This is a genomic window from Pseudolactococcus piscium, from assembly GCF_002441695.1.
Taxonomy (GTDB): Bacteria; Bacillota; Bacilli; order Lactobacillales; family Streptococcaceae; genus Pseudolactococcus; species Pseudolactococcus piscium.
Genome location: NZ_JXJW01000019.1, coordinates 1 through 57,671, shown reverse-complemented (window position 1 = coordinate 57,671; position 57,671 = coordinate 1). Strand labels below are relative to the sequence as shown.

Here is a 57,671-nt window from a genome sequence, read left to right as displayed (position 1 = left end):
ATTTCTGATAGGGGCATTTGATAAATGACATTAACCCGATTTTCATCTAGGTAATCCATGGTCACAAAATCACCACGTTTGCGTTGAGCTAACTCCATGACAGCGCCGACATAGTCCTGTGGTACCATGATTTGCGCTTTGACAAATGGTTCTTCGATATTATCAACACGAGTTGGATCTGGGAACTCAGATGGATTGGCGACTTCTACCATCTCGCCATCTGTCGTATTGATATGGTAGACCACACTAGGTGCTGTCATGATCAAATCGATATTAAATTCACGTTCCAGACGTTCTTGAATAACATCCATGTGGAGCAGACCAAGAAAGCCACAGCGGAAACCAAAACCAAGGGCTTGTGATGTCTCAGGTTCAAACTGTAAACTGGCATCATTCAGCTGTAACTTGTCTAGCGCTTCACGTAAGTCATTGTACTTATTGGATTCGATCGGATAAATACCTGCAAAGACCATCGGATTCAGCTGTTTATAGCCTTCAAGCGGTGCATCAGCAGGATTATTGGCGAGGGTGATCGTATCGCCGACACGGGTATCTGCTACTGTTTTGATAGCAGCTGCGATATAGCCAACATCTCCCGTTGCTAAAAACTCACGGCCAACTGCTTTTGGTGTAAAGATACCAACTTCAGTGACGACAAATGTCTTGTCATTACTCATCAGTTGGATCGTGTCACCTGGTTTGACAATCCCATCCATCACACGGACTTGCAGAATAACACCACGATAGGCATCATAAACTGAGTCAAAAATAAGGGCTTTTAAGGGATTATCGATAGACCCAGATGGTGCAGGAACTTTTTCGACGATTTGCTCCAATATCTCATCGATACCGATACCTGCCTTAGCTGACGCTAAGACTGCTTCACTGGCATCAAGACCAATCACATCTTCGATTTCATGTCGCACACGCTCAGGATCAGCTGCTTGTAAGTCAATCTTGTTAATGACAGGTAAAATCTCTAAGTCGTTATCCAAGGCTAGGTAGACGTTAGCGAGGGTCTGCGCTTCAATACCTTGTGCTGCATCGACAACTAAAATAGCGCCTTCACATGCCGCAAGAGAACGAGACACTTCATAAGTAAAATCGACGTGGCCAGGTGTGTCGATCAAGTGGAAGGTATAGGTCTCCCCATTTTTAGCAAGATAGCTAAGTTCGATCGCATTGAGCTTGATCGTAATCCCACGTTCGCGTTCCAAATCCATGGAATCCAAAAGTTGCGCCTGCATTTCACGGGCGGATACTGTCTTTGTTTGTTCTAAAATACGGTCTGCTAATGTTGATTTACCGTGGTCAATATGGGCAATGATCGAAAAATTCCGAATATTTTCTTGCCTTTTTTTAACTGCATTTAAGTCTATAGTCATAACCTTTATTTTACCATATTTTTGTCAAATAAAAAACCTGTCTTCCGACAGCATTTTTTAATCAAACCAAAGCGCAATTTCACGTGCTGCAGATTCTGTAGAGTCTGATCCGTGTACGATATTTTCGACTGACCCATCATCTGAGGCATGGGCAAAGTCGCCACGGATCGTCCCTGGTAAAGCATCAGATGGGTTGGTAGCCCCCATCATCTTACGCCAAGAGTGAATGACATCTGAGCCCTTCAACACACCAATAACCACTGGTCCTGATGTCATGTAGCTAACGATTTCAGGGTAAAAAGGTTTGTCCACAAGGTCAGCATAATGTCGATCTAACATCTCTCTTGATACATCACGCATTTCTAGTTTCTCAAGCGTAAAGCCACGAATTTCGACTCTAGCAATGACGTGACCAATTAATGACCGACGGACACCGTCAGGTTTGATGATAAAAAATGTTTTTTCCATGATGCGACTGCTCTCCTTTATTTTTAGTACTATGCTATTTTTATTACTTTGTTGTAGGTTCTGACATAACTTTCAAGCGATGGATAAACCAATATTCGAAAAACAAAACTAAACCGATTAATATCGCCCACCCAATCAGAACTGACGATATAATTAAGAGACTGGTTGCATTTTTTTTCATATAGATCTTTTTAGGATTGTGATGATTGACGTAGACTGTCACTTGTTCACCGACTTTACCAAACGTTTGCGTGATATTACCCACTGGAACCTGCTCATAAGTAACAGATTTAAACTGATAGCGTACCAATTTAGTGCTAGCAGACTTGATAACCTGTCCACTAACAGCCGTCTTTGGGTCATGTCGCTCTGTCAAATAGCGCTGGCAATTCATACCACCGATAAAGAGTAAAATCAATGCAAATACTGCTAATACAATACGAGATAGTCTTTGTAGTATCTTAGTCATCTAATCAAATATCCTATAAAAATCTTCTAGTTTCATCTGCTCTTTTTCAGTTGCATTTAAATCCTGTACGATTTTGCCATCTTTCATGACAATCAGCCGATTACCATATTTAAGTGCATCTTCCATATGGTGGGTGATCATCAAGGCTGTCAAGCTTTGCTGTCGTACCAACCTTTCTGTCAATGCCATCAAGGCTTTAGATGTCTTTGGATCTAAGGCTGCCGTGTGCTCGTCTAATAACAAGAGCTCTGGTTGGATAATCGTTGCCATCAAAAGACTTAAGGCCTGTCTTTGGCCACCTGATAGATTGCCCGTCGGTACATCTAAATGCGCCTCTAAGCCATTCCCAATTTGCGCGGCTAAGCTTGTAAAATCAGATTTATATTGGTTGATTTGACGGAGCTTAAGCGTTCGCTTCTTACCGCGAAGTGAGGCGATAGCTAAATTTTCTACACCTGTCATACGTGGTGCTGTGCCCATTTTAGGGTCCTGAAAGACACGAGAGATATGAGCAGCACGCTTTTCTGGGGATTGCTTGGTTACATCAACACCATTTATCCAGATTGTCCCTGATGTTAAAGATAATGTCCCTGAAATGGCATTAAATAAAGTTGACTTGCCTGCACCATTGCCACCTAAAATCGTGATAAAATCAGTCGCATGAATCTGCAAGGAAACATCATCTAAGATGACTTTACTTTCCTCGCCATTCTCAATGACCTTGGTCGCATGTTTTAATTCGATGATTGGGGTTAAGTTAGTTGGCATTTAAGTTTACCCCCTTAAAGACTTTCGCTTTTATCGTTGGTATCATCAAACAACCAGCTAATATGATGGCACTAAATAATTTGAGATAGTTTGTATTAAAGCCGAGTTTGATGACTAAAAGTATCAAAAATTGGTAACAGATGGCGCCGATTACGATGGCAATCATTCTTTCTAACATCGACACATTACCAAATAGAACTTCTCCTATGATAAGACTTGCCAATCCGATCACGATGACACCAAGGCCTTTAGAGACATCAGCATAGCCATCATTTTGTGAAATCAAGGCACCTGATAAGGCAATAATCCCATTTGATACGACCAAGCCTAACAATTCCATGCGGTCGGTATTAATACCGAAAGACTTGGCCATATCGGCATTGTCACCAGTTGCGATAAAGGCTTGACCTAGGTTAGTATTTAGAAAATAAAACATAATCACTAAGACTAGCACAACTGCTAAGACACTAACCCATGTGCCTTTTAACTTATCTAAGCCTAGCAAGCCCAAATTAGCCCGTCCCATGACCATCAGCATGACTGAGTTACAAGACGTCATCACCAGTATACCCGCGAGTAAGGTCGGGATTTTCCCTTTAGTATAGAGCAATCCTGTTATTAATCCAGCAGCACAACCTGCTACAAAAGCAGCTACTGTCGCCATTAATGGATTAACCCCTTGCGTTATCAAGGTAACGGCAACAGCACCTCCTAAAGGAAATGAGCCTTCTGCTGTCATATCAGGGAAATTTAAAATACGAAAAGTTAAGAAAATACCTAACCCTAAAATTGCCCATAATAGGCCTTGATTAATAGTTGAGACAATCATTTTTTCACTGCCGCTGCTTCTTTAAATTTTTCAGGAATGGTAATCCCTAATGTTTTAGCTGTCTCACGATTCACGACTGGCGTTGTCATATTGTAAAATGCAACTGGTAATTCAGAGACTTTTTTACCTTTTAGAACTTGTGCTGCCATTTTACCTGTCGCGACACCTAAATCATGTTGGTTGATGGTTACAGCTGCTAATCCGCCCTGTGTCACCATGGTATCCACTGATGGGAAGACTGGTTTTTTGGCAGCATTTGATAGTTCGATAACGGTTGGAAAGGCTGAGGAAATCGTGTTATCTACTGGCACATAGATAGCATCCACTTTTGATAGGGCGACATTAACCGTTGTGGTAATATCATTTGTAGATGATACGGCATATTCAGACACATCATAGCCTTTTTCAGCCGCAACTTTCTTGAATGCTGCTACTTGAGATTTTGAGTTATCTTCTGAAGAACTATATAGAATCCCTATTTTTTTAACATCAGGCGTCAATGCTTTAATCAGCTCAACCTCTTTATCGACTGGAAATTTATCAGATACGCCTGTCACATTTCCTTCTGGCTTTTTAACATTTTTAATTAGTTTTGCACCCACGGGGTCCGATACCGCACCCATAATGACGGGGATGTCAGATGTTGCATTTGCTAATCCTTGTACTGAAGGTGTTGCAATCCCAATCAGAACATTATTTTTTTGATCAACTAATTGGCCTGACATCGTCGTCACTTTTGACTGGTCTGCTTGGGCATTATAGAAATTGATTTTAGCTTTGCTGTAGCCTTCATCAGAAAGGCCTTGCTTGATACCTGCATAGATTTCATCAAGTGCTGGATGTGTCACATACTGTAAAACGCCAATTTTAACAGCATCAGTTTTCACTGTATCTTGTTGTTTCATTAATTTAGGGATCACTACCGACCCAAGCCCGATGATTACGATCACTAGGATGACAAGCATCATTTTTTTATTCTTCATTTTTTCGTAACACTCCTTTTAATATTGATGCTATGGTCTAGCACTACTAAGTATGAGGCAATTAGCCCTAATTATTTTTATTTCAGTTTAGTTTTCTGATAACTGCTTGAGTTTAAGCGCTAAGTTTATATCAAATTTTGTTTTTGAAGTGATGGGATAAACTGATTGCTTATTTTCACCTGTAAACTTAACCACATTGATCGTCGCATCATCAAGGTTCAGTGATCTGATTAGCTTGTCATGGTAGAGTTCTTGAAAAACATAAATCGGTTGTTTGATACCAAGATCTTGATGTTGGTTAATAAAGGTATCAAATTTTTTATTAAGGTCGATATTTTTAGCATTTAACACGATAAGCGTAGTTTTTGGCTGACTGGACAATAGGCCCTTAATATCGTCATTTGGTACTGCCTTAACCTGATCTGTTACTGTCACTTTGGGAACAACTTGCGCCTCTTCATTACGGATGCGGCCTTGTATTTGAGGTGCGAAAAAAAAGGTGAGCAAGACGATGCCAAAAAAGATACCTACAATGCTAATTTTTCTAGTCATGTTTCCATTATAACTGAAATAAACGCATTTTACAAAAAATTCTGATAAAATAGAGGTAAGCATAAATAAACTGCTTCATGATACATGCATTGCCTTTATCAGGCAGTTATATCTGAAATAGAAATAGGTGACACATGTCTTTCGACGGCATATTTTTACATCACATGACCAAAGAGCTTACTGATCAACTAATTGGTGGACGGATTCAAAAAGTCAATCAAGTCTTCAGCCATGAAGTCGTACTACAAGTACGTAGTAATCAGAAATCTCATAAATTATTATTATCAGCTCATCCTACTTTTGGGCGCATCCAATTGACCAATACGGTCTTTGAGAATGCCAAAACCCCCTCGACTTTCACCATGATATTACGTAAATATTTGAGTGGTGCCTTTATCGAAAATATTTATCAAGTCAACAACGATAGACAGATTATTTTTGAGATTTCTTCCAAAAATGAAATCGGCGATAGCATGAAAATTGCGCTAATCTCTGAAATTATGGGAAAACATAGTCACATTATCTTGATTGATAGACAGTCAAATAAGATTCTTGAATCGATCAAACATGTTGGCTTCTCACAGAATAAATACAGAACCATCCTACCTGGTGCGACTTATATCGCACCACCCGATGATGGCAAAGCTAACCCTTTTACGGCCTCTGATGAAAAACTGTTTGATATTCTCCAAACAAAAGCAAGTCTTCAAGATCACTTCCAAGGCCTTGGCCGTGATAGTGCAAGCAGTCTTTCTACGCTAAGCCTGTCTGACTTCAAGGCTACTTTAACAACCCCTCTACCGTCTATTTATCCAAATGATACGTTTTCTGCGATTCAGCTATCTGATACCTACGAACAATTTGATACGCTATCTGACATGTTAGATAGTTATTACCGAAACAAGGCAGAACGTGACCGCGTCCGTCAAGTTGCCGGCGAAGTCATTCGAAAAGTGAGTGGTGAGCTAGATAAAAATCGCAAGAAATTAAAAAAACAGCTACGGGAGCTTCAAGCAACCGATAATGCTGAGATGTTTAGGCAAAAAGGAGAATTGCTGACAACTTTTCTTCATGAAGTACCAAATAATAAGCCTGAGATTACCTTGGATAACTATTATACAAATGAGCCCTTGACCATCTCACTAAATCCTGCACTCACACCCAACCAGAATGCTCAGAAGTATTTCCACAAGTATGCCAAGTTGAAACAAGCCGTCAAGTTTTTAGACTTGCAGATTGCCACAACTAGACAGACAATCAATTATTTAGAGTCTGTCGAAAATGCCTTAAAACAAGCGACAGTAACTGAAATCTCTGACATCAGAGAAGAATTGATCCAGACAGGATTTATCAAGCAAAAACATCGCACAAACAAGAAACATAAATTACTACCGCCTGAAAAATATAGGGCGAGTGATGGCACCATTATACTCGTCGGTAAAAATAACCTGCAAAATGAGCAAGTCAGCTTTAAACTATCTCGCAAAGGCGATTTATGGTTCCATGCCAAAGATATCCCAGGGTCACACGTCATTATCACAGGTAATCCTACGCCTTCTGACGAAACGATTACCGAAGCTGCTGAGCTTGCTGCTTATTTTTCAAAATCACGCTTATCCAATCTCGTACAGGTGGATATGATTGACGTCAAGAAATTGCACAAACCAACAGGTACCCCACCTGGTTTTGTCACCTATGTAGGCCAACAAACACTACGGGTAACCGCTGAAGAGCATAAGATTCAAGAAATGAAGGCTAATGTCTAATTTTTTCGACTGTCTCATCATAACTAGACACATATTTCTGAAAATTTCTTGAAAAAACTTAAAATAACCACTGACAAACCTATTTAAATATGATATAATTAGCAGGTTGAAAAACTTGGGAGACCAAGAATTTGAAAGGAATTCATCACATTATGACTGATGTAAAATTGCACAAAAAAGTTATCCTCGTAGGTGACGGAGCTGTAGGATCATCTTACGCTTTTGCACTTGTAACTCAAGGTATCGCTCAAGAGCTTGGTATCGTGGATATCTTCAAAGAGAAAACTGAAGGTGATGCAGAAGATTTAAGCCACGCATTGGCTTTCACCTCTCCAAAAAACATCTATTCAGCTACTTATGCTGATGCTCATGACGCTGACCTTGTTGTTTTAACAGCAGGTGCGCCACAAAAACCAGGTGAAACACGTCTTGATTTAGTTCAAAAGAACTTACGTATCAACAAAGATGTTGTGACACAAATCGTTGCATCTGGTTTCAACGGTATTTTCCTTGTCGCAGCTAACCCAGTTGATGTTTTGACTTACTCTACTTGGAAATTCTCTGGTTTCCCTAAAGAACGTGTTATCGGTTCAGGTACATCACTTGACTCAGCACGTTTCCGTCAAGCACTTGCTGAAAAAATCGGCGTTGATGCGCGTTCAGTCCATGCTTATATCATGGGTGAACACGGTGACTCTGAGTTTGCAGTTTGGTCACACGCTAACGTAGCGGGTGTTAAACTTGAACAATGGTTACAAGAAAATCGCGATATTGATGAACAAGGTCTTGTTGACTTATTCATCAACGTTCGTGATGCAGCTTACTCAATCATCAACAAAAAAGGCGCTACTTTCTACGGTATCGCTGCTGCTTTAGCACGTATCACTAAAGCAATCCTTGATGATGAAAATGCTGTATTACCACTTTCAGTCTACCAATCAGGCCAATATGGTATCGAAGATGTCTTCATCGGTCAACCTGCAATCGTTGGTGCTCATGGTATTGTTCGTCCAGTTAACATTCCTTTGAATGATGCTGAACAACAAAAAATGGAAGCTTCAGCTAAAGAATTGAAAGCGATCATTGATGAAGCCTTCTCACAAGAAGAATTCAGCTCTGCTATTAAATAAAAAAAGTATCATGAAAAAAACCACTTCTTTCGATTGAAAAAAGTGGTTTTTTATTCGTCTACTTTTTTAAGCACAAAAAAAAAACACCTCTTCGAGATGCCTTTTTACTAGATTAGTTTAATCTCTGCTACCACCTGTTACACCAAATATTCTCAAGATGGCGATAAACAAGTTGATAAAGTCTAGATATAAGCTTAGAGCCATACTAACAGCCCAGCCATCTGTTACATTACCATTTGCTTGGTAGTAAAGTTTTTCGATTTTTTGGTTATCCCAAGCGATCAAACCTGAGAAGACGATGACTAATAAGATTGAAATCATGAAGTCCATACCAGATGAACCAACAAAGATGTTAACGACACTAGCGATAATGATACCGATCAAGCCTGCAAACATGGCTTTGCCCATGCCAGTTAAATCACGTTTGGTTGTTCTACCAAATAGTGATAGGGCAAAGAACATACCTGCTGTGATTGCAAATGCAATCGCAATACTTGACAAGTTAAAGTAGGCCAAAGTAAAGGTTAAGGTAAAGCCGTTAAGTGCCGAGAAGGCGATGAAGGCTGGTAGCGCCATAGGTGAGTTTTTAATGGCCATCGGTGTGACAGCGATAACTAGGACCATTTCAATAATCCATAGTACAAATAGCACCCAAGAGCTGGTTGTCAATATCGTTGCGATATTTTCTGCAAACAGGCTCAAGGTAAGAAATGCAACTACTGCACTGACTGCTACACCCATACCAACTAAGGCATAGATACGGGCATAGAAATCTGAAAGTGAGAATTTCCCTGTTTGTTGGTTTGATTCAAAAATTTGATTATCCATATAATCTCCTTCTGTTACAGTAATAGTTAAAATGAGGAACTGACTTTGAGAGCTTACACGGCTAAGCCAGCTCATGCTCTGGTAAAGGGGGCTGGACAAGCACCATGGCATCTGCCACACGTTCGTCGTTTCTGACAATCTCAATATTAATCGTTGCTAAATCTTTATTCGTATCAATTTTGATGATTTCAAAATTAAAACTCAATAAATCATTTCGAAAAATTTTTTCAACCAGATTGAGATTCACATTCACGATGTGACTGCCTGGTCCAGGCAAGTGCTTATTGATGGTTGAGGTGATAATCCCAAAAATCAAAGCTGTTGGGACGACTGGTTTAGTCAAGCCAAGTTCCTTAATATAATCATACTGCGAATACAAAGGATTGTCATCATTCGTAAGACCGAGATATAGTAATATTTCCCGATTTTTGATGGTTTCCGATAGACTAAAGGTTTCACCTTCTACTAATTCATCTATCGTTCGGCCAATTTTAATATCTTGATTTTGCAAATTCATTAACTCATTTTTTCTTTCTTGAGGTGCTTACGGTAACGCCATTTTAACTTCATCAACTGTGACCATTCTTTGATGGCGACATAATCATCGACAAAGGTCACAACAAAACTTTCTTTATAGCGTGGTGGCGCAATGGTTGCACCCCACATATGCTTGATGATAATGTCTTTTTCCAGTTTAGAAATCGTGGTTATCTTTTGCGCATTTTGATAGGCAATTCTTGGATGGACATAAGCATGACTACCCTCGTCAAACTTAGTCTCACGCCAATCGTAGTAAAACAGGTCATGCAAAAGGCCGGCACGAGCTGTCGCTTTTTTGTTCCAACCAAATTTTTTAGAAATTTTGTAAGAGGTGTAGCTTACATTTAATGAATGAAGTAACCGTGTTGAAATGTAGTGGTGCGTAAACTCATTGAGTTTTTGCACTTCTGCTGTCTCTAACAGGTTACCGACATAAGACATATACTCAGCGTCATAAAGCCATGGAAAATCTTTTTTATTCATACTATGTATTATACCACTATTTCTTAAAAGCGACTAAATTATTGATCAATTGTTGAAAGATTTCATCATTTTCTGCTGTTGAGTAACTATTAGCCCCACTTGCAAGTGGATGCCCACCGCCTGCATGCAACTTGGCTATCTCATTAATTTTGGCTTCTTTGGAACGCATTCTCACACGATAGTGACCATCTGCCTGTTCAACAAAAATGGCCCATGTTTGAATTTCACGGATTTTTCCTGGCGCAGACACTATAGCAGATGTTTCTGAATCTGTAATCCCATGTTTTTTCATCAACGCTTGCGTAATAAAAATACGGGCAACACCTTGACTTGAAATTTCCAGATTTTCATAGACATAACCTTGTAGTCTAGCGATTTTCATGTCAAAACTATCCATTTCACGCATGAGGCCTGAACGATCAAAACTCGCCTCTGCTAATTTTGCCGCTGTGTAAAGTGTTTTAGCTGTTGTTGCGGGATAGAGGAACCGGCCAGTATCTCCGACGATACCTGCATATAAAAGTCTGGCTGCTTCATCAGAAACACTTAAGCCATTGTCAAAGGCAAAATTTGCAATGATTTCTGAAGCGGAGCTGGCCCCTGTATCCACTGCTAATAAATCACCGTAAGCATCATCATTTGGGTGATGGTCAATCTTGATTAAAAACTCACCTGTTTGATAGCGCTCATCATCAATTCTCGGCGTATTTGCAGTATCCGTAACGATCACTAACTTGCCTTTAAAATCAGTATCTGATAACTGGTCCATGCTGCCAAGAAACCCTAAACTCGGTTCATCAAAGCCAACTGCAGCGATACTTTTATTTGGGAAATTAGCGCGCAAAATGGCGCGTAAGCCTAATTGACTACCCAATGCATCTGGATCTGGATTTTTATGTCGGTGTATGACAATATCGTCGTACTCTACTATTTTTGCTAATATATCTTTCATAAGGATTCCTTTAATTTAGTTGATTTGTACTGTAACCAGTATCTTGCTGATAATCTGATAGTCTAGATAAATTTCAAAGTCAATCGTCGCCCCAAGTCTCGTCTCATTAATGATTTTAGGGAAGACTTCTAGCCCATCATCGATGGAAACAGCCCCCAAAAAATAAAGCGTCATCGATTCAATAATGATGTTTTTATTCTTTGTCTTGGTCATGACACGCGCTGCAATATTACTGATAATCTCAACCAGCATGCCGTTTGCAATATTACCGACATTGTTCATCATAAATGGTTCTACCGAAAAGGTGTAATAAGACTGTACTTCTTTGACAGCATTTGCCACATCATCCGACAAGGTATGTGAAAACTGGCTTTGCTCAGAGGATTCTTGCATACTTCGCAACATGTCCGATTTACTGATGATACCAGCATAGGTACTATCCGAATGAACAACTGGCATGATATCGTAGCCATCAAAAATCATCTTTTGGCTGGTTGACGCGACGGTCATGTCAAACTTAGCCAGTCTTGGGTTACGCGTCATTACTTTATCGATCGTCGTACTGTTTTTCTTACCCGTCACATCTCGCATGCTAACCACACCAACGACCAGATTGTGCTGATTAAGCACGGCAAATCGAGACTCATTTGTTTTCTTAACCAAATCTAGATAGTCTTTAACAGTAGACACCTCAAGCAATGTCGGGGCCTGAGGCTGATACACATCTGCTACTGTCGTGATTTCCTTCTTAATTAACTCGTTTGATAAAGCCCGATTGATCCGACTGGCAACAGTAAAGGTATCAAAATCAGTTCTCAGCACAGGAATGCTTTTTTTATTGGCATAGTCCAGAACATCCGGTTCAATGTCAACACCACCTGTTATCAGAACAGCATTACCTTCGTTTAAGGCCAGTAACTGGATATCGGTGCGGTCACCAACAATCACGAGCCCGCCATGTGTCAGATACTTTCGAATGTTTTGCATGGTCATGGCAGCAATGGCAAATTTGCTAAAAGCTTGTGATAGACCACTTTCACCTGCCATCACTTCGGCACTGGCAATTTTAGAAATTTCACCAAAAGTCAGGGTTTCTATGACACGCTGCTCTTGCGTTGCAATGCGTGTCGTACCAGATCGATCATTAATCGAGACAAGGCCACGGGACTGTGCTTCCTTGATTGCCCGGTAAGCCGTACCATCGGATACACTGAGCCGATTGGCAAGGCCTCGTACACTGACTTTTTTCCCGACTTCTAGGTCATCGATATAATCTAGCAGCTCCTGATGTTTACTCATGTTTTCCCTTCCTGTATCTTCTGAAATTTCTAAGTACTTTGGTATATGGACTAAGCGCCTTATAGCTATCTGCTATCCGAAAACCTGCTTTTTCAGCAACCTTTATCGAACCTAGATTTTTTGAATCAACGACGATATCTACATAATTAAGACCAAATGCCGTCAAGCTGATGTCAGTCAATGTCCTGACAGCTTCAGTCATCAATCCCTTGCCCCAATAAGCCTGATTTAAGACATAGCCGATTTCTGCAGTACGCTGCTTCTCGTCTAATTTGACAAACGTTAATGTGCCAATCATCTTTTGATCTGCCTTGTTTTCGATCGCCCACTTGCCCAGCGGTGCCTTCATGAATAGCAATGCAATCGCTAAGCGCGTCTCAGCTATGTCCTTATGGGCTGGAAAGACATAGACCAAATTATCTGCCTGGCTTGCATAGGCAAACATATCTTTGTCATCAGACATCGACAATGGTCGCAAGACTAACTGTTCTGTCTCAATGAGGTTAAAACTAGCCATTTGTACATAAATATTCATGACTGTATTATAACATGCGACCTCACCAGACCGCAAGGGATAACTGAAAAGGCGGTATTAAGCCACTTCACTAAAGCCGCTAGCTGACTAGGTCAGATCAGATTTTAAACCGACCACAGCAAAAACACCGACTCGATTTAACAAAGTCTCTTGATAGTTTGCTACAATTAGAGAATAACTACAAAAATTCAGAGAATGATATGGGGTTTTGTAGGGTTACCTGGCAAAGTTGGCACAGCAGGTTTATCCATGCTGTATATATTTAATTATTAAGGGGACAACGTATGCAAAAATTAAAGAGCTCAGTTCATGTTGCAGTACCTACAGGATTTGATAAAGACGAATCACTTAATACAGATACGACGATACGTCATATCAAACATTTAAATGATCATGGTATTCAATCTGTTTTAGTCTGTGGTAGCACTGGTGAACAGAATAGTTTAACCGTAATTGAAAAAATAGCGCTACTTGACTCACTGAATCAATCGACTATCAATAAAGATATGGAAATTATTTTTGGCGTTTCTAGCATTCGACAAAAAGATGCCGTGAAATTAGCAACAGTTGCAAATAACATACCTGCCATTTGTGGGGTATTACTGGGATTCCCACCTTACATAAGACCAACACAAGAAGAAGCGATTATCTATGCTGAAAGTATACTAAAGGAACTTCCTGATAAAGCGATTATTATCTATAATCATCCCATTAGAACCGGGTTTGACCTTTCAGAAGACAGTCTAGTTTACTTAATCAATCATTATCCAAATATAGTTGGGGTAAAGGAGTGCAATGACTTAAGTAAAGCTTCCAGTATAAAAAAGAAAATAGATAGAGAATTAGATTTTTATATTGGTGGTGACCTTGATATAGACAAGCATTTAGCCTATGGGTTCAATAGGTTATCTTCTATCGTCGGCAATCTTTATCCTGAACAAGTTTTATCTTATTTTTCTGATATCACGCAAGGGAAAAATACGGATAACTATGACTCGCTAATACAGGAATGGCAGTCTCTTTTTGCAAGTAGAACGATCCCTAAAATAAAAGAACAAATTGCTAAAACGGAAGGTATCCCCATGTCGACTTCCAGAAGTCCATTAGGCAATTAATGCCAATTTGGGCATTTTTTTCAAATGCGGTTGCTAGCAAATACCTAATCAAGTCAACTCTCCATAAGCTATCCAAGAAAGGACCTACTTTGTATGTTCTCAAAGACCGTTAATTTTATCAGGTTATACTACCTTGCGCTATTTGTTGTTTTGTATGTTTCTTTTCACAATTCAAGCGTCTACGCCTTGTTTATTTTAAATACGTTTTTAGCCTACATCCCTATTGAACTGACCTTCCTTATCAATAAGTTAAAGAGACCATTTGGTATCGTATTCTTGACAGGTTTATGGCTATTATTTTTCCCAAACAACTTTTATCTTTTCACTGATTTATTCCATCTCTCCTTGTTATCTCCTTACAATAGTCAAACAATGATGATAACTACTGATATTTCAGTATGGTTCAAGCTGCTAATGGTTATCCTATCCGTATTACCGACAACATTTTTAGGCTGTTGGAGCGTAGATCGCGTCAGCTCAATAATCAATAAAAGTGTTCTAAAGAAAATAAGTCTTACCCCTATCATGATGGTCATACTCTTTTTAAATACGATAGGTGTCTACCTTGGCCGATTTGGCAGATTAAATAGTATTGATTCCATTACTTCCTTTAAAGAAACTGCACAAAATATCGTAAGTCAACTCGTTAATTTAGACGTGAATGCCATTAAATTAATTATCCTGTTTTATGTTTTTTCTCTCATCATAATGGCAACTTACCTGTTAATCACCTCACTACCAACGCAGAAATTAGTTGATTGACCCGGTATGAAGGCGTGATAACGCTTTTGTTTTATGGTAACTCAACTATTTAAGGCCTGTTTGTGTTGCGTAAGATATTAATGATGACAATTTAGATAAGTATAGTAAATGTCATCATTTTTTGCTATAATGTAATAAAATAACAACAGTGTCAAATTAACCTTATATAGTGCTCACTACTTCACCCCTTACTAAATGCCATATATCGATACTAGCTGATCTAAAATAAAGGAGAATAGATGATGAAAGAAAAAGAAAAAACGGCCTTAATCAAGGAAAGATTTGATGTCGCTGTTGGCGGACTTGCACAAGGTATCACGGTCATTACAGATAAAAAAACAGGGGTACAATACTTAGCTATCGCTGGTAGTGGTACGTCTGTAATAGTAGATAAAGACGGTAAACCGCTACTATCTGAACGAGTTGATGACGATCCAAAAGGGATTTCTCCTTTCTAGTCACTTGTAAATTAGCTTATAGATACTAGTCAGCTACTAGATAAAGACGGAGGCAGGTCATGCTTAACATCATCACTGATATCATCAGCCAGATGCTCGCAGCCATAGGCTGGAAAAAAATAACTGATGATAAGACAGATAACTAACCTCATCTCAAAACAGATGGCGCAGGTTCAAAAAACGAAAAAATCGTCGTTGATCAATAGGATCAGCGGCGATTTTTTATGATGTGCAGTTATTATCTGCACATCGATTGCTATCAGAGTTGCATTTCCTTGATCAGATTGACCATTTCTACAGCGCCGACTGCGACATCAAAGCCTTTATTGCCGGCCTTAGTACCCGCACGTTCGATCGCCTGTTCGATATTTTCAGTTGTCAAGACACCAAACATGACCGGGATCCCACTATTTAGTGAGACACTGGCAATTCCCTTAGAGACTTCTGCACAAACATAATCATAGTGTGAGGTGGCACCACGAATGACTGTACCGAGGCAAATAATGGCTTGATAGTGGCCTGAATTAGCCATTTTTTGTGCCATCAAAGGAATTTCATAGGCACCTGGTACCCAAACAATGTCTATTTCTGCTTCATCGACACCGTGGCGTTTAAGCGCATCTTGTGCACCACCCAAAAGCTTTGCATTAATAAATTCGTTAAAGCGTGCAACGATAATCCCAAATTTTGCATCTTGTGCAAGTAGTCTGCCTTCATAAGTTGTCATTTTATATACTCTCTTCATTCTATCTACTTAAGTTATTTGCGTGTTACGATATGTGTCGTTTTAAATGGAGCTTGCTAGCTCATCTAGCCTTACTTATTTTTGATCAAAGTGAAACATATGGCCCATTTTATCTTGCTTAACATGAAGATAGTCCAGATCAAATTCATTTGCTTCGATTTGAATGGCAACACGCTTAGTAATCGCTAGACCATAGGCTGATAGCTCATCTATTTTTTGCGGATTATTTGTCAGCAGGTGCAGGGATTTTGCACCTAATTCTTTTAGGATTTGTGCGCCGATGTAGTACTCCCGCTCATCCTCAGCAAAGCCAAGGGCTAAATTCGCTTCCACTGTATCAAGTCCATCATCCTGCAAGGCATAAGCCCGAAGCTTATTGATCAGACCAATCCCGCGACCTTCTTGACGTAGATAAAGTAAGATCCCACAGCCTGCTTGATTAATTTGCATGAGCGCTGCTGATAATTGCTCACCACAGTCACATTTCATTGATCCAAATGCATCCCCGGTCAGACATTCAGAATGCACACGGCAAAGTACATCTTGCCCATCCCCGATGTCACCTTTCACTAGTGCCACATGATGCTCGCCGTTTAGCTTATTGATAAAGCCCATGATCTTAAATTCACCATATTTTGTCGGTAGTTTTGCCTGCGTGACACAGGTCACTAATACATCATTGCGCTTACGATAGTCTTGTAGGGCTTTGATCGTAATCATTTTCAACCCCCAAGCCTTAGCTTTTTCCATCAGCTCTGTCGTCCGCATCATCTCGCCATCATCAGCCATAATTTCAACACAAACACCAGCTGCTTTAAGTCCTGCAAGTCGCATCAAGTCGACGGTAGCTTCCGTATGTCCATTACGACCCAGCACCCCATTTTTGTTGGCAAGTAGAGGGAAAACATGACCTGGACGGCGAAAGTCATGATAAGTTGCCCCTTCTTCGACTAATTTTCTGATCGTTAAACCGCGATCAATCGCAGAAATACCAGTTGTCGTGTCAACATGATCGATCGACATCGTAAAGGCAGTCCCATGATTATCTGTGTTGTCTGCTAACATCTGTGACAGCTGAAATTTTTCTGCGTAATCGGCACTGATTGGGCTACAGATCAAGCCTTTAGCATGTGTTGCCATAAAGTTAATATTTTCAGTTGTCGCAAACTCAGCGGCACAAATCAAATCGCCTTCATTTTCACGCGTCTCATCATCTGTCACGATAATCATTTGGCCGTTTCTGAGTGCATCTAGCGCTTCCTCTACTGTATTATAAGCATCCATATCTTCTCCTTCAGTGGTTAAAAACCGTATTGTGCTATTTTTTCCATGCTTAACTTTGTCGTGCTGGCTGTTTCTTGTGCCTGACACATCAGTTTTTCTATATATTTACCGACGATGTCATTTTCAAGATTGACAGTATCTCCTACTTTTCTGTCCCTTAAAGTCGTCTGACTCGCCGTATGAGGGATGACAGATACACTGAATGTCTTGTCCGTTACTGTGGCTACAGTTAAACTAATTCCATCGATGGTAATCGAGCCTTTTTCCACGATATATGCCATGATACGAGAGGATGATGCAATCGTATACCAGATGGCTATATCATCTGCTTTAACTGCTTGAATCACGCCAGCACCGTCGATGTGCCCCGTCACGATATGGCCACCAAATCTGCCACAAGCAGACATGGCACGCTCTAGGTTCACCGAACTTTGCAATTTAAGTGCACCTAGATTCGACCGATTTAAGGACTCATGTGCCACATCTGCTGTGAATGTATTTCCTGAAATATGTGTGACTGTCAGACAGACACCATTAGTTGAGACACTGTCTCCTATGCCTAAATCAGTAAAAATAAGGGTAGCCGCGACTGTCAGTTTAACTGATTTTGGACCATGGTTCATGCCAATGACTTTGCCAACTTCTTCCACAATACCTGTAAACACTTAGCTTACCTCACTTTCTATCAAGATGTCCTCACCGAGTTTTTTAACTGTTGCATTTGCAAGCAGATAGGCTTGATCTGGATGTGCCACACCCTGTCCTGCTACAGGTGTTTTTGCTGTCTGTCCACCAAAAATTTTCGGTCCAATATAGGTTTTTATTTTCTGGACGATACCCGCTGCTAAGGCGGCAGCATTTAGACTTGCACCTCCCTCCAAATAAACACTGTCTATACCTAATCGGCCTACTTTATGCATCAAGGCTTTCAAATCAAGGTGTCCATCCAGCTCAGGTATAACGAGTAACTCACATCCAGCCGCTAGATAAGCCTGTTGTCGGATTGGATCTTGTTGACAAGTTGCAATAATTGTCCGATAATCATGGGCTGTCCTAACCACTTTTGCGTCAAGTGGAATTCGAAGCCTACTGTCACAAATGATGCGAATCGGATGCTTGCCATTTGGGATTCTGGAGGTTAATTCTGGGTCATCTAACATAACCGTGCCACTTCCGACCATGATAGCCATAAAGCGCGACCGATCTTGGTGTACATCTTGACGTGATGCGCTAGCAGTGATCCATTTGGAAGCACCCGTATAAGTCGCAATTTTACCATCCATGGTCATGGCATACTTCATGAGCACATAAGGTGTTTGTGCTGATATGTAGTGCAGAAAAATGGCATTTGCTTGTGCACACTCAGGTGCTAGCAGTGGCCCTTCTACGATGATGCCTGCTGCGCGCATGGCCTTGATCCCCTTACCTGAGACAAGCGGATTAGGGTCAAAATGCCCGATGACAACCCGCTTAATCTGATGCGCAATAATTACTTCAAAACACGGTGGCTGATGGCCTGTATGCGCACAAGGTTCTAGCGTCACATAAAGTGTGGCACCTTTTGCTGACTCCGTCAGATTTTTAAAGGCATTACGCTCAGCATGAAACCCACCATATCGTTCATGGTAGCCCTCGCCAATAATTCGACCATTTTTAACAATGACAGCGCCAACTTGTGGATTGGGATTGACCCACCCTTTCCCAAGCCGTGCTAAGTCAAGCGCATAATGCATATAGGTTTCATCTTCAGTCATGACACGCCTCTCTTATCGTAAAACAACATAAAAAACACCCAAATTTACTAAAATCAGGGTGTCTTGTTTATTTTTTCACAAAATTAGTACACAAAAAAAGCATGCACAATCTTACAAAATTATAAAACAACTGTCTTCTTTCATCCAGACTATACTGTCGGCTTTGGAATTTCACCAAATCAACTCTTTCGAGGTCGCGGGCTATACCGCCGGTAGGGAATTACACCCTGCCCTGAAGCGTTATTCAATTATTTATACCTTATCCTATACTATCTATTTTCTTTTGTCAAGGATAAACTTTTTGCTATGGCACTTTTCAGGCTATAAAAATACCACATTTTTATAGCCAGATAGCTAGATTTGGTGAGATAAAAAATAGGTCTAACGCCTTTTATTACAAACTATATAACGCTCATAATCCGCGCATCATTTTAAGACTATCATTTGAAATATAAGGCATGACATCCACCTTATACACAAGCTATTTATCTCTAAACAGCTATAATAACGGCTTGTTCACCAAATTTAGAAACGCTTATGCTATACTTAAAAAAGACGCTACATGGCACGGATGTCGTGTAATAGATTAGTTTAGGATTAGCAAGGCGTCTTACAACTATCCTGCTTACTAAGAAAACGTCCGTAATATGACACCTATTGCGGAAAGTTAACAGCTACATATGGATAGGATCGCATTATGAAAAATAAAGTACACCTTTTTATCGGTTCTGTGGGTGCTACAATCGGCTTGTTTGTCTTTTTAGCCTATATTCCACAGATTATTTCCAACCTCAACGGCGATAAAAGTCAGCCTTGGCAACCGTTAATCGCTGCAATTTCTTGCTTAGTTTGGGTACTTTATGGTCTCACTAACCAGCCGAAAAGAGATTATATTCTCATTATTCCAAACACCTTAGGCGTTATTCTAGGTACGTTGACCTTTTTAACTTCTTTATAAGATCAAGCGCTTCATAAGATGGTATTTTAGACACTGGTCTAGGCCGTTTTATGCTATAATAGTCCTATAAGTGTTTTCAAATGAGGTAGGTCATGCTTAACTGGTTGTATCCAGTATTTAGTGCATAACCGACGCAACCGATTGTCACGTCAGGCGATAAGCTATTGTCAAACAGACCAATGAATTTGTTCAAATATTGCGTTTATTTATGCCTCTTGTGCAGCCTAAACTTTACAGATGATGGCGCCACTTATTTATCAGTAACGTCATCACGCTCCCTACTTTAAGCGATTGCTTAACATAACAAAAACCTTTAGCCTAACCCCTATTTGTTTTCCCCTAGAATGGACCTTACACCATGAAAAAAGATGAAATCATCACACTAGCAAATGGCCAAAAAGCAACAGTTATTAGAGGTGACGAATCCTACTTAGTTAACAGCTATGTTGTCCAACTCGAAGACGGTCAATTAAGAATGGTTGATAAAAAAACCTTAACACTCGCTAGAGCTAAATAAGCACAGTTACGACCTGGCAACAGGTGTATTGATCATTGCAAATTGCAAACTTTACCACTAGTTATCTAAACTGCTTGAAACAGTCGTATCCACTGTTTCAAGCAGTTTTCTTTAAGACAGGGAGAATACCTAATTTGTCCCTAATTATTTTCAAATTGTTTAGGAGTACACATTGACTTTTTTAATGCCAGTAATAGAAACAATCGGCGCCTGGTTACTTTTTGCTGCTCCCCTACTTCAAGCCACAACTGAGCTTCATGAAGAAGTGGCCGGATGGGAAGCCATTAGAAATCGTTTTCAGACATCAAATAAAATAAATATCAAGCAAATTTCTCTATGGTGGTGGCTAGTACCGCCAGTCAAGATTATGTTAGAGAGACGAAAAATCAGCAAAATCAAGCAGGCATATGCGGACATCACACTTTCAGATGACACGCATAAAGCCCTACGTCGTTTTTCCTTAAAGGCCAATGGCTGGATCGGTGTGACCCTAGGTGGCTGGTTGGTAGCGATCAGCACAACCTGGGAATTAGTAGAAAAGGTTGAACTGGGGATTAAAACTTGGATATTTTTGCTGCTACTGCTTACTTATACCAGCATCCTGTTTACCATCAAGTTAATCAAGAAGGCATCACATTAATCCTATACTAACTTTCCCAAATGCTATATAGGCAAAAAGTATCTTTTTAAAAACTACTTTTATTTTAAAGCGCTTCCTTTTATGTTAGAATAGAGTTATGAGCGATTTAGAAAACAGGCTAGACCGCGCCTCAAGCGGCGAATACCGACTAAACCCCGATGAGCAAAGACGCTATCTGAATACGTTTCGAGAACGTGTCTTACTCGCTATCACTCTTCCTGATGCCAAAAATGTGCTTTTAAAAGCGCAATTTGATCACATCCTAAGGACCTATGATAATCAATCTGATCCGATTTTTGTAAAGCTATCTGGTAGCTTACCTGATGACCTATCAGGCTTTTATCTAAAGGCTGCGACCAATCACCACTTTGAGGGTCAGATTTTAGAAGAAGAGACGACAGATACTTACGGCATTATCATCCATACTGATCATGCGATTGACCTGGCTAAGATTGACTTAGCTGATACTTTTCCGGATATTAACCTGACAGAAGTCCCAACACAAGCCAAACAAAAAAAGAACCTATTCTCAAAACTCTTTGGCTAATGATGACTGATCAAAAAACCGACTTGATAAATTAAGTCGGTTTTTTGATAGCTGTTTTAGGGATAAAGACTGTCGTCATATCTACACCTTCTAGAGTCAAAAGCCATACTTTTGCATCCATCCCTCCCGCATAGCCAGTTAAACTCCCACTAGCGCCGACAACACGGTGACAAGGGATAATAATAGAAATCGGATTATGACCGACTGCACCACCTACTGCCTGACTAGACATACTTGCTTTCTCCATGGTAACTGCAAGTTTTTTTGCAATCTCACCATAGGTTATTAACGTGCCATAAGGAATCTCACAAAGTATTTGCCAAACTGCTTGTCTAAAGCTACTTCCTGCTGGTGCCAGAGGTAGGGATGCGATACTAGGCTGATGACCGGAAAAATAACGAGCCAACCAGCTTTTTGTATCAATAAAAACTTGCAAGGTATCATTTATCACTGCATCATCTGCTAAGGTTTCAGCAAAATGTGCCTGATTTTCCAACCATAATCCTGTCAGATGACGGCCATCACTAGCGAGCGTCATAAGTCCTATCGGTGAGTGATAAGTTGTTTTGCTATCTAGCATATTCATCAATCCTTCCTCACTACTTGTGAGCAGTTAAATAGGTATAGGTATGTCAATACTATCAATAAGATGTCAAAAAAATAAGGCACATAGACATCCTACTTAGGGCTGCTTGCTTCCGCACCTGACCCACTTCGTAAAACGACTATTGCCTCATCTATAAGTATACCATAAAATTTATTTTTTGCGTCTATTTTTAAAGAATTTTTGCATAATCTGAGCACAATCGTCTGCCAAAATCCCTTGTTCAACCTGTAACCGATGGTTTAAGCGCTCATCTTCAAGAATCTGATAAAGGGATACTGCGCCGCCAAATTTTGGATTGGTCGCACCAAAATAAACAGCTGGTATGCGTGATAAGGAGATTGCGCCTGAACACATGACACACGGCTCTATTGTCACAAATAAAGCACAATCAAGTAAACGCCAATTTTCTACATGCTCATTTGCTTGATCGATGACACGAATTTCAGCGTGATGTGTTGCTTTTTGATGGCGCTCTCTCGCATTGAAGGATCTGGCAATAATCTGTTTATCCTTAACGATTACTGCGCCAATAGGTACTTCCCCATAATCCGCTGCTTTTTGCGCTTCAACTAGTGCCTCACGCATGAACTGTTCTTTTTCTTCCTGTGTAAATGTCATCAAAATGTATTAAAATCCCATGTCTTATGCGGTGTCGCTAATTCCGTTACCACACCTTGTGCTGCATTTTCTGCTTCCTTGCGTAGCTGTTCCAAATCGCCAAACTGTGGTAAATGTGTTAAAACCAGCTTTTTAACAGCTGCTTCACGCGCGATTTTACCTGACTCTGTACTAGAGAGATGATTTGGCATGTTTGCTTTGTCTGCAAAAAAGTAGACGTCAGCTAAAAGCATATCTGCATCTTTCGAAAAGTCAATCAGACCATCAAACCAGCCGGTATCTGCTGTAAATACTAAAGTTTGACCCGTTTTTCTTTCCGTAATTCTCATGGCGTAACAAATGATCGGATGTACCGTCTTTTGAAAGGTAATGTCAAAAGGTCCTATTTTTTGAATGCCAGAAACATCATAAGCAATCCCTTTTGAGACGCCATCCAGTGTTAATTTGTTGAACTCATGTACATCCTGATCATGTCCGTAGATATCCAGAATTGCACTATCCCAGTCAGGATCTGTTTTTGGCCATAGTTGGCGGAACTGACGTAAGACACCTAAATCAGCAATATGATCTTCATGATAATGGCTGATGATGACTGCATCTATGTAAAGTGGAGATAGCTCATGTTCAAGCTCGGTCACTGCACGACTCCCCACATCAATCAGTAGATTAAAACCAGAGTTACTAGATAATAAATAAGAGGTGGTCCCACTATCTTTATGCGGATAGCCTCCTAATACGCCCAATGCTGTTAATTTCATATCATAAGTCTCCTTTATCAATTCTTTATAGATTTAGTTTAACACAATTCAGTTAAGTTTAGGTTAAGATGGATAGAATATACTAAAGTCATTCCTAAAATATTTTTTTCATAACCTTCTCCAACAAGACACCGCCTATTGGATATAGGTGGTGTCACTTAAAAACAAACCTGGTCCTCTTTCCCAGGTTTGTTTTTTTATGCAAGTAACCCTACAGATAGGTGTTATAGATGATTGCTTAGCCAATTAAAAAAGCTATCCTTAGACAGCTTTAGTTGATTCTCTAACTTTCAATTCAAAAGGCACTGTCACTTTTTCCTTAAAGTCGTCTGGATAGGCTAACAAATGGACGAGTTTTTGGACTGACCGATGGCCTAATTGTCTGATATTGATATCAAACGTCGTTAGGTAAGGGTGAATTAAACTGGCAAACACTGAGTTATTAAAAGAAATAACAGAGACATCAGCTGGTACGCTGATACCTTGCTCTGATAGCCTTTGAATGACTTTAATTGCTAAAATATCGTCTAAAACAACCAAGCCTGTTGCGTGACCAATATCAAGTTTATTTTTTGACTTAACAAGCCGACCTTTTAACCCAAGTGACTGCATTTTTAGCACAAAGCCCTGATAGCGTTCATGGAAGACTTCTCCAGAATCTGTATTACTGATAAAGGCCAGTTGCTTATGACCGAGACTTGCCAGGTAGCTAGCTGCTTCTGATCCCATTAACTGATTATTATTATCAACAGCCGTAATCTCGTTTGCACGTTCGATGGTCGATCCGACGATAACAAAGGGAATTCTGTCTGTTATCAGATAGCTTCTGACATCATCTTCTTCTCCAGCGTAGAGAACGATAAAGCCGTCCACTCTCTTTTCCTGATACATGACTTTTACTTGACTTAGCAGCTCATCATTCGAATGTCCAGATGCAATGGATACAGTAATGTTGTTTTGACGTGCTGCTTCATTTATAGCTGTTAGAATTTTCATGAAGAAAGGTTGTTCTGATTTATTTTCAATTGGTGGAAAAACAACACCTATTGCGCCTGCCTTACCACTTGCCAACGTTTGCGCAGCAGCATTTCTTGAGTAGCCAAGTTCTAGCATGGCCTTCTTAACTTTTTCTTTTGTCTTGTCAGATATCGCCTTACTATCATGGATAGCTCTGCTAACCGTTGATGCATTCACCCCTGCTAATTTTGCAACGTCCTTTATTGTAACTGTCATATTTTCTCCATATTACGTATCTAGCTAAGAGGGGCTGCTAATATCAACTAGACCCACTTAAGGTATTCGGTAGTCAGTTGGCCAACTGCTTATCGCTTAACAGCAGATTCGGTTAACCCATTCAGCGTATAAAAAAACGTTTTTCGCAAACGTTTTCATACATTGTTATTATTTTCCCATACTTCCGTCAAAAAATCAAGCGTCAGCTCACGCGTATTGCTAACGATCGCGATATCAGCCCCAAGGATACTAGCCTTGCCTACACCTATTGGCAAGGCATGAGCAGCTTTAATTGCTGCAATACCTGCTGCAGCATCCTCTATCCCGATCGTCTCTTGAATTGCTACATTGACACCTGCTGCAGCTGCTAGAAAGATATCTGGTGCTGGTTTGCTTTCGGCTACTTTGGCAGGATCTGCAATGGCATCAAAATACTGAGTAAGGGCCATTTTCTCTAGCAAAAACGGGCCGTTTTTAGAGGCAGAGGCTAGGGCAATCTTGATATCATGACGGCGTAGTGCCTTGAGTAAGCTTAAAATACCCGGATAGACATCCTGAGGTGATACGGCTTGAATCATCTCGACATAGTTTTTATTTTTGTCTGCTGCCATCTGGGCAAATTCCTCGGTCGTAAATGTCTCTTCAAGACCGCCATATTTTAGAATGCGACGCAGAGATTCCTCACGTGATACACCTTTGAGTTGCTCATTAAATGTCCTGTCTATGGCAATACCAATACGCTTGGCAAGTTTTTCCCAGGCAAGAAAATGATAATTAGCCGTATCTGTAATCACACCATCTAAATCAAATAAAACTGCTTTAAACATCTCAACCACCCACTTTCACTTGATAGATTGGCTGTGCGACATTCAAGGTAACTGCCTGATCATAGACTTGCAAACTGATGCTATCACCAGATAGCAACCTTACCTCGACATCATCAGTAACTGCTATTTTTAGTAAACACCCACGATAGTTGATATGAAAGGCATATCCTGTCCAATCGCTTGGTAGAAATGGGGCAAAGCTCAACTTAGCATCCCATGTTTTCATTTGTGCAAAGCCTTGAACGATGGCTAACCAAGAGCCAGTCATCGATGTGATATGTAAGCCGTCCTGGGTATCATTGTTATAATTATCAAGGTCGAGACGAGCCGTACGTCCATACATCTCGACTGCCTTACGCTCTTTACCGAGTTCAGCCGCAAGGATGGCATGAACTGATGGTGAAAGGGAGCTTTCATGAACCGTCATGGGTTCATAGAAATCAAAGTTACGCCTTTTCTCATCAAGCGTGAACTTGTTGCCAAAAAAGTAAATGCCCTGTAAGACGTCTGCCTGCTTAATAAAAGGTGACCGCAGAATCTTATCCCATGACCAGTTTTGATTGAGCGGTAAATCAGTTGCTGCTAAGGCTGAAACAGGTCGAATATCCTTGTCTAGATAACCATCATGCTGAACAAAGATACCTGCCGTTTCATCATATGGAAAGTACATTTTCTCGACGATATCGGCCCATTTTGCTAATTCTGTATCGGAAACTGCTAAATCTGCTCGAGGATATTTAGCTAAACTCTCAGCAGTATAAGTTAAAACCCAGCTAGCTAGTTGGTTTGTATACCAGTTGTTGTTGCTATTATTTTCATATTCATTTGGGCCTGTCACCCCATGAATCATATAAAGGCCATGCCGAGCTGAGTAGTGCACACGGTCTGCCCAGAAACGTGCGATTTCAACAAGTACCTCAAGGCCTTCTTTTGCCAAATAGCTGTCATCTCCACTATAGTTTGTATAGTTATAGATAGCATAGGCAATCGCCCCATTACGGTGGATTTCTTCAAAAGTAATTTCCCACTCATTATGACATTCAACACCATTAAAAGTGACCATAGGGTACAAGGCACCTTTTAAGCCTTGTTGCTGGGCATTATGTTTTGCTTGAGATAACTGTTTATGCCGATAGGTTAATAAGTTTTTTGTGACCGTTTGATCTGCTAGAGATAGATAAAGCGGTACCGCATAGGCTTCTGTGTCCCAGTAAGTCGCACCACCATATTTTTCTCCAGTAAAGCCTTTAGGGCCAATGTTTAGTCGGTCATCTTCCCCATAATAAGTTGAGAATAGCTGAAAGAGATTGAAGCGTATCCCTTGTTGCGCTTCATCAGAGCCAGAAATCACAACATCAGAAATGTCCCAACGTTTAGCCCAACCCTCTACTTGTGCTTGATATAAACTGGCATAGTCCTGCTGTATTACCTGCTCTTTGACAATCGTCTCATTTCCAGAAATAACCGCTGATAAACCTTCATAATCGCGACTCGTTGTCACCACAACACGCTTTTCAAAGGTTAAGCTGCCATCAGCTGGTAGATCATTTTCAAACGTATCTGTCACTGATTTTTCTGCCGTCGTTTGCTTGACTTGATCAAAATCACCTGCAAAGGTTTGACTGGCCACAACCGTAAACTGCTCAATCCCAAAAGGATTTTCAATCGTTTGCGTGGCAATAAATGACCCGTTTTCCTGATGACCTTTTTCAAGCACATGCCAAAACTGTTCATCATAGTTGGCATCTTCATTTTTAACATCAGCGTCAATAACAGACCCAATGCGAATCTGATGGTCTCTGCCATCAAGATTTTCAAAACGAAAGGCAAAGACAGCTAATTCACGCGTGTCGACTGAAAAGAAGCGTTCAGCAGATACCCCGACACCAGCTATCTGATACCCATAACTCAAAATGCCTTTTGCCATATCAAGCGAGATGCTAAAATCTGTTATGCGCTTATCAGCTAAATCTACTTCATTCCCATCAATAAACAGATGAATCCTGGCAATATTTAAGGCATTAATCGCCTTACCAAAATACTCAGGATAGCCATTTTTCCACCAGCCAACACGTGTCTTGTCAGGATACCAAACCCCAGCCAAATAAAAACCTTGGTGATGATCAGCTGAATAGGTTTCTGAAAAATTACCGCGCATACCCATATAGCCATTACCGATAGCTGTCAAAGACTCCTGGAGTCTGCGATGGTCAACTTCTAGTTGATCAGATTTAATTTCCCATGGATCAACAGCCATAATACGTTTAATTTGATTCATTTTAGTTCCTCTCATTCATTAGCAAGCTCGCTATCCCATCAAGTCATAAAGGTAATCGTTTTCACTCACTATCTTAGCATGTAAAAGCTGTCATATCAAGCGCTTGCTTTAGCTGACCTACTTTCTTATACGCATGTTTTCCGGTGCAGCGCTATCAGCTATTCATACAGCCTTATTTGTCTATCAGACTGACAAGAAAGCCATTCGGGTTAAGTGTTTCATCCTGATAGCCATCATGAAATAAGCTATCTCCAAAGCCTTTATCTAGTTGATAGCTTTCAGTACTTGCATTAAAACAAGCAAAAATAGTTGTATTGCCTAATTTTCTAGTAAAGCGGATGATATCACCTGTCACATCCCACCTTAAATCTCCTCCTACAATCACTTGCAAATGATCCTTTCGAAGTTGGATTAAGGCTTGCATGAAGTGATACATATCCTGGTCTTGTTTATCTGCGTCCCAAGCCATCGGTTTACGATTATCTGGATCTTGTTCACCTGTCATACCATATTCACTACCGTAATAGATATCAGGTGTCCCGACTTGCAAAAACATAAAGGTGTAGAGTTGCTTAACGACTGCCTTGTTGCCTTTTGCGATACTTAAAATGCGAGGTGCATCATGGGAATCTAATAAATTAAACATCATTTGGTTGGTTTGATCTCTGTTTAGCATCAGCTGTGTGTTCAGGTTACTGACCATCTTTTCAGCTGTGATTTTACGGCGTGCAAAATAATCGACCATTGATCCAGTGAAGGCATAATTCATCACACCATTAAACTCATCACCGTTTAGCCAAGCCTGTGCACTAGTCCAAATTTCCCCTAAGATATAAAAATCAGGATTTAAGGCTGTCACTGCTTTATAAAATCTTTTCCAAAAATGATGGTCTACTTCATTAGCCACGTCAATTCGCCAAGCATCTATGCCAAATTCACGAATCCAATAGGTCCCAATCTCCAAAAGATAGGCCTGTACTTCTGGGTTAGCAGTGTTCAGCTTTGGCATATGCGGTGTAAAGGCAAAAGTTTCATAGGTTGCATCACGTGCTTCTTCAAAGTTATCAGTTGGGGTATAGGTCGCTGGCCATTTTTTAACATGAAACCAGTCTGCATATTGGGATGCTTGCCCATTTGCCAGGACATCCTGCCACTGCGGACTTTCATCTCCAATATGATTAAAGACCGCATCTAACATGATTTTAATGCCCTTTTCATGTGCTGTGTCTACCAGCTCTTTAAACTCAAGTTTGCTACCAAAATGTGGATCAATTTCAAAATAATTTTGCGTATCATATTTATGATTGCTTGGTGCCTCAAAGATCGGATTTAAATAGATGCCATTGACACCTAAAGCGACTAAATGGTCTAGATGGTCAATAATGCCTCTTAAATCGCCACCGTAGAAGGCATCACGACTAGGGTGGTCATCAGGTTGCCAAGGCAATGTGCCGGCATTATCATTTGTTTGATCACCATTCGCGAAACGCTCAGGAAAAATTTGATACCAAATCGTTTCCTTAACCCATTCAGGTGCCTTAAAGCGATCAATTTCCTGAAAATAAGGCATTTTAAAGTAAGCATTTGATCCCATTAAATTAGTATCACTATCATTAGCTGATGCACTATCCTCAGGTACTGCTTCAAACCCTTGATCCCCATAAAAAATAGATTGACCGGCATCATCTGTCAAGATAAAGCCATAGTTTAATCTATTGTAAGGTGCATGAAGCGTTGCTTGCCAGTATTGATGGGTGTCTGTTTTAAGTGATGCGACCATCTCGACATCTGCTTCTTGATGCCAGACGCCTCCTGGTGTATCATACGGATCTCCGGATATCACACTGACTTTTTCAATATCATTAAGACCGGTACGTAAACGAATGTGCAAGTCAGTTGCGGTATATAGATAGGCATACTCTGATTCAGGTCGATGATAAATTGCTGCTAGATTCATAACTTCCTCCACTAAACATGTAATCGGTTTCATAATAATACACCTCTATTCTAGCACAAATATCAAATAATGCAATCGTTTGCATCGTATTTCTGTAAAATTTATATAAAATAGCAATACCTGATGCATCAAGAAAGCTCTTAACTAGCTATTTGAACCTAATTAAGCGCTAGTTAAGAAAATATAAGCTATTTTTTCCCATCTTACGATTAGCCTTTACTATTTTTTCTTTATTTTGATTAGAAATTGTCAGTACACTATAGAATAAACTCTGATTGCACGACCATTTTTCTAAGATATCACAGATAAAAAAGAAATCGCTTGCTTAAATTAAATAAATAAAAAGCTGATGAAATGGCTTTATATAAGGCGTTTCATCTGTTTTTTAAAAATAGTTTAAAATTTTTTTAATAAACCACTTGACATTTAATGGAAACGGTTGCATAATAGATCTTGTAAAGAAAAGTGATTTTTGCAAACATTGAGTCTTAACATCTCATACCGACAATGATATGACTTAGGTTAGAGCTGTTACCTCACCATTTATGGAGGAAAACATGAAACATTTAAAAAGAACTTTATTAGTCAGTGCAACACTTGGCGCTGCCATCTTAACACTAGCTGCTTGTGGATCAGATAAAAAAAGTGATACAACTTCAAAAGATTCTGGTAAAACAACTGTTAAACTTTGGGTGACGACTGATTCAAAGAAATTTTACAATACGGCACTTGCTGACTTTAAAAAAGAAAATCCGACTGTATCAGTGAATGTCATAGAAACTGAGGATGCAAAAGCACAAGAGAATGTTAAAAAAGACCCCTCTAAAGCAGCTGATGTCTTCTCCATGCCTCATGACCAGCTTGGACAGCTGGTAGACTCAGGTGTTATTCAAGAAATACCTGATAACTATGCAACAAAAATCAAAGGCGAAAATACTGAGAATGCAATCTCAGGCGCTGAATATAAGGGCAAGATGTATGCCTTCCCATATGGGATAGAGTCACAAATCCTTTATTATAATAAAGAAAAATTATCTGCTGATGATGTTAAGTCCTATGAAGGTATCACGTCTAAAGCCACATTTGGTGCAAATTTAAATGCTGTCAATGCCTATGCTATCGCGCCACTATTCATGTCAGTTGGCGATACACTTTTCGGAGATAATGGTGAAAAAGTGGATGGCACCAACTGGAATAACGCCGCTGGTGTTAATGTACTGCAATGGATTACTGACCAAAAAAATAATAAGGGATTTGTCAATGTTGGTGATGATACCCTATCTAAATTCGCAGCGGGAACTATCGCATCATTTGAGTCTGGACCTTGGGACAAGGATAAGGCAACCGAAGCTATTGGCAAAGATAAACTCGGTATTGCTGTTTACCCTACAGTCAAAATCGGGGGGCAAGACGTCCAACAAAAAGCATTTCTTGGTGTCAAACTTTACGCTGTCAACCAGGCTGCTGCTAATAACAATACCAAACAAATAGCTGCTGCCTACAAACTTGCTGATTATCTATCTAGTGAAAAAGTACAAGAACTTCAATTCAAAGATAAATCACGTAACATTGTCCCGTCTATTAAAACCGTTCAAGCTGCTGACTATGTCAAGACAGATGCGCTTGCACAGTCTGTCGTAACCATGAGTCAACCAACTTATAGTGTTGTCATGCCAAAAATCCCTGAAATGACAAACTTTTGGACAGCATCTGCAGCAGTGCTTTCAGACACCTACAATGGTAAAATCAAAGCTAATCAATACCAAGCGAAACTTGATCAACTTGTAAAAGATATTTCAGGTAAAAAATAAACGGCTTAATATTGAATAAGGGGGAAATCCCCCTTATTTTATGACAAGATTAAAATCGTTCAGTCTATCACAGAAAGGAGTATGATGCATGAACAACCTAATACTTGATGACCACTATTCAATGAAGGACGTCTTCATAAAAGGTGACCTCATTACAAAACTGTCCTTTGTATTCAGTGGATTAAATAATTTGCGACATAAGCAATTCATCAAAGGATTTAGTTTCCTGATTGCTGAAGTACTTTTCCTACTTACCTTTGTCATTCAGGTAATACCAGCTTTGGGTGGCTTAATCTCACTTGGTACGCAAACACAAGGCATCAAAACGATTACACAAGATGGGATTAAGATACAGGTCGCAATAAAAGGTGACAACTCGATGCTCATCATGATATTTGGTCTAGCATCTCTCATTTTTGTCTGTTTCTATTGCTACATTTTCTGGTGCGGACTAAAATCAAATCGCAAACTGTTTGCCATGCAAGCACTGCATCTTAAACCTGCTACTTTTTTAGAAGACGTCAAGACACTTACAGATGGCCGTTTTCATATGACCTTGATGTCAATTCCATTAATCGGTATTGTTATCTTTACAATACTCCCCTTAATTTACATGACACTCATCGCCTTTACAAACTATGACCATAATCATCTCCCGCCTAAACATCTGTTTAACTGGGTTGGGGTCGAAAATTTTGCCAATATTTTCACTGGCCGTATGGCAGGAACCTTCTTACCTTTGTTAACTTGGACATTAGTATGGGCTGTTGCAGCAACCGTCACCAACTTCTTTTTCGGGATCATTTTGGCGCTTTTAATTAATACAAAAGGTTTAAAATTCAAGAAAGTTTGGCGGACCATCTTTGTGATTACGATGGCTGTTCCACAATTTATCTCCCTACTAACGATGAAAAATCTACTCAGTGATTGGGGGCCTATCAACCAACTCCTCCAGAAATGGGGCTTGATTTCGCAGCCACTTCCCTTCTTATCGGATGGTCTTTGGGCCAAATTTTCAATCATCTTTGTTAACATGTGGATTGGTATTCCTGTGACGATGCTGATTGCGACTGGGATCATCATGAACCTACCTGCAGAACAAATCGAAGCAGCTGAAATTGATGGGGCAAATAAACTTCAAATTTTCAAATCAATTACCTTCCCACAGATTTTGTTGATCATGACACCAACGCTTATCCAACAGTTTATCGGTAATATTAATAACTTCAATGTTATCTTCCTTTTAACTGGAGGGGCACCTGTCAGCTCAAAACTCTATCAGGCGGGCGAAACCGATTTACTTGTGACCTGGCTCTATAAGTTGACTGTCACAGCAGCTGACTATAACCTTGCTTCTGTCATCGGTATCATCATCTTTGTGCTATCAGCTGTCTTTAGCTTACTTGCCTATACACGGACAAAAGCTTATAAGGAAGGGGGAGCAATATAATGAAAAAACAAAAGCGCATTAATTTACTGCTAGTTTATATCACATTAGCTATTCTAGCTGTTGTCTGGCTATTTCCAATCTTTTGGATTTTAATGACAAGTTTTCGTGGTGAGGGTGCAATGGCTGTCCCTTATATTATCCCCAAACACTTTACACTTGCTAATTATGCTAAGTTATTTACTAACGACTCTTTTCCTTTTGCTAGATGGTTTGCCAATACTTTCGTTGTTGCCCTATTGACTATGATCATATCGACTTTCATAACAGTCGCAATGGCTTACTCACTGAGTCGCATCAAGTTCAAATTTAGAAATCGCTTCTTAAAACTTGCATTAGTCCTAAATATGTTCCCTGGTTTCATGAGTATGATCGCCATCTATTACATCTTAAAATCGATGGGACTGGATCAAACACTAACTGCATTAGTCATTGTCTACTCAGCTGGCGCTGCACTTGGTTTTTATATCGCAAAAGGCTTCTTTGACACGATTCCCTATTCTCTGGATGAATCAGCTATGATTGACGGTGCGACAAGAGCGGATATCTTCTTTAAAATCACACTGCCCCTATCTAAGCCAATTATCGTTTATACGGCGCTTATGGCCTTCATGGCCCCTTGGATGGACTTTATCTTTGCTAAGGTCATATTAGGTGACCAAACCGATAAATATACGATTGCGATCGGTCTGTTCACTATGGTCACGCCTGAAAAAATCAATAACTGGTTTATGGCCTTTACTGCAGGGTGTGTCCTGATTGCCATTCCAATCACTATCCTCTTTATCTTCATGCAAAAATACTATGTTGAAGGAATTACAGCAGGTGGTGTAAAAGGTTAACCTAACATGAGTTGAGATTAAGAAGCACCCCCTAGATAAAACTCTAGGGGGTGCTTTTGATTCATAAAGATGCGCTTAGTTTGTCTTAAGCTGCATGGCCTGACTCATCATTTTTGTTAACTCTTCTGTTGATTTTATGACATCCGTATTAGCAGGTACTTTGACCGTTGCTTTTTTATCAGAATACGTCATATCTAATGACACTTCACCAGACAATCCGACACCATCGGTTTCTTTACCGGTGAAAGCAATCGTCATATGTGATGTTTTCTTTTTGCTATCAGTCGTGATCGTGATTGTTTTAATCACGTCTGCTATCTCTTTATCTAAGTCTTTTTGCTTTGTCATATCCTCAAATGATGCCTGAGTTTCTTTAGGTAGTGCATTGATATAGGCTTTAGTTACTTTCGCGATGTTTTTACCCGACACCGTTAAGGTAATCGCAGACCCATCCTTGCTAAAATCTGATTTATCTAAGACATCTAGCGCCTTCTCAGTTGCTTTTCTTGTTTGTGCTTGCGTTAGCGATGACACGTCCTTGCTAGCTTGACCGCTTTCTTTAGCTATCGCATTTATATCTAGATATTTTCCCTTAATAGGCGTCATATCTAACCCATTATAATAGGCACTAGCACCAGTCGTTTGCATATATAGATTAAAAATGGGCTCAAGTGTATCCAATTTGAGGTATGGATCTTTTTCCTTTAAAATCATGTCTATGGGAATACTTTGACCCAGCATGTTAAACTTAAGCGTTACAGACGAATTTTTACCATCAGTGCTAGACTCTCCTGATAGTTTAAAATCAGCTAAGTAGCCATTAATGATAGGCGCATACATTTTTTTATCTCCACTCGCCGTAACCTTTAGCTTCTCTAAATTCATATCAAATTTTTGTGTGGTTGATTTTGAAAGTGTCTCATTATCTTTGATAAATGCCGCTTTATTATCTTTTGCACCACAAGCTGTTAGCACAATAGCACCAGCAACGACGACTGAAAAAATCCCTATTTTCTTAAAATTCATTAAATATTCTCCTTCTTTTATGTTTTCTATTATATCACATAATAAATATAATGAGTTATATTTTTAAAAAAATCTATGTAGAAAACAGTATGATTAAATAGGCTATTAGATGACTTTTTGCTTTAATAGCCTGTTAAATATCCCAAATATAATTGGAAAAAATAAGGCTGTCGATATAGCATGTGCCAGATCAAACGTTAAGCCGCCAAGCCAAAACGGCCAAAAACTAGCACCAAATAAATAGGCTGAAAAGATAGAAATCACGAAACCATATAGCATGGTAAGTAGAAAGACTAGCCCTGTCCTAATGATTAAGTTGCTTAAGATACGACATAACATACTCGCTATCGTTAAAATAATGGCATATGATACAATTTGCCCAAGGATGATAATCGAAAAGCCCATTAGCAGACCAGTTAGTATCATAGTCAATGCACTAACCAGTATCGCATCACTTAAACCAAAGCACAGCATGATAACAAAAAAAAGTGCTGTGATTGGTTTAACATTTGGCAATGCACTCATACTGAACCTGAGTACACAAGAAAGTGCTGTTAATATCGCTAGCCTAGTTAATTTATTTATTGGCATAGGGCTCCTCTATCTATAGCTAATTCATACTTTATAAGTATACCAAATCATCATACCTAATAGCACCATTTTGCTATTACTTTAAGCCTATCATGATGATAAATGCAATCGGTTAAACAGACAGCTATTATTTTGCATACATCACGATTAAGTCTATCAAACAGCTAACACAAATTTAGCACAAGAAAAGCTCTAAACCCATCAATACCTAGGGTTTAGAGCTTATTTTAATGATCCCAGAAAACTTATAGGTACAAGAAAAAATATGCTATCCATCGATATTTGTTTAATCAAATGAGTTGTTTCCCTTTTTTACAATATCTTTTACTCTCATCTTATCTAATAAAAAAATTATATTACAGTATTAGAGACATTGAGAACAAAGTCTAAGAATTGACTTTTTTGCTGCCTTATAGTTTCATCAGATGTTTTAACAGTCTGAATTTTATTTGAAAAGAAGTTATAGTAATTTGAATCATGTTCACTTGCTAAAGAGATCGCTTTTTTATAGGTCCTACCTTTACTTCTAGAAGTGAAAAACATCGTATCTAATTTAATATTTTTTGAAGTCGCCTCATCAATTATGGTCAAAAAACCATGTGCTAACATTTCTTCGCTGTCTCCATAACTAGATATGCCAATATATTTATCGTTCACTTTATAAATTCCAACACAATCTTTTTTATCCTTAGGATATTTATCAAATATAATAATATTATCTTTCTTATCTAGTCTATCTTCTCTATCTTCTCTATCTTCTCTATCTACTACAATTCTTTCTTTCAATATCTTACAAATAGTAGATTTCCCTGAATTTTCATAACCTGTAATTAAGACAACTTTCATAATTTCTCCTATACCTATAATTTTTATAAACATATTTAATATAGCATTTTTTAAGCTAATTTTCCAGATAAAACAAAATTTTACTATTTATCAAATAACAATATTAAAAAAATAATAGCATCATCCGCTTCAGTTTTACCAACATATTATCCATCTGCTCCTTAATGACACATACATTATTTAACTCATTTTAGTGATATTCCTCCTTAAAGTTGACAGAACCAAAACCTTGGCACAAGAAAAGCTCTAAACCCATCAATACCTCGGGTTTAGAGCTTATTTAAATGATCCCAGCAGGATTCGAACCTGCGACCGTTCGCTTAGAAGGCGAATGCTCTATCCAGCTGAGCTATGAGACCAAACACAACTATTTAATTCTATCAAAAAAGTTGATACTAGTCAACTTTTTCGTGAATATAGGTGTTATCTTTATCAACCGGCCATACAAGTTACTATCTGAATTTTATTCAGATGAGGCTGATGAGACTTTAGATGACACTTCACTACCATCTGTTTGTAAGACTGTCTCTGTTGCTTTACCAGAAACAGTTGTTGTAACCGTTGGTTGTATGGCATCTGGCGAATAACCACCATAATAATTTTCAAAAGTGACGATATTTGGCGATAAAGTATCAATTGTAGGCTTATCGATAGATAAGCGTAAGGCATTTTGGACACTCAATAAGTTATTTTCAGGCATAACTTGGTAGGAGATATCAGAAAGCATTTCTCCTACACCCTGTAATTTAATTGATCTTATCTTCTGAAATGCATCTTTATAGCCAAGTAAACTTTTTAAAGACCCACCCGTCACCGCAAAATCGGTCTTCATATTACCAGATATTGCCTTCAAAATTTTCTCGTATTTGGTAATCGAATTAAGACTTAAAATTTTGCCAACTAGTTGTTCGATGACTTCTCTTTGACGTGCTTGCCTGCCGATATCCCCTTCGGGATCTTGATGGCGCATTCTCGCATAGACGAGTGCTTGATCACCATTAATATGATGCTTACCGGGTTCAATAGTCGCTGTATAATCAGGCTCAGTCTCTTCTATCGAAATCGTTTCCCCTAGCGTATTATTTACATCAACTCCACCAACAGCATCTACAAGCTCTTTTAGACCATTCATATTAATCAGGGTATACTTATCAATATCTAAGCCTATCTGCTGTTGAATCGTTGATACAGCATTCACAGCGCCACCGTTAGCATAGGCTGCATTTAATTTTGCAGTATCAATCGTTTTGCCATCTTTATCTATGATATCCGTTAACATATCTCGCTCTAACGACACCATCGTCGTCGTATGCGTTTTAGGATTTAGCGTCATGACAATCATCGTATCAGATTGACCTGCCCAGGGATCTGAGCGACCTTCTCCGCCTGTATCAACCCCCATTAATAATATCGTCAAAGGTTCAGTAGCCTTAATAATATCATCACTTTTCTTTGAAGACTTCAAACCCAAATCTGAAAATGTGGATCTAAAAACGTCCTCAGTTTTATTTAGTACGATAGCACTATAAGCAAAAACTGAACCTAAAAAAAGTAAAACAGCTAAGGTCAAAGTTAGTAATAACTTCTTCCAAAAAGCCATTTTAGGTTTCCCATTTTTTTTAAATTTTCTATTTCTACCAGTTGCTTGATTTAAGTCATGCTTTCTACTACGAGACACTTTTTCGATTTCCTTCATACCTCTATTTTACCAAAAAAAGCGGTATCAAACCTTAAAACAACTATTTGTCACAAAGATGTAATGTTAGTCAAAAAAATGTACCATCTCTAATACATCAATCAATTGACCATGTTCATCTCTAGCACCATATTTCCTAATTGATTCTACCTCAAAACCATATTTTTCATAGAGATGAACTGCTCTTGTATTCCGTTTTTGAACTTGCAGTTCTAGTCTCTGTATGATCCCTACTTCTGCTATATCATCCAGTAAATCAGTCATTAATAGCTGACCAATACCGTAGCCTTGAAAGGCGCTGCCAACTGCAATAAATAGTTCCCCGATATGTCTCACTCGCTCATGAAAATCAGCTGTTAAACTAATGACACCGGCAAGCTTGTCTTCTATAAACGCTAGTAAATAGGTATTATTGTCTTTCTCATAAATTTGACTTAAATAAGTCGCCATTTGTTCTGTTGTCATCAAAATGCCTGCGTCATCGAGTGTCAAAAAGTGAGATTCCTTACCAACACCATTTAAAAATGTAATGAGCTGCTCAGCATCTTGAGCTTGTGCTTCTCTTATAATAATTTCTGTCATATTTTTTCCTTTAAGCAATGTGTCATGGGGAATTATCTTTTTAAAACCTTTTTCTACAAACCTTATTAATTTAGATATTGCTTATAATGATCACCATGAGCAACTAAGTTTATTGCGCGACCATCTGCCACATAATCAAAAATAATTTCCAGATAGGTATCTGGTAAGGCTTGTCCTAATAAGTTCCCCCACTCAATGACAGTCACACCATCATTAAATAAATACTCATCTAAGTCGATCGAGTCTGGATCATCCCCTATTCGATATACATCCAAATGATATAAAGGCAGCCTGCCCTGGTATTCTCTTGCTATCGTATAAGTTGGACTCTTAATCATCTGATGAATATCGAGCCCTAAGCCGATACCCTTGGTAAAGGTTGTTTTACCGGCACCCAGCTCACCAGTTAAGACAAGGATATCACCAGCTTGTAGTTTCCGTCCTAATGTTTCTGCAATTGCTTGCATTTGTTTTTCATTCACTATCATAGCCTTTATTATAACAAAAAAACAGCCCGTAGACTGTTTTCTATAATTGATTAATTTCTCGAATACTTTCAACCATTAAGCCTAAGCCTATCAAGATGATAAGGCCCTGCAAAATAGATGTTTTGTTTTGAATAATTAGCCCAAGAATAATTGTCACAGCCAAAACTGTCCCAATGATAATGACAAATAGATTCAAACTTTTCTTGATTTCATCAGAAATAAGAAATAAGTAACATAAGATGAAAAGAACAAGCATGATTAAATAAAACATTTTTGTCCTCCTTAACTCAATATATTAGCTTTTTTTCTTTTTATTTGCTTTTTCACGTTCTGCTTTGTTCAACAATTGTTTACGAAGACGAATCGATTCAGGTGTGATTTCAAGGTACTCATCATCACCCATAAACTCGATTGATTCTTCCAATGTCAAAATACGTGGTGTTTTGATAACGTTCGTTTGGTCTTTATTTGCTGAACGGACGTTTGTCATTTGTTTCGCTTTAGTCACGTTTACTGTTAAGTCATTTTCGCGTGAATGTTCACCGACAAGCATGCCTTCATAAACTTCTGTACCTGGATTAACAAAGATTGTACCACGTTCTTCAACACCCATGATCGCGTAAGTTGTAGTTTTACCTGAATCAGCTGAAACAAGTGCACCACGACTACGACCACCGATTTGTTCGTGAATCATAGGCATATATTGGTCATACGTATGGTTCATGATACCATAACCACGTGTCATAGATAAGAATTCAGTAGAGAATCCGATTAAGCCACGAGCAGGTACGAGGAAGATCAAACGAACTTGACCGTTACCAGTGTTAATCATGTCTTGCATGTTCCCTTTACGTTCAGAGAGTGCTTGGATGATTGATCCTTGGTATTCTTCAGGTGTGTCGATTTGAACACGTTCAAACGGTTCAGAACGAACGCCATCAATTTCGCGTTCAATGACTTCTGGACGTGATACTTGAAGCTCATAGCCTTCACGACGCATTGTTTCAATCAAGATTGACAAATGCAATTCGCCACGACCAGATACGATCCAACGGTCAGGTGAGTCAGTTGGGTCGATACGTAGAGAAACGTCAGTTTGTAACTCAGATTGGAGACGTTCTTCAATCTTACGTGATGTTACCCATTTACCTTCGCGACCAGCAAAAGGTGAGTTGTTGACAAGGAATGTCATTTGCAACGTTGGTTCATCAATGTGCAGAATTGGTAATGGATCGATGTGGTTAGACGGTGTAACAGTTTCACCAACAAAGATATCATCCATACCAGAAACGGCAATCAAGTCACCAGCTTTTGCTTCTTTGATTTCAACACGGTCTAGACCGAAGAAACCAAATAGTTTTGTAACGCGGAAGTTTTGTTTTGACCCATCAAGTTTAGACAAGGTAACGCTGTCACCAACTTTAATCGTCCCACGGAAAACACGTCCGATACCGATACGACCAACGAAATCGTTGTAGTCAAGTAATGATACTTGGAATTGTAACGGTTCTTCAGAGTTATCAACTGGTGCAGGAATATGGTCAACGATTGTTTCAAACAATGGCGCCATCGTATGTTCTTGCGTGTCAAGTGAATCTGAAAGACTTGATGTCCCATTGATTGCAGACGCATAAACTACTGGGAATTCAAGTTGTTCTTCGTCAGCACCAAGTTCAATCAAAAGCTCTAATACTTCATCTACGACTTCTTCAGGACGTGCAGATGGTTTGTCAATTTTATTAACAACAACGATTGGTGTCAAACCTTGGTCTAACGCTTTTTTCAATACAAAACGCGTTTGCGGCATTGTACCTTCATAAGCATCAACAACAAGGACAACACCATCAACCATTTTCATGATACGTTCTACTTCGCCACCGAAATCCGCGTGACCAGGTGTATCCAAGATGTTGATATGTTTTTCTTTATATTTAACTGCTGTATTTTTAGCAAGGATCGTAATACCACGTTCTTTTTCAAGATCGTTTGAATCCATAGCACGATCATCAAGATGTGCTCTAGCATTTAGGGTATCAGATTGCTTTAAGAGTTCATCAACAAGTGTTGTTTTTCCATGGTCAACGTGGGCGATGATTGCAACATTACGAATGTCTTCGCGTAATTTAGTCAAGATTTTACCTCATTATTTGAGACCAAATCTAAAAAACTCAAATCTGCGAAACTTAACGCACTATCACTTGAACACTTTTTAGAGATGACCTTTATTCTATTTTCAACTTTATAAGTATAACATATTTTCTGAAAATTGCAAGGAAAATGGCCATGTGATTGCTTTTACAAAATATTATTTTTGCAATCATCGGCTAGCTTAAGATAACACTTTGAAAAAAGACATGTAACCAATATAACCATGTCTTAAAAGATGGTAAGATAGACAATAATTAGACTTAGCGTATTCCGCGCTTGACTTAACCGTAGTTCCATTTTATAATAAAGTATTGAAAGTTAAACAATCTAATCATAATCGAAAAAAGATTGCTAGCTAGATAACGTAACAAGTTAACTAGCTACTATCTGCAAAAACAGAAAATTGGAGTTTTATCGTATTTAAATGACTGTAAAAAATAAAAAAAGATCTCAACGGACAGATGCTAATCGCAGTAAACCCAAGAAAACAAAGCGTAAAACATTATTTATTAGTATTATCGTAATCCTACTGCTAATCAGTTCAGGTATTGCTTACACGGTCTTACATGCAAAACACACGAATTCTTCAGCTGTTAAACCTCAAAAGACAAGTAGTTCAAATGGTATCGTTGCTTCAAGCTCCGTCGCTATCGCACCAGCAGATGTCAAAGAAGATACTGGTGATGCTGGTTGGGTAAAAGTTAAATCCAAGAAAAAACTGGACAAGTTTACTGACTTATCTGTTCAGGGTGTCACAATATATCGTGCTAATAATCCAAAGGTGCTTAAAACAGCTACTGCACAAATCCCTGGTACTTTCATGATGTCTGACATTGTAGCTAAGTATCCTGATTCACTCATTTTAAATACATCTGGATTTGACATGAATAGTGGACAAATTGTTGGCTTTCAGATTAACAATGGCCAGGTATTCTCTAACTGGTCAAATACAGCCTACGGTAGTGCTGCTTTCGTTATTAACAAAGATGGCTCAGCTAAAGGTTATGATCTAACAACACCGGCTGACGAAATTGTTAAAAAAGGTGCCCAACAAAGCTATGGTTTTGGGAGCATCTTAATCAAAGATGGTGTTATCCTACCGAATGATGGAACTGTCAATTGGATGATTCATTCTTATATTGGCAATGATGCTGATAATAATATCTATTTAATTATTTCAGATACAAGTGTCGGCTATGATGGGACGATGGCTGCAGTAGCTAATCTAAATTTACAAAACTTAGTTGTACTTGATGGTGGCGGTTCTTCACAGATGTCACTTAATGGTCAAACTATCTTTGCCAGTCAAGATGGCCGCCCAGTAGCTGACTTCATCGTACTACGGTAGACTATCGTCGATTCTAATACATGCAAAAACCCCACCGAGTAAACTTGGTGGGGTTTGCTATATCATCATGAAATATCTAGTCGTAATCAACTATCAGGAAAAGCTGAAGTTATTCTATTAAAGCTGCTTCTAACTTATCATGCGCTTTCTTTACTTGCTCCTCAGAAATCATCTTTCTTTCTTGTCCATCAATCGTCACTTTGATTGTTTTGACATTTTGTTTTGAAATATTCCCTAAAACACCATTATAACTGATCCCCAGTTGTTTTAAATTATCAAATAGAAAATCTGTTTTAACATGATTACCAAAGGCATTAAGAAATGTTTTATATTTTAGGACGGTATTAACTGATTTCATTTTTGGCACAACTGCTATCAAAACAGATTGCTCGCGTTCAATCAGCATATCTTCAGCATTCATTGCATCATTGCCAATTTTATTTAAATAGGCTTTGACTTCATCAGATTTTTTTAGGTTTAATGTACCTGGTTTAAATTCAAATCCATCAGAGTTGAAATGGATTGTATTTTGTACATTGATACCACCAACAGCCTCAACAAAATCGCCTAATCCCACCAGATCAAAAGTCATATATCGTGAAATTTTAGTACCTAACAAAGTTTGTACTGCATCAATTTCTCCAGACACACCTTTACTACCATATAGCTCTTTCAAAGTCGTGCCTTCGGAAGTTAAAAAAATGTCTCTATTCAAATTAATGACTGTCGTCTTATTTTGTTTAGGATTCATCGTTAAAACAAGGATATCATTTGCTACTTTACCGTTTAGTCCCATAAACAAAAAAGTGACTGGTGATTTATCTTTTAGATTGGGTAGTTGTGCTGTTGTTTGACGCGTAATTGGCTGATAGGACTTGTTTGCCACATTTTTAACATCATAATACACCTTAGTAAGTAGGGCAATGCTTACGATAACGATAAGTAAAACTAGTAAAACAAGTTTTTTTAAGACACTATGCTTAGGCTTACTTTGTTTGCTTTTACTTTTTATTTTTGTAGCAGACTGAGCACGATGTCGTCTTGATTCCATGATATCATGCTCCTTTTTTTGTTTTACCATGCCAATCCTTTAATCCAGTTTTAAGAATAAAGATATCGGTATAACCTGCTTTTTTTAGTTTAAGTGCAGCACGTACGGTGATGGTTGGTTTCGCAGCTTCATAAAGTAAAACAGTTTTATCTTTACGAATAGCAGATATACTTTGATCAAATTGAGAAAATGGTAAATTCCTGGCTCCTAAGATATGAGATCTACGATATTCGGCAGCTTCTCTTAGGTCAATTAACTGCCCGCCTACAAGCTGGTCAGAAAATTGACGATTATCAACTAGTTTAGCGACAGATTTAATTCTAAACTTATTGATCATTGGATACCCTAGAATGACGATAATAATTAAAATTAAAACAATATTGATATATAACCACATCTTTAAGCGACCTCATTTTCAGAGAATTTCAAAGCCAAGCTAGCAGCTCCGATAATTCCAGCATCATTGCCAAGTTCAGCAATTTTAATTTTAGTAGACTCCCTTACTTGTGGGAACGTATATCTATTGAAATAGGTTTCAATACGTGATCTTAAAAACTCACCTGCAGCAGATACACCACCACCGATAATAATCGAGTCTGGATTAAGGGTATTGGCAAGATTTCCTGCTGCCAATCCTAGGTATTGACTAATTTTTTCAACTACCGAATTAGCAAAAACATCACCAGCTTCAGCACTAATGAAAATATCTTTTGAGCTGACAGTATCGCCATTATCTATGGCTGCTTTGATGTGAGATTCACCTTCATATGCTTCAGCAAGTTTGCGTGCGACACGGACAATACCAGTTGCTGATGCGACTGTTTCTAGACAGCCTTTTTTACCACAAGTACAGTCAAAGGCATCATCACTAATATCTACTGTGACATGTCCGATTTCCCCACCTGCACCTGCAACGCCATGAATCAGGTTACCTGCTGCGATGATACCTCCACCAACACCTGTACCAAGTGTCATGAAAATGACGTCTGGATTATTTTCACCAGCGCCAACCCAACGTTCACCCAATGCAGCAACATTAGCATCATTATCAAGTGAGAAAGGTAGTCCTACACCTGACTCTATCGCTAGACCAACCTCTTGTAGAGTATCCCAGCCAAGATTATAGGCACCTATTACGGTATTATTGATAATATCCACCGATCCTGGCGACCCCATACCAATCCCTAAAAAATCTGATTTATCAAGATGATATAAGTCTAGGCGATGATTAATCGATTGAATAATATCAGGAATAATATGTTTGCCATTGCCAATGATAGTGGTGTCTATGGCCCACTTATCTTGCACTTCACCTGCAGTCGTTAAGATACCAAATTTAATGGTTGTACCACCTAGGTCAATCCCAATAATTTTTTTTGTCATCAGTTACTTTCTCACTTTCAAGTCTATGCTCTCTACGCAAAATCAAATCTGCAGTAAAATAGTCTCTCTCATTTGGAATTAGTCCAGCATCGTACAGTGTTTTTAGTTCTTGCGCCATGAAAAAAATAGCATCAAGTCGTTTGCTAAAAAGATTGATATAGCCATGCAATTTAAGGAATTCCTGAACATCATATAAAGTTTTCATCCTATCATAGCATACCATATTTTGAAAACATTTTCAAACATGACAACCATAGGATTAGCCTGATAATTCTCCCTTAATCTTTCTATGTTACGACATCAAAAAAACCCACCATCGGTGAGTTAATTCATATCGGTTTACTATTTATAATCCTGGTGCTAATCCAAGTTCAGATTCAAGCATCCATACCGTTTTCTCAATAGCACCCTTAGCACTCGTAAAGATATCATTTGTGACAGCATCATGCTCTTCATCCGTTGCGTCAATCCCATCTTGGAACAAGTCAGATAGATATTTATAAGCTTTAACAACTTCTGTTAGCCGTTCCTCAGTTGATTTGCCCCATGCTGCAGGCGCCATGTCGATTTTTGAGAGCTCATCAAATTCTTTAAGCGTTGATACTGGTGATCCACCAATCGTAATCAAGCGTTCTGATAATTCATCTAAATAGCCATTCAAACCAGCCATCAATTCATCCATTTTAGGATGTAACTTCATAAAACCAGGACCACGTAAATACCAATGAACCTGATGCACCAAAGCTGCGGCTTTTGACAAGTCTGCAACTGATTGATTTAGCACTGCTTTTGTTTTTTCTCTAGACATTTTTCTCCTTCATCTATTTTATAAATGAGACTAGTAAATCAAAAAAAATCTTACTTGATGATTTACATAGCGCAAAGTGACCAAATTAAACCTAACCCCATTAAGCAGATGACGACAACTTTTCGTCATCTTTTTTAAGTGGTTCGATACTCTAATTATAGGAAAAAACAGCGATTTTAGCAACTATTTTGTTTATTTTTCGTATAGATAAATATGGCACTTTTACAGTTATTTCCATCTTATTTGGAGTGGTTTCAGCTAGATTTCTCTTGTGTTATTATTTGTTTAGCTTCCCTGCCACTCGTCTATTTTGATATCAAATATCATGCCTATCCCTTGCTGATATGGGCTATCATTTTTGTGATACTGTTGCTAACTGTTGACTTTAATCTACTCATTTTAATCTGCTTGATGCTTGCAGGACTGACGACAATCTTGCAGCTTAAAATTGGATCTGGTGATTTCTTATATTTAAGCCTGATTAGTTTTTCTATCTCATTTTTTCAGCTCATATTCTGTCTATTTATAGCAAGCTCACTCGCACTCATTTATTATCTTATTTTTATAAACAAAAAAGAAAAAGAAATTCCTTTTCTCCCTTTTTTATTTTTTGCCTATCTTGTTACGACTTATTTATGTCCTACTTTTTGATAAGTGCTTATCATCTAGTGCTTCATGGTGCCTTCACTTGTTACTTCATGACCATTACTTAGCATATGTGTTACCTCAGACAGCAACCCTTTTTTACCCTTATTTCCATCAAAACACTAATCGTTTGGCTTACTTAAGGGCCAGCTTGGGAGCTATTTTCTGCTTATTTATGATTACTTTAACCTCATTAGCGTTATCATGCTGATCAAGCAGATATTTGCCACGCGCAACAGCATCTTGGTCATTATTATGCATCACAGCAACCACTAACATGATTTGAACAGCAATAATGGCTAATTCTATTAGATATATGTATTTAAACTTATAAAATTTTTTCACGTCAAACACCCTTTCATGATAATATTGTACCATAAATTTTAGGTAACGCAAAACTATCTGCTTTTATAATAAACCAGTTACTGTTACACCTAGCAGTCTGATGCCTTTTTTTTCAAGCGTTAATGATGCTAACAAACTAGCTGCATGTGTCCCAATTTCTGTTGCATCATCAACATGATGGTCTAGAGATAAGCGTTTTGTTAAGGTTGAAAAGTCTGCATAGCGAAGCTTAATGACAACGATATGTCCCTTTAACTGATTATCCTGTAAACTCTTTGAAACCTTAATCGCTAACTTATTAATTTCTTCCGTGATATCTGTTTCTAAATAAAGTAATTTGGCATAGGTTCTTTCTTTACCAACTGACTTTCTAACCCTATTCGTTTTAACGACTGCATGATGAATGCCATTTGCTTTTAGGTATAATTCCCAGCCAAATATACCTAGTCTTTCAGCCAGTAACTGCGGTGACATCGTCTGAATATCCTTGCCATGCTCGATCCCCATAGCCGCTAATTTTTCAGCTGTTTTAGCACCAACACCATAAAATTTTGACACAGGTAATTTACCTAAAAAAGCGATTGCTTCATCAGGTTTAATCACTGTCAGACCTCTCGGCTTCTCAAGATCTGATGCAATTTTAGCAAGAAACTTATTGTAGGATACCCCTGCCGAGCTGGTCAACTGCAGCTCTGTAAAGATATCATGCTGAATCATTTTAGCAATTTTGACTGCGCTTGTAGCCCCTATTTTGTTTACTGTGACATCTAGATAAGCTTCATCTAAAGCCATGCCTTCTACCTCATCCGTATAGCGATGAAAAATATCATGCATCTTATGTGATACCTCTCTGTAGGTTTCATAGTTACCTGATACAAATACCGCCTGTGGGCATAGCTCATAGGCTTCTTTAGCAGACATGGCAGAGTGGATACCATATTCGCGTGCCTGATAGTTTGCTGTAGAGACGACACCACGTCCACCCGTTTCTAGAGGATTTCTGGCGATGACTACTGGCTTTCCCTTTAAGTTAGGGTTGTCTCTCTCTTCTATAGATGCAAAAAAAGCATCCATATCGATATGGATAATTTTTCGACTCGTATCATTAATAAGGGGGAAAGTTAACATATTGCTATATTACCATATATCGTTAGTCAAATCAACTAACACTCGCTGTAAAAAAAACTATCTTAATAAACTAAGATAGTTAGGGGTGTCATAATTCAATCAAGATAGATTTAACTAATGTTTTAAAGGTTTCTTTAATACGTGTTGTCACTTCAACCACTTCAGCATGATTTAGTTCAGCTTGTTTACCTGCAGCATGGTTAGTTATTGCAGAGATACCAAGTACACGAAGACCAGAATGGACTGCTACGATAACCTCTGGAACAGTAGACATACCAACTGCATCAGCACCGACAGTTTCTGCGAAACGAATTTCAGCTGGCGTTTCATAAGTTGGACCAGAATAGCCCATGTATACGCCTTCGGCTAAGGCAATACCAGACTTTTCAGCCACTTCATGTGCCTTTGCTTGATACGCTTCATCGTAAGCATGTGTCATATCTGGGAAACGTGGTCCATAGGCATCAAGGTTCTCACCAATCAATGGATTTTGTCCTGTGAAATTAATATGATCACTAATTAACATCAAAGTTCCTGGACCGTGCGTTACGCCACCTGCAGCATTAGTCACGATGATACCAGTTGCTTTTAACTCAGCTAATACACGAACTGGAAACGTCACGACATCAAGTGAATTGCCTTCGTAAAAATGGAAACGTCCTTGTAGAGCCAAGACTTTTTTTCCTGATAATGTCCCATAAACTAATTTCCCAGCATGACCAACAACAGTTGATTGTCCCCAGTTAGGGATATCTGAATAATCGATCCGAATCGCATCTTGAATTTCATCTGCTAATTCACCAAGTCCAGACCCTAAAATCAAGCCAAAATCAACATGTCCAATGCCTTGACTTTTCAAAAACGCAGCTGTTTCTTTAATTTTTTCAATAAATGTCATATTATGTTAAGTCTCCTAAGAATGATTGACCATTTTCAGTTGGCGCAACGCCAAAGTTTTCTGCTACAGTTGCTGAGATATCCGCATAATGACCGACAGGGATGACGCCATTTCCTGCAAAGCTTTTACTGTAAGCTAGTAAGGGAATATATTCACGTGTGTGGTCTGTTCCTGGGTAAGATGGGTCATTACCGTGGTCAGCAGTAATCAGTAACAAATCATTTTCATGCATGGCATCAAACAGTTCTGGTAAGCGAGCATCAAATTCATTAATGGCAGTACCATATCCTGCGATATCACGTCTATGGCCGAAAAGTGCATCGAAATCTACCAGGTTAGTAAACGAAAACCCTTTGTCAAATTCAGGGAGTTTCAATGTTTCGATCAGTCTGTCTACGCCAACCATATTACTTGGTGTATGCCCCATATCATGATTGATCCCAACACCATTAAAGATGTCGTTTATTTTACCTACTGAGTAAACTGAAACGCCAGCTTCATTTAGGCTATCTAGTACAGTATGACCAAATGGTGAAAGTGCATAGTCATGACGACCAGCAGTTCTTGTGAAATTACCTGCTGTGCCAATATATGGACGGGCGATAATACGACCAATCATATAGGGATCATCCAAAGTAATCGAGCGAACATATTCACAAATCTTGTAAAGTTCTTCGAGTGGAATCACGTCTTCATGAGCTGCAATCTGTAAGACAGGGTCTGCTGATGTATAGATGATCAGCTCCCCTGTTTCCATCTGACGAGGACCAAAGTCATCTATCACTGCCGTACCAGAATAAGGGATATTGGCTTCTCTGATAATTTTACGACCAGAGAAAGCTTCTATTTTTTCAAGTAAATCTTCTGGATAACCATCAGGAAATACTCTGAAAGGCACTTGAATATTCAAGCCCATGATTTCCCAGTGGCCTGTCATCGTATCTTTACCACGTGAAATCTCTTCAAGTTTGGTCACATAGCCAGTTTGCTCACTTACTTTTTCTACACCAACAAGTGGTGTTTCTCGTGGAATATGTCCGAGACCAATGCTTGCCAGATTAGGGACTTCAAGATTGAAGTTCTCCGAGATATGGCCAAATGTGTCTGACTTTGTGTCATCAACATCGTGGTTAAAAAATTCGTCAGCATCTGGTGCTGCACCGATTCCAACAGAATCCATCACAACTAAGTGAATACGATCAAATTTTGACATATTATTTCTCCTTTATACTTATAGTACCGCTATCAAACTCGTGATGCAAATTTATGAGATATAAACTTTATACCATACAGTTCAGCTTAGATATCGATCGTTGAATACTGTGCATTGGCTTCAATAAAGTCTCGACGAGGCTCTACTCTATCACCCATCAACATATCAAATACCTGGTCTGCTTCCGCAGCATCATTTGCTGTTACTTGCGCCATCGTCCGATGTTCAGGGTCCATGGTTGTTTCCCAAAGTTGATGGTCATCCATCTCGCCAAGCCCTTTATAGCGTTGTACGATTGGTTTTCTATTACCGACTGTCATATCGATGATTGCTTGCTGTAGCTCAGACTCTTGATCTGTACCTGGTTGAATGTAGGTGATCTTATCCCCTAATTTAACGCCATAGATTGGTGGTTGTGCGATATAGACATAGCCAGCTTCAACAACAGGTCTCATATATCTATAAAACAGGGTTAATAGCAGTGTTCTGATGTGGGCACCATCCACATCGGCATCGGTCATGATGACAAGCTTATGATAGCGTGCTTTTTCAACATTAAAATCTGCACCGAATCCTGTACCCATCGCAGTGAAGAGCGACCGAATTTCTTCATTAGCCAGGATTTTTTCCATACTCGCTTTTTCGACATTTAAAATCTTACCACGAATAGGTAAAATTGCCTGAAATTCACGATTTCTACCTGATTTTGCTGACCCACCGGCTGAATCTCCCTCAACGATGAAAATCTCAGTTTGTGCTGGATCGTTCGATGAGCAATCTGCCAACTTACCAGGTAAGTTTGAAATCTCAAGGCCAGATTTTTTCCGAGTCACTTCACGCGCACGCTTTGCAGCGATTCTTGCTTTACTAGCTAAAATCCCTTTTTCAACAATCCGTCTAGCCACTTGTGGATTCTCCAAAAGGAAAGTCGCAAGTTCTTCGCTGAAGAGTTTATTGACAATACCAGAGACTTCTGAGTTGCCTAGTTTCGTCTTGGTTTGACCTTCAAACTGTGGGTTAGGGTGCTTGATGGAAATCACACCAGTCAAGCCTTCACGTACATCATCCCCAGTCAAATTCTCTTCATTTTCTTTGAGGAGTTTGTTTGCTTTGGCATAGTTATTAATCACACGCGTCAAGGCTGTTCTGAAGCCCTGCTCATGTGTCCCACCTTCATGGGTACTGATATTATTTGCAAAAGAGAGGACTGTTGCGTGATAGCCGCCCGTATACTGGATAGCCACTTCAACCGCGATACCATCTAATTCACCCTCAGTGAAAATCGCTGGGTCGAATAAGACTGCTTTACCAGCATTTAAAAATTCGACGTATGATTTGATACCACCTTCATAGTGGTAACGCAGAACATCATGCTCATCTGGTCGTTTATCTGTAATAGAAATACGTAAGCCACGATTTAGAAAGGCAAGTTCTTGAACACGTTTCGCTAATTTTTCAAAATTAAACTCGACCGTTTCAGTAAAAATCGTTGGGTCTGGTATGAAATGAACTGTCGTCCCGTGTTTATCTGTATCGCCGATTAACTGTAAGTCATCACCTACAATACCGCGATGATACTCTTGATAATATTTTTTCCCTTGCTTGAAGACTGTGACATCAAGCTGTGTTGATAGGGCATTAACTACGGATGACCCAACACCATGAAGGCCACCGGATACTTTATAGCCCCCACCGCCAAATTTACCACCAGCATGTAAGACTGTGAAGACAGTCTCAACAGCTGGACGACCAGTCTTTTCTTGAATATCTACTGGAATACCACGACCGTCATCGACAACAGTGATTGAGTTATCTGGTTCAATAAATACTTCGATGTGCGTCGCAAAACCAGCTAAAGCTTCATCTATCGAATTATCAACGATCTCCCACACCAAATGATGTAGCCCTTCTGATGATGTAGACCCGATGTACATACCTGGACGCATCCGAACGGCTTCTAGCCCTTCCAATACCTGGATTTGACTGGCATCATACTCAGCTGCCTTATCTTTTTTAGTTTGTATCGCTTGCAATTCTTCTGATGTCAACTCTAGCCTCTTTCAATTATAAACAACTACTTTTAAACCAGAACATACATTAAATATTCTGACTATAGTTGCATGACTCTATTTCAAGTTAGGTGCTATGCCTTGTAAGACAAGTGACGCCCCTTTTAATAATAGACATTGTTTTCGATTCTGTAATGGATTACTTACACACCATATCTCTTATATTATACTATATTTTACGCAAAAAAACACCTACTGGCTTGTCTAAGCCAAGAGGTGATTTTTTGCGTCATTATAAACTGAGTATATCAGTCAAACAGGTTATTTTATGCGTGACCTTTGTTTGATCATCAACTGCATTAAAATAAATGGTGTCAATATGAGCGGCTTCACCAGCTAACATGTCAATATTTCTATCCCCGATCATCACAGCCTGTTTAAGCTCATACTTATCTAGTAAATATTGAATAGATTGCGGGCTGGGTTTTCTGTCAAAACCATTACTAGCGGTCACAACTTCTGTAAAGTACTGAGAGATATTCGCTGCTTTAAGAATCTCAATCACATGGTTGTCTCGATGAGAAATCATGAAATTTCTATGGCCCTGTTTAACGATGGCATCAAGCACCGCTATAGCGCCTGGAAATAAGATTGGCGAACGCAAATCTGCTACTTCTCTTGTCTTATATAGCTGGATAAACTCTGGTAGGTCAGCTGCAAATTGTGTAACTGCAAACTCTGTTGATACTCTGAGTGCATCATAAATGGCCTCAAACCCCACGTCAACGCCAAAATCGGCTCGTAAGACATGTTGAAAAGCTAAGGCTGATGTTTGATAATTATCGAGTAGTGTTCCACCCAAATCCCAGATATAATCTGTATAACTCATATTTTTCCTTCTTCTAATGAAAGCATGATGACACTGATTAAAACAGCAAGCATTGATAGGCCGGTCAGCAAATCAAATGACATACCAAATAAAAAGATACTGAATACTGATGCTAAAATCGGCTCCATGGCGGAACAAACTGATGCCACCACAGGTGAAATATATTTGATTGCGCTCATATTGAACATAAAAGCAATCGCTGTCCCAATAACTGCAACACCGAGTGCTAATAAGAAGCTCTTTGGTGTCAGCTTAAAATCAATCACCCAAACCGGATGTACGATATTCATGACTACCCCTGCTATCGTCATCCCCCATCCCGTTACGTTTAGGACATCAAATGTCTGTAGCAGGCGTTTAGGAATAATCGCACATGTGCCGACTGCAATTGCTGAAAGCAAGCCTAAGCCCAATCCTAAAGGCGTGATGGTCATCGTTACAAGGTTGCCATGTGTCGTGAGTAAAAAAATACCGAGCATGGCGACAATCACCAACACAACTACCTTCAAGTTTAATTTCTGATGTTTAAAAATCACCAAATATAACAGCAAAAAAACTGGAGAGGTAAATTGTAGGACAGTTGCCGTTGCTGCGCTAGATACTTGAATACTCTCATAAAAAGATAATTGTAGCATGAGGACACCAAAAATGGCATAACTGATCAATTCTGGGATATTTTTTTTATCTTTCAGGATATCGAAAAAGGCACTCGGTTTACTCAGATAGGATACCACTAATAGGATAACTCCCGCCACTAACAGCCTAAATGATGTGATCCACATGGCATTATCAGCGTATGATTGAAAAAAGAGTTGACCAAATATTCCAGAAAAAGCCCAAAAAACACCTGCTAATATGGCATATATCGTGCCCCTAAACACATGAGACTGAATATTTTTCATTCTTATAGTTTAACATATTTTTGAACATTTTTTCACTTACTATTTTCATTTTTGTTTGGCAAAAGCGTGATAACCTGATCTGCAATCTGTTTAATAAATGTGGCATCATGTTCAACAATGAGCAATGCTGGCTTAACTTGGTTGATGACAGCTTCAATTTGTTGCTGGTTGAACACATCTAAATAGTTAAGTGGTTCATCCCAAATAAATAGTTCAGCTGTTTGAGATAAAGATTTAGCAAGTTCCACCTTTTTTTGTTGGCCTAGTGACATCTCCTCAATTTTTTGATTAAAGACATGACGGGCCATGCCTAATTTTCTGAGATTGTTAAGAAAGCTAGAATAATCTATATGATGTCTCTCAGCAAAGTCGGCTAAATTGCCTTTATTATCAGCATATAATTGTCGGACATAGGAGATGGTTAAGCCTTTGTCTTGCGCCACCTCAACAAGTTGTTTTAGGAGTTGTGATTTACCAACCCCGTTCTCACCTGTAATTGCCGTGACTTGGCCAGCATGCTGTATCAAGTCAACTGGTAAAAATAAAGGAGAGTCATCAAAAGAGACTGTCAAGTTTGCTTCATCCAGTAAAACTTTACGATGCGTCGGCTGATAAGCCATGGCAAGTAAGTCAACTTTCTCTATATTCTTCAGTAACTTCTCCTTTTCAATAATTTCCTTATCCATCCGGTGCGCGAGCACCTTTGATTGCTTCATTTTACGTGCTGCTCTAGCCCCAATAAATCCCTTGTCAAAGACTGCCCCACTTCCTTTTTGACCCGGTTTTCCAGATTTGTCCTGTTCACGATGATCTGACCAGGCTGCCTTATCTTGAGCTGTCTGTTTTAAGCGGCCAATCTCTGACTTAAGTTTATCATTTTGTGACCACTCAAACCGATCACGTAGTGCCTTCTCAGCTTCATAAGTCGCATAAGTTGCCGCAAGCAAGGTGATGGTGTTTCTCTCAATGGCAAGCTGGTGATCACTCACTAGATTTAAAAATTGACGATCATGACTTGTCACCATATAACCCGTTTTTTTGCCCTGTAAATACTTGGCAATAAGGTCACGACTAGCTTGATCTAAATGTGTTGTTGGTTCATCAATTAAAGCAAAAGTAGTTTCATCTAAAAATAGACCTGCCAGCAACACTTTCGTCTGCTCACCCCCTGATAAGGTCTCAAATGGTCGCCACAAGGTCGCTTCTGACAAACCAAGCAAATTTAATTCTCGCTGTATTTGCCAGTCCTCAACAGGATAAAGGTCGTCTAAGACAAATTTAGTCAATAAGGACTTGTCAGCTACTTGCTGAGGAAAATAGGAAAAAAGCTTATCCGAGTGAATCTGTCCCGTAAATGGCAGGTCGCCTAACAAGAGTTTCATTAGTGTTGTTTTACCACGACCATTTCTACCAACTAAGGCTAGCTTCCAGCTGCTATCAAACGTGACTGATAGGGTCTCAAAAATATTTTTTTCGGCATAACCGAACCTTATGTCTTTTAATGTAATCAAAAAAGCACCTCCACTGCTTAAGCTGAACGTGCTCGAAAAACCCTCTCTTGTCCTTAAAATATCGTATCAGAAAAATATACGATTTCTTTTAAGGGATATGATGAGGTGAAAAAGTCCGCACAAAATAAGCTTAAGAAAAAAATTCCAATTTTTTCAATCACTTATCTGCGCAATGGACCTCACCTTATGAGTAACTTCACTCATGCCTTATCTTTTTTTCTTTAGTTTAACAAAAGAAAAACACTTTTTCAAGTGTTTCACATGTTAACTTAACCTAATAATTCAATTGCCATGTCAAGGCCTTTGTCACCTTGCATCAACCCATACATTTGCATTGGGATATCTTTAACAGGTGTATTTGGAAATTTACCAGCAACCTCATTCAGCATATAACGTGCTTGTGGGCCAATCATGATGACATCTGCTTGTGGTCCCTCTGTATCAACTTCAGCAAGGCCATAAGCTTTTACATCAAAATCGAGACCACGTGCTTCAGCTTCTTTTTGCATTTTTTGAGCAAAAAGTGATGTTGACATGCCGGCAGAACAAAATAATTTTACGATTGTTGTCATGATAATTACCAATTCGTTTACACATTTAAATGCTGTAAACGCTTTCTTTTTTATAACTTAATTATATATAAAAAATACCACTTTGAAAAGTGGTATTTACCAATTTAGTTATAATACAGCATTATCTGTTCTAGAACGTTTAGTCCTAATCGGCATGTGATGACTGTTATCATGAGGAAATACAGGGATATGATTATAGGTCATCGATAAGACTAACCCAAGACCAATTAAATTCCCAATCAGCGAGCTCCCCCCTTGTGAGATAAAAGGGAGTGGGATCCCTGTTAAAGGTAAGACGCCGATATTCGCGCCAATATTTTCAAAGACATGAAATAAAATCATCATCGTGATGCCTGTTGACACATAAATATAAAATTGATTATTAGCACGAATGGTCACTCTAATCATTCGGTAGATAAAAATGAAATAAAGTAAAATGACAAATGAAGAGCCGATGAAGCCAAAATTTTCTCCGATAACAGTGAAAATCATATCTGATTCACGCACTGGCACACTAACATTGACAACATTAAATCCTTGCCCTACTAAGCCTCCTGTCCCTATCGCTACCAAGCCCTGTGCTTGTTGGTAGGTAGACCCTTGGGCATTGGCAAAAGGATCAAGCCAGGCATCTATTCTTAAAATCTGGTAGTTACCCATTCCGGCAGACTTCAAGAAGTCTCGACCTGAATCAAAAGTTGTCAGGAAAATAATCCCACCACCAATAAGCGCAACCAGCCCAACAACAGGTAGTATAATACGCCACGAAATACCAGAGACGATAACCATCCCTGCAAACACTGCCATAAATACGAGCGCTGTCCCGAAATCTTTTTGTGCGCCTAACAATATCATGACAGGCAAGGTAACTAAAAACATATAGAGAATCAGTTTAAAGTCATCTTTGAACAGTCTATCTTTTAGGCGATTCTGAAAGGCAACAACAACACGTGCCATTAGCAGAATATAAGAGATTTTCATAAATTCAGAGGGTTGAAACAGATTTGATCCACCTAAATAAACCCAGTTTTTTGCGCCTGTTGCTGCAACAGTCATCGGGTCAAAAAATTTAAGCGGTAAAGCCATCAAAACTAGGCCTAGACCATATAATACTGGGGTAAACTTCCAAAGCATTTTGGCATTAAAATGCATGACAATAAATGCCAATATAACACCTGCAACGCCCCATGTGATCTGCTGTGTCATCACCTTAGCAAGACGATGGGGGTAATCATGGTTGGTCGCTATGTATAAGACAAGTAAGCCAATCAAATTGAGCAGAAATACAGGAAGTATGAGTGCATAGTCTATGCGACTATCAAACGTTAATTTTTGTTTTTTCATTATGTCTATTATACCGTTTTGCATTAAAAAATAAAGTCATTTAGCAGATAAAAATAGCATCAAGCTGATGCTATTTCAGACTGAAGACAAAATACGTTAAATT

General features: G+C 39.0%; 61 protein-coding genes, 1 tRNA gene, 1 other RNA gene and 1 riboswitch (1 of these 64 running past the window's edge). Of the genes, 14 read left to right on the top strand and 49 right to left on the bottom strand.

What is annotated here, in order from left to right; translation table 11 throughout:
- The 7 genes from lepA to RU86_RS09570 form a co-directional block, all read right to left on the bottom strand.
- Window positions 1-1,385 carry the 5' portion of a translation elongation factor 4 gene (gene lepA / locus RU86_RS09600; RefSeq protein WP_425435922.1) on the bottom strand. The gene continues 445 nt to the left of window position 1, outside the view, so 1,385 of the gene's 1,830 nt are visible here — the first part of the coding sequence; it begins with the start codon at window positions 1,383-1,385; its stop codon lies off the left edge, out of view.
- 57 nt (window positions 1,386-1,442) lie between these two features.
- A complete protein-coding gene (gene ndk, locus RU86_RS09595) occupies window positions 1,443-1,853 on the bottom strand; it encodes a nucleoside-diphosphate kinase (RefSeq protein WP_079506441.1) in 411 nt (136 codons plus the stop codon).
- 43 nt (window positions 1,854-1,896) lie between these two features.
- Window positions 1,897-2,322: a DUF3592 domain-containing protein gene (locus RU86_RS09590; RefSeq protein ID WP_047915679.1), complete on the bottom strand. Its 426-nt coding sequence runs from the start codon at window positions 2,320-2,322 to the stop codon at window positions 1,897-1,899.
- Window positions 2,323-3,090, bottom strand: a complete 768-nt coding sequence (locus tag RU86_RS09585) for an ABC transporter ATP-binding protein (RefSeq protein WP_096815106.1) — start codon at window positions 3,088-3,090, stop codon at window positions 2,323-2,325.
- Window positions 3,080-3,919 (bottom strand): ABC transporter permease, encoded by an 840-nt coding sequence (locus tag RU86_RS09580; RefSeq protein ID WP_096815105.1) that lies wholly within the window; start codon window positions 3,917-3,919, stop codon window positions 3,080-3,082. Before RU86_RS09580 ends, RU86_RS09585 begins: the two co-directional genes overlap by 11 nt.
- A complete protein-coding gene (gene trpX / locus RU86_RS09575; RefSeq protein WP_096815104.1) occupies window positions 3,916-4,902 on the bottom strand; it encodes a tryptophan ABC transporter substrate-binding protein in 987 nt (328 codons plus the stop codon). Before trpX ends, RU86_RS09580 begins: the two co-directional genes overlap by 4 nt.
- Window positions 4,903-4,989: 87 nt before the next feature.
- Complete coding sequence (locus tag RU86_RS09570) at window positions 4,990-5,454, bottom strand: hypothetical protein (protein WP_143468108.1); 465 nt, start codon at window positions 5,452-5,454, stop codon at window positions 4,990-4,992.
- 134 nt (window positions 5,455-5,588) lie between these two features.
- Here RU86_RS09570 and RU86_RS09565 point away from each other — a divergent pair, with 134 nt between their 5' ends.
- Complete coding sequence (locus tag RU86_RS09565) at window positions 5,589-7,220, top strand: Rqc2 family fibronectin-binding protein (protein ID WP_096815102.1); 1,632 nt, start codon at window positions 5,589-5,591, stop codon at window positions 7,218-7,220.
- Window positions 7,221-7,372: 152 nt separating this feature from the next.
- Window positions 7,373-8,350 carry an L-lactate dehydrogenase gene (locus tag RU86_RS09560; RefSeq protein WP_096815101.1) on the top strand — a complete coding sequence of 326 codons (978 nt, stop codon included), beginning with the start codon at window positions 7,373-7,375 and terminating at the stop codon, window positions 8,348-8,350.
- A gap of 117 nt (window positions 8,351-8,467) precedes the next feature.
- Here RU86_RS09560 and RU86_RS09555 read toward each other — a convergent pair whose 3' ends face one another.
- From RU86_RS09555 to RU86_RS09530, 6 genes are all read right to left on the bottom strand, one after another.
- Window positions 8,468-9,178: a Bax inhibitor-1/YccA family protein gene (locus RU86_RS09555; protein WP_096815100.1), complete on the bottom strand. Its 711-nt coding sequence runs from the start codon at window positions 9,176-9,178 to the stop codon at window positions 8,468-8,470.
- A gap of 61 nt (window positions 9,179-9,239) precedes the next feature.
- The gene (locus RU86_RS09550; protein ID WP_096815099.1) at window positions 9,240-9,695 is read right to left on the bottom strand and encodes a hotdog family protein; all 456 of its coding nucleotides are present in this window, start codon (window positions 9,693-9,695) and stop codon (window positions 9,240-9,242) included.
- Entirely contained in the window at window positions 9,695-10,201 is a 507-nt protein-coding gene (locus RU86_RS09545) for an HD domain-containing protein (protein ID WP_047915688.1), read from the bottom strand. Before RU86_RS09545 ends, RU86_RS09550 begins: the two co-directional genes overlap by 1 nt.
- 16 nt (window positions 10,202-10,217) lie before the next feature.
- Window positions 10,218-11,153, bottom strand: a complete 936-nt coding sequence (locus RU86_RS09540) for a DHH family phosphoesterase (RefSeq protein ID WP_096815098.1) — start codon at window positions 11,151-11,153, stop codon at window positions 10,218-10,220.
- 15 nt (window positions 11,154-11,168) lie between these two features.
- Window positions 11,169-12,452, bottom strand: a complete 1,284-nt coding sequence (locus RU86_RS09535; RefSeq protein ID WP_047915690.1) for a DRTGG domain-containing protein — start codon at window positions 12,450-12,452, stop codon at window positions 11,169-11,171.
- On the bottom strand, window positions 12,445-12,987 hold the full coding sequence (locus tag RU86_RS09530; protein WP_096815097.1) for a GNAT family N-acetyltransferase: 543 nt from the start codon (window positions 12,985-12,987) through the stop codon (window positions 12,445-12,447). The genes RU86_RS09535 and RU86_RS09530 overlap by 8 nt, the downstream gene beginning before the upstream one ends.
- Before the next feature lie 284 nt (window positions 12,988-13,271).
- Here RU86_RS09530 and RU86_RS09525 point away from each other — a divergent pair, with 284 nt between their 5' ends.
- The 3 genes from RU86_RS09525 to RU86_RS09515 all read left to right on the top strand — a co-directional run bounded on the left by RU86_RS09525 (window position 13,272) and on the right by RU86_RS09515 (window position 15,322).
- A complete protein-coding gene (locus RU86_RS09525) occupies window positions 13,272-14,102 on the top strand; it encodes a dihydrodipicolinate synthase family protein (RefSeq protein ID WP_096815096.1) in 831 nt (276 codons plus the stop codon).
- Window positions 14,103-14,195: 93 nt separating this feature from the next.
- Window positions 14,196-14,864 (top strand): DUF1361 domain-containing protein, encoded by a 669-nt coding sequence (locus tag RU86_RS09520; RefSeq protein ID WP_096815095.1) that lies wholly within the window; start codon window positions 14,196-14,198, stop codon window positions 14,862-14,864.
- A gap of 239 nt (window positions 14,865-15,103) precedes the next feature.
- Window positions 15,104-15,322, top strand: coding sequence for a DUF6440 family protein (locus RU86_RS09515; protein WP_096815094.1), 219 nt, complete (start codon window positions 15,104-15,106; stop codon window positions 15,320-15,322).
- A 259-nt stretch (window positions 15,323-15,581) separates the two neighbouring features.
- Here the strand turns inward: RU86_RS09515 and ribH are convergent, their stop codons facing one another.
- The 4 genes from ribH to ribD form a co-directional block, all read right to left on the bottom strand.
- Window positions 15,582-16,049, bottom strand: coding sequence for a 6,7-dimethyl-8-ribityllumazine synthase (ribH, locus tag RU86_RS09510; RefSeq protein WP_096815093.1), 468 nt, complete (start codon window positions 16,047-16,049; stop codon window positions 15,582-15,584).
- Between the two features lie 93 nt (window positions 16,050-16,142).
- Complete coding sequence (locus RU86_RS09505) at window positions 16,143-17,351, bottom strand: bifunctional 3,4-dihydroxy-2-butanone-4-phosphate synthase/GTP cyclohydrolase II (RefSeq protein WP_096815092.1); 1,209 nt, start codon at window positions 17,349-17,351, stop codon at window positions 16,143-16,145.
- 17 nt (window positions 17,352-17,368) lie between these two features.
- Window positions 17,369-18,016 carry a riboflavin synthase gene (locus tag RU86_RS09500; RefSeq protein WP_096815091.1) on the bottom strand — a complete coding sequence of 216 codons (648 nt, stop codon included), beginning with the start codon at window positions 18,014-18,016 and terminating at the stop codon, window positions 17,369-17,371.
- Window positions 18,017-19,105, bottom strand: coding sequence for a bifunctional diaminohydroxyphosphoribosylaminopyrimidine deaminase/5-amino-6-(5-phosphoribosylamino)uracil reductase RibD (ribD, locus tag RU86_RS09495; RefSeq protein ID WP_096815090.1), 1,089 nt, complete (start codon window positions 19,103-19,105; stop codon window positions 18,017-18,019).
- 128 nt (window positions 19,106-19,233) lie between these two features.
- Window positions 19,234-19,349, bottom strand: a riboswitch (FMN riboswitch).
- Window positions 19,350-19,802: 453 nt separating this feature from the next.
- On the opposite strand from ribD, the gene RU86_RS09490 reads away from it, so the two are divergent.
- The 4 genes from RU86_RS09490 (at window position 19,803) to RU86_RS09475 (ending at window position 21,767) form a co-directional block, all read left to right on the top strand.
- Window positions 19,803-20,063 carry a SemiSWEET family transporter gene (locus tag RU86_RS09490; RefSeq protein ID WP_047915698.1) on the top strand — a complete coding sequence of 87 codons (261 nt, stop codon included), beginning with the start codon at window positions 19,803-19,805 and terminating at the stop codon, window positions 20,061-20,063.
- 358 nt (window positions 20,064-20,421) lie between these two features.
- Complete coding sequence (locus tag RU86_RS09485; protein WP_047915699.1) at window positions 20,422-20,580, top strand: hypothetical protein; 159 nt, start codon at window positions 20,422-20,424, stop codon at window positions 20,578-20,580.
- A 172-nt stretch (window positions 20,581-20,752) separates the two neighbouring features.
- Window positions 20,753-21,220 carry a hypothetical protein gene (locus tag RU86_RS09480; protein WP_179296264.1) on the top strand — a complete coding sequence of 156 codons (468 nt, stop codon included), beginning with the start codon at window positions 20,753-20,755 and terminating at the stop codon, window positions 21,218-21,220.
- A 97-nt stretch (window positions 21,221-21,317) separates the two neighbouring features.
- On the top strand, window positions 21,318-21,767 hold the full coding sequence (locus RU86_RS09475) for a DUF1694 domain-containing protein (RefSeq protein ID WP_096815088.1): 450 nt from the start codon (window positions 21,318-21,320) through the stop codon (window positions 21,765-21,767).
- 31 nt (window positions 21,768-21,798) lie between these two features.
- On the opposite strand, the gene RU86_RS09470 is transcribed toward RU86_RS09475, so the two are convergent.
- From RU86_RS09470 to RU86_RS09435, 8 genes are all read right to left on the bottom strand, one after another.
- A complete protein-coding gene (locus tag RU86_RS09470; RefSeq protein ID WP_096815087.1) occupies window positions 21,799-22,353 on the bottom strand; it encodes a methylated-DNA--[protein]-cysteine S-methyltransferase in 555 nt (184 codons plus the stop codon).
- Window positions 22,354-22,414: 61 nt separating this feature from the next.
- Window positions 22,415-22,512, bottom strand: an RNA gene (gene ffs, locus RU86_RS09465) — signal recognition particle sRNA small type.
- 12 nt (window positions 22,513-22,524) lie between these two features.
- A complete protein-coding gene (tadA, locus tag RU86_RS09460) occupies window positions 22,525-22,992 on the bottom strand; it encodes a tRNA adenosine(34) deaminase TadA (protein WP_096815086.1) in 468 nt (155 codons plus the stop codon).
- Window positions 22,992-23,750, bottom strand: a complete 759-nt coding sequence (locus RU86_RS09455) for an MBL fold metallo-hydrolase (RefSeq protein WP_096815085.1) — start codon at window positions 23,748-23,750, stop codon at window positions 22,992-22,994. The genes tadA and RU86_RS09455 overlap by 1 nt, the downstream gene beginning before the upstream one ends.
- A gap of 261 nt (window positions 23,751-24,011) precedes the next feature.
- On the bottom strand, window positions 24,012-24,983 hold the full coding sequence (locus tag RU86_RS09450) for a LacI family DNA-binding transcriptional regulator (protein ID WP_096815084.1): 972 nt from the start codon (window positions 24,981-24,983) through the stop codon (window positions 24,012-24,014).
- Between the two features lie 155 nt (window positions 24,984-25,138).
- The gene (gene pgmB / locus RU86_RS09445; RefSeq protein ID WP_096815083.1) at window positions 25,139-25,810 is read right to left on the bottom strand and encodes a beta-phosphoglucomutase; all 672 of its coding nucleotides are present in this window, start codon (window positions 25,808-25,810) and stop codon (window positions 25,139-25,141) included.
- A 1-nt stretch (window position 25,811) separates the two neighbouring features.
- Window positions 25,812-28,088, bottom strand: a complete 2,277-nt coding sequence (locus RU86_RS09440) for a glycoside hydrolase family 65 protein (protein ID WP_096815082.1) — start codon at window positions 28,086-28,088, stop codon at window positions 25,812-25,814.
- Between the two features lie 172 nt (window positions 28,089-28,260).
- On the bottom strand, window positions 28,261-30,045 hold the full coding sequence (locus RU86_RS09435; RefSeq protein WP_096815081.1) for a glycoside hydrolase family 13 protein: 1,785 nt from the start codon (window positions 30,043-30,045) through the stop codon (window positions 28,261-28,263).
- Window positions 30,046-30,602: 557 nt separating this feature from the next.
- On the opposite strand from RU86_RS09435, the gene RU86_RS09430 reads away from it, so the two are divergent.
- From RU86_RS09430 to RU86_RS09420, 3 genes are all read left to right on the top strand, one after another.
- Window positions 30,603-31,856 (top strand): extracellular solute-binding protein, encoded by a 1,254-nt coding sequence (locus RU86_RS09430; protein ID WP_096815080.1) that lies wholly within the window; start codon window positions 30,603-30,605, stop codon window positions 31,854-31,856.
- 88 nt (window positions 31,857-31,944) lie between these two features.
- Window positions 31,945-33,306: a carbohydrate ABC transporter permease gene (locus tag RU86_RS09425; RefSeq protein WP_096815079.1), complete on the top strand. Its 1,362-nt coding sequence runs from the start codon at window positions 31,945-31,947 to the stop codon at window positions 33,304-33,306.
- Entirely contained in the window at window positions 33,306-34,145 is an 840-nt protein-coding gene (locus RU86_RS09420) for a sugar ABC transporter permease (protein WP_096815078.1), read from the top strand. Before RU86_RS09425 ends, RU86_RS09420 begins: the two co-directional genes overlap by 1 nt.
- Before the next feature lie 75 nt (window positions 34,146-34,220).
- Here the strand turns inward: RU86_RS09420 and RU86_RS09415 are convergent, their stop codons facing one another.
- From RU86_RS09415 to typA, 9 genes are all read right to left on the bottom strand, one after another.
- A complete protein-coding gene (locus RU86_RS09415; RefSeq protein WP_096815077.1) occupies window positions 34,221-35,171 on the bottom strand; it encodes a hypothetical protein in 951 nt (316 codons plus the stop codon).
- A 105-nt stretch (window positions 35,172-35,276) separates the two neighbouring features.
- Window positions 35,277-35,762, bottom strand: a complete 486-nt coding sequence (locus tag RU86_RS09410; RefSeq protein WP_096815076.1) for an ECF transporter S component — start codon at window positions 35,760-35,762, stop codon at window positions 35,277-35,279.
- A gap of 351 nt (window positions 35,763-36,113) precedes the next feature.
- Window positions 36,114-36,608 carry a hypothetical protein gene (locus RU86_RS09405; RefSeq protein WP_096815075.1) on the bottom strand — a complete coding sequence of 165 codons (495 nt, stop codon included), beginning with the start codon at window positions 36,606-36,608 and terminating at the stop codon, window positions 36,114-36,116.
- Window positions 36,609-36,893: 285 nt separating this feature from the next.
- Window positions 36,894-36,967, bottom strand: a tRNA-Arg gene (locus RU86_RS09400).
- A 104-nt stretch (window positions 36,968-37,071) separates the two neighbouring features.
- Window positions 37,072-38,304: an LCP family protein gene (locus RU86_RS09395; protein WP_096815074.1), complete on the bottom strand. Its 1,233-nt coding sequence runs from the start codon at window positions 38,302-38,304 to the stop codon at window positions 37,072-37,074.
- 66 nt (window positions 38,305-38,370) lie between these two features.
- Window positions 38,371-38,886: a GNAT family N-acetyltransferase gene (locus RU86_RS09390; RefSeq protein WP_096815073.1), complete on the bottom strand. Its 516-nt coding sequence runs from the start codon at window positions 38,884-38,886 to the stop codon at window positions 38,371-38,373.
- Window positions 38,887-38,951: 65 nt separating this feature from the next.
- Complete coding sequence (tsaE, locus tag RU86_RS09385) at window positions 38,952-39,374, bottom strand: tRNA (adenosine(37)-N6)-threonylcarbamoyltransferase complex ATPase subunit type 1 TsaE (RefSeq protein WP_096815072.1); 423 nt, start codon at window positions 39,372-39,374, stop codon at window positions 38,952-38,954.
- Between the two features lie 40 nt (window positions 39,375-39,414).
- On the bottom strand, window positions 39,415-39,645 hold the full coding sequence (locus RU86_RS09380) for a DUF3165 family protein (protein WP_096815071.1): 231 nt from the start codon (window positions 39,643-39,645) through the stop codon (window positions 39,415-39,417).
- Window positions 39,646-39,669: 24 nt separating this feature from the next.
- Window positions 39,670-41,505: a translational GTPase TypA gene (gene typA, locus RU86_RS09375; protein WP_096815070.1), complete on the bottom strand. Its 1,836-nt coding sequence runs from the start codon at window positions 41,503-41,505 to the stop codon at window positions 39,670-39,672.
- 441 nt (window positions 41,506-41,946) lie between these two features.
- Here typA and RU86_RS09370 point away from each other — a divergent pair, with 441 nt between their 5' ends.
- On the top strand, window positions 41,947-42,870 hold the full coding sequence (locus tag RU86_RS09370; protein WP_096815069.1) for a phosphodiester glycosidase family protein: 924 nt from the start codon (window positions 41,947-41,949) through the stop codon (window positions 42,868-42,870).
- 109 nt (window positions 42,871-42,979) lie between these two features.
- On the opposite strand, the gene RU86_RS09365 is transcribed toward RU86_RS09370, so the two are convergent.
- The 5 genes from RU86_RS09365 to RU86_RS09345 all read right to left on the bottom strand — a co-directional run bounded on the left by RU86_RS09365 (window position 42,980) and on the right by RU86_RS09345 (window position 46,112).
- Window positions 42,980-43,921: an LCP family protein gene (locus RU86_RS09365; RefSeq protein WP_179296263.1), complete on the bottom strand. Its 942-nt coding sequence runs from the start codon at window positions 43,919-43,921 to the stop codon at window positions 42,980-42,982.
- Between the two features lie 4 nt (window positions 43,922-43,925).
- Window positions 43,926-44,318 (bottom strand): rhodanese-like domain-containing protein, encoded by a 393-nt coding sequence (locus RU86_RS09360; RefSeq protein WP_047915720.1) that lies wholly within the window; start codon window positions 44,316-44,318, stop codon window positions 43,926-43,928.
- Between the two features lie 2 nt (window positions 44,319-44,320).
- Complete coding sequence (locus RU86_RS09355; protein WP_096815067.1) at window positions 44,321-45,304, bottom strand: ROK family glucokinase; 984 nt, start codon at window positions 45,302-45,304, stop codon at window positions 44,321-44,323.
- Window positions 45,279-45,509, bottom strand: coding sequence for a YqgQ family protein (locus RU86_RS09350; RefSeq protein WP_047915722.1), 231 nt, complete (start codon window positions 45,507-45,509; stop codon window positions 45,279-45,281). Before RU86_RS09350 ends, RU86_RS09355 begins: the two co-directional genes overlap by 26 nt.
- Window positions 45,510-45,650: 141 nt before the next feature.
- Window positions 45,651-46,112 (bottom strand): Dps family protein, encoded by a 462-nt coding sequence (locus RU86_RS09345; protein WP_047915723.1) that lies wholly within the window; start codon window positions 46,110-46,112, stop codon window positions 45,651-45,653.
- 213 nt (window positions 46,113-46,325) lie between these two features.
- On the opposite strand from RU86_RS09345, the gene RU86_RS09340 reads away from it, so the two are divergent.
- Window positions 46,326-46,763: an A24 family peptidase gene (locus RU86_RS09340; protein ID WP_096815066.1), complete on the top strand. Its 438-nt coding sequence runs from the start codon at window positions 46,326-46,328 to the stop codon at window positions 46,761-46,763.
- A gap of 129 nt (window positions 46,764-46,892) precedes the next feature.
- Here RU86_RS09340 and RU86_RS09335 read toward each other — a convergent pair whose 3' ends face one another.
- The 10 genes from RU86_RS09335 to RU86_RS09290 form a co-directional block, all read right to left on the bottom strand.
- Entirely contained in the window at window positions 46,893-47,102 is a 210-nt protein-coding gene (locus RU86_RS09335; RefSeq protein WP_143468107.1) for a hypothetical protein, read from the bottom strand.
- A gap of 63 nt (window positions 47,103-47,165) precedes the next feature.
- Complete coding sequence (dinB, locus tag RU86_RS09330) at window positions 47,166-48,230, bottom strand: DNA polymerase IV (RefSeq protein WP_096815064.1); 1,065 nt, start codon at window positions 48,228-48,230, stop codon at window positions 47,166-47,168.
- An 88-nt stretch (window positions 48,231-48,318) separates the two neighbouring features.
- Entirely contained in the window at window positions 48,319-49,128 is an 810-nt protein-coding gene (locus RU86_RS09325; protein ID WP_096815063.1) for a purine-nucleoside phosphorylase, read from the bottom strand.
- 1 nt (window position 49,129) lies between these two features.
- A complete protein-coding gene (locus RU86_RS09320) occupies window positions 49,130-50,341 on the bottom strand; it encodes a phosphopentomutase (RefSeq protein WP_096815062.1) in 1,212 nt (403 codons plus the stop codon).
- Window positions 50,342-50,427: 86 nt separating this feature from the next.
- Entirely contained in the window at window positions 50,428-52,389 is a 1,962-nt protein-coding gene (gene gyrB / locus RU86_RS09315) for a DNA topoisomerase (ATP-hydrolyzing) subunit B (protein ID WP_425435921.1), read from the bottom strand.
- 253 nt (window positions 52,390-52,642) lie between these two features.
- On the bottom strand, window positions 52,643-53,239 hold the full coding sequence (locus tag RU86_RS09310; protein WP_096815061.1) for an HAD-IA family hydrolase: 597 nt from the start codon (window positions 53,237-53,239) through the stop codon (window positions 52,643-52,645).
- The gene (locus tag RU86_RS09305; protein ID WP_096815060.1) at window positions 53,236-54,141 is read right to left on the bottom strand and encodes a DMT family transporter; all 906 of its coding nucleotides are present in this window, start codon (window positions 54,139-54,141) and stop codon (window positions 53,236-53,238) included. The genes RU86_RS09310 and RU86_RS09305 overlap by 4 nt, the downstream gene beginning before the upstream one ends.
- 32 nt (window positions 54,142-54,173) lie before the next feature.
- On the bottom strand, window positions 54,174-55,652 hold the full coding sequence (gene abc-f, locus RU86_RS09300; protein WP_096815059.1) for a ribosomal protection-like ABC-F family protein: 1,479 nt from the start codon (window positions 55,650-55,652) through the stop codon (window positions 54,174-54,176).
- A gap of 269 nt (window positions 55,653-55,921) precedes the next feature.
- Window positions 55,922-56,224 (bottom strand): PTS sugar transporter subunit IIB, encoded by a 303-nt coding sequence (locus tag RU86_RS09295; RefSeq protein ID WP_096815058.1) that lies wholly within the window; start codon window positions 56,222-56,224, stop codon window positions 55,922-55,924.
- A gap of 108 nt (window positions 56,225-56,332) precedes the next feature.
- Window positions 56,333-57,568 (bottom strand): FtsW/RodA/SpoVE family cell cycle protein, encoded by a 1,236-nt coding sequence (locus tag RU86_RS09290; RefSeq protein ID WP_096815057.1) that lies wholly within the window; start codon window positions 57,566-57,568, stop codon window positions 56,333-56,335.
- Between the last annotated feature and the right edge of the window lie 103 nt (window positions 57,569-57,671).

Excerpts from the sequence above, each read along its gene's own strand:
- ndk (WP_079506441.1), bottom strand. The coding sequence starts at position 1,853 with ATGGAAAAAACATTTTTTATCATCAAACCTGACGGTGTCCGTCGGTCA.
- RU86_RS09590 (WP_047915679.1), bottom strand. The coding sequence starts at position 2,322 with ATGACTAAGATACTACAAAGACTATCTCGTATTGTATTAGCAGTATTT.
- RU86_RS09585 (WP_096815106.1), bottom strand. The coding sequence starts at position 3,090 with ATGCCAACTAACTTAACCCCAATCATCGAATTAAAACATGCGACCAAG.
- RU86_RS09580 (WP_096815105.1), bottom strand. The coding sequence starts at position 3,919 with ATGATTGTCTCAACTATTAATCAAGGCCTATTATGGGCAATTTTAGGG.
- trpX (WP_096815104.1), bottom strand. The coding sequence starts at position 4,902 with ATGAAGAATAAAAAAATGATGCTTGTCATCCTAGTGATCGTAATCATC.
- RU86_RS09570 (WP_143468108.1), bottom strand. The coding sequence starts at position 5,454 with ATGACTAGAAAAATTAGCATTGTAGGTATCTTTTTTGGCATCGTCTTG.
- RU86_RS09565 (WP_096815102.1), top strand. The coding sequence starts at position 5,589 with ATGTCTTTCGACGGCATATTTTTACATCACATGACCAAAGAGCTTACT.
- RU86_RS09560 (WP_096815101.1), top strand. The coding sequence starts at position 7,373 with ATGACTGATGTAAAATTGCACAAAAAAGTTATCCTCGTAGGTGACGGA.
- RU86_RS09555 (WP_096815100.1), bottom strand. The coding sequence starts at position 9,178 with ATGGATAATCAAATTTTTGAATCAAACCAACAAACAGGGAAATTCTCA.
- RU86_RS09550 (WP_096815099.1), bottom strand. The coding sequence starts at position 9,695 with ATGAATTTGCAAAATCAAGATATTAAAATTGGCCGAACGATAGATGAA.
- RU86_RS09545 (WP_047915688.1), bottom strand. The coding sequence starts at position 10,201 with ATGAATAAAAAAGATTTTCCATGGCTTTATGACGCTGAGTATATGTCT.
- RU86_RS09540 (WP_096815098.1), bottom strand. The coding sequence starts at position 11,153 with ATGAAAGATATATTAGCAAAAATAGTAGAGTACGACGATATTGTCATA.
- RU86_RS09535 (WP_047915690.1), bottom strand. The coding sequence starts at position 12,452 with ATGAGTAAACATCAGGAGCTGCTAGATTATATCGATGACCTAGAAGTC.
- RU86_RS09530 (WP_096815097.1), bottom strand. The coding sequence starts at position 12,987 with ATGAATATTTATGTACAAATGGCTAGTTTTAACCTCATTGAGACAGAA.
- RU86_RS09525 (WP_096815096.1), top strand. The coding sequence starts at position 13,272 with ATGCAAAAATTAAAGAGCTCAGTTCATGTTGCAGTACCTACAGGATTT.
- RU86_RS09520 (WP_096815095.1), top strand. The coding sequence starts at position 14,196 with ATGTTCTCAAAGACCGTTAATTTTATCAGGTTATACTACCTTGCGCTA.
- RU86_RS09515 (WP_096815094.1), top strand. The coding sequence starts at position 15,104 with ATGATGAAAGAAAAAGAAAAAACGGCCTTAATCAAGGAAAGATTTGAT.
- ribH (WP_096815093.1), bottom strand. The coding sequence starts at position 16,049 with ATGACAACTTATGAAGGCAGACTACTTGCACAAGATGCAAAATTTGGG.
- RU86_RS09505 (WP_096815092.1), bottom strand. The coding sequence starts at position 17,351 with ATGGATGCTTATAATACAGTAGAGGAAGCGCTAGATGCACTCAGAAAC.
- ribD (WP_096815090.1), bottom strand. The coding sequence starts at position 19,105 with ATGACTGAAGATGAAACCTATATGCATTATGCGCTTGACTTAGCACGG.
- RU86_RS09490 (WP_047915698.1), top strand. The coding sequence starts at position 19,803 with ATGAAAAATAAAGTACACCTTTTTATCGGTTCTGTGGGTGCTACAATC.
- RU86_RS09485 (WP_047915699.1), top strand. The coding sequence starts at position 20,422 with ATGAAAAAAGATGAAATCATCACACTAGCAAATGGCCAAAAAGCAACA.
- RU86_RS09475 (WP_096815088.1), top strand. The coding sequence starts at position 21,318 with ATGAGCGATTTAGAAAACAGGCTAGACCGCGCCTCAAGCGGCGAATAC.
- RU86_RS09470 (WP_096815087.1), bottom strand. The coding sequence starts at position 22,353 with ATGAATATGCTAGATAGCAAAACAACTTATCACTCACCGATAGGACTT.
- tadA (WP_096815086.1), bottom strand. The coding sequence starts at position 22,992 with ATGACATTTACACAGGAAGAAAAAGAACAGTTCATGCGTGAGGCACTA.
- RU86_RS09455 (WP_096815085.1), bottom strand. The coding sequence starts at position 23,750 with ATGAAATTAACAGCATTGGGCGTATTAGGAGGCTATCCGCATAAAGAT.
- RU86_RS09450 (WP_096815084.1), bottom strand. The coding sequence starts at position 24,983 with ATGACAGTTACAATAAAGGACGTTGCAAAATTAGCAGGGGTGAATGCA.
- pgmB (WP_096815083.1), bottom strand. The coding sequence starts at position 25,810 with ATGTTTAAAGCAGTTTTATTTGATTTAGATGGTGTGATTACAGATACG.
- RU86_RS09440 (WP_096815082.1), bottom strand. The coding sequence starts at position 28,088 with ATGAATCAAATTAAACGTATTATGGCTGTTGATCCATGGGAAATTAAA.
- RU86_RS09435 (WP_096815081.1), bottom strand. The coding sequence starts at position 30,045 with ATGAATCTAGCAGCAATTTATCATCGACCTGAATCAGAGTATGCCTAT.
- RU86_RS09430 (WP_096815080.1), top strand. The coding sequence starts at position 30,603 with ATGAAACATTTAAAAAGAACTTTATTAGTCAGTGCAACACTTGGCGCT.
- RU86_RS09425 (WP_096815079.1), top strand. The coding sequence starts at position 31,945 with ATGAACAACCTAATACTTGATGACCACTATTCAATGAAGGACGTCTTC.
- RU86_RS09420 (WP_096815078.1), top strand. The coding sequence starts at position 33,306 with ATGAAAAAACAAAAGCGCATTAATTTACTGCTAGTTTATATCACATTA.
- RU86_RS09415 (WP_096815077.1), bottom strand. The coding sequence starts at position 35,171 with ATGAATTTTAAGAAAATAGGGATTTTTTCAGTCGTCGTTGCTGGTGCT.
- RU86_RS09410 (WP_096815076.1), bottom strand. The coding sequence starts at position 35,762 with ATGCCAATAAATAAATTAACTAGGCTAGCGATATTAACAGCACTTTCT.
- RU86_RS09405 (WP_096815075.1), bottom strand. The coding sequence starts at position 36,608 with ATGAAAGTTGTCTTAATTACAGGTTATGAAAATTCAGGGAAATCTACT.
- RU86_RS09395 (WP_096815074.1), bottom strand. The coding sequence starts at position 38,304 with ATGAAGGAAATCGAAAAAGTGTCTCGTAGTAGAAAGCATGACTTAAAT.
- RU86_RS09390 (WP_096815073.1), bottom strand. The coding sequence starts at position 38,886 with ATGACAGAAATTATTATAAGAGAAGCACAAGCTCAAGATGCTGAGCAG.
- tsaE (WP_096815072.1), bottom strand. The coding sequence starts at position 39,374 with ATGATAGTGAATGAAAAACAAATGCAAGCAATTGCAGAAACATTAGGA.
- RU86_RS09380 (WP_096815071.1), bottom strand. The coding sequence starts at position 39,645 with ATGTTTTATTTAATCATGCTTGTTCTTTTCATCTTATGTTACTTATTT.
- RU86_RS09370 (WP_096815069.1), top strand. The coding sequence starts at position 41,947 with ATGACTGTAAAAAATAAAAAAAGATCTCAACGGACAGATGCTAATCGC.
- RU86_RS09365 (WP_179296263.1), bottom strand. The coding sequence starts at position 43,921 with ATGGAATCAAGACGACATCGTGCTCAGTCTGCTACAAAAATAAAAAGT.
- RU86_RS09360 (WP_047915720.1), bottom strand. The coding sequence starts at position 44,318 with ATGTGGTTATATATCAATATTGTTTTAATTTTAATTATTATCGTCATT.
- RU86_RS09355 (WP_096815067.1), bottom strand. The coding sequence starts at position 45,304 with ATGACAAAAAAAATTATTGGGATTGACCTAGGTGGTACAACCATTAAA.
- RU86_RS09350 (WP_047915722.1), bottom strand. The coding sequence starts at position 45,509 with ATGAAAACTTTATATGATGTTCAGGAATTCCTTAAATTGCATGGCTAT.
- RU86_RS09345 (WP_047915723.1), bottom strand. The coding sequence starts at position 46,112 with ATGTCTAGAGAAAAAACAAAAGCAGTGCTAAATCAATCAGTTGCAGAC.
- RU86_RS09340 (WP_096815066.1), top strand. The coding sequence starts at position 46,326 with ATGGCACTTTTACAGTTATTTCCATCTTATTTGGAGTGGTTTCAGCTA.
- dinB (WP_096815064.1), bottom strand. The coding sequence starts at position 48,230 with ATGTTAACTTTCCCCCTTATTAATGATACGAGTCGAAAAATTATCCAT.
- RU86_RS09325 (WP_096815063.1), bottom strand. The coding sequence starts at position 49,128 with ATGACATTTATTGAAAAAATTAAAGAAACAGCTGCGTTTTTGAAAAGT.
- RU86_RS09320 (WP_096815062.1), bottom strand. The coding sequence starts at position 50,341 with ATGTCAAAATTTGATCGTATTCACTTAGTTGTGATGGATTCTGTTGGA.
- RU86_RS09310 (WP_096815061.1), bottom strand. The coding sequence starts at position 53,239 with ATGAGTTATACAGATTATATCTGGGATTTGGGTGGAACACTACTCGAT.
- RU86_RS09305 (WP_096815060.1), bottom strand. The coding sequence starts at position 54,141 with ATGAAAAATATTCAGTCTCATGTGTTTAGGGGCACGATATATGCCATA.
- RU86_RS09295 (WP_096815058.1), bottom strand. The coding sequence starts at position 56,224 with ATGACAACAATCGTAAAATTATTTTGTTCTGCCGGCATGTCAACATCA.
- RU86_RS09290 (WP_096815057.1), bottom strand. The coding sequence starts at position 57,568 with ATGAAAAAACAAAAATTAACGTTTGATAGTCGCATAGACTATGCACTC.